Origin of the sequence: Streptomyces sp. NPDC014870 (genome assembly GCF_043081505.1) — a bacterium.
Taxonomy (GTDB): Bacteria; Actinomycetota; Actinomycetes; order Streptomycetales; family Streptomycetaceae; genus Streptomyces.
The window spans coordinates 665,735-722,636 of record NZ_JBIBWQ010000003.1 but is presented as its reverse complement, the minus strand read 5'-3'; the positions used below and the strand labels follow the sequence as shown (position 1 = coordinate 722,636).

The window sequence follows — 56,902 nt, the reverse complement described above, 5'->3', positions numbered from 1 at the left end:
AGTGGCCTTTGGGCGCACGCTCAATCCCGCAAAGGGCGGGCTGCGCCCCCTACACCCACCCCATCCCGCGCCACATGGCTCGCCATGGCGCCATTCGTGTGCCATTATGGCGCCACGACATTCACGCACCTGCCTGGTCATCGAAGGGGTCGGATCATGGAGACAGCGCAGAGCAGCCCGCAGAGCGCGGCGCCCGGTGCCTTCGTGGCCTTCGTGCGGTTCGTGCTCTGCGGTGGGGGCGTGGGGGTCGCGTCCAGTTTCGGGGTGGCCGCGCTCGCCGGCTGGGTTCCCTGGGCCGTGGCGAACGCCCTCGTCGCCGTCGTCTCGACGCTCCTCGCCACCGAGTTGCACGCGCGCTTCACCTTCGGTGCGGGTGGGCGCGCGACCCGGCGCCAGCACGTGCAGTCGGCCGGGTCCGCGGTGGCCGCCTACGCGGTGACCTGTGTCGCGATGTTCGTCCTGCAGCAGCTGGTGGCCTCGCCCGGCGCGGTCCTCGAGCAGGTCGTCTACCTCTCCGCCTCCGCGCTCGCCGGAGTCGCCCGGTTCGCCGTGCTGCGGCTCGTCGTCTTCGCCCGCAAGCGGTCCGCCCGGACCGTGTCCCTCGCCAGGACCGTCGACACCGACGCGCTCTGCCGCGCCGCCTGATCCGAACGAAAGGCCCTAGCCGCCCTCGACCTCCCCCTGACCCGCCCGGCCCAGGCCCGCCGCGTTCGCGGCCGTCGTGCCGTGGGACCAGCCCGCCTCGTCCCACATCGCGCGGACCCGGGTCGTGCGGGTCCGCGGGAACATCTCGTCCGTGTGCGACGTGACCGCCGCCTCGCGGCTGCGCAGCGCCGGAAGCAGCGTGGGCTCCTCCGCCGACACCCGGCGCGCGGTCGCCGCGAGACGGGTGCCGAGCCGGTTCGCGTACGCCAGCAGGAACGACTGCCGGAAGGACTTCGTACGCTTCCGGCCGCCCGCCCGCTGCTCCGCCTCCGCGCGCGTCATCGCCGCCGTCCCCTGGACGAGGAGCGAGGTGTACAGCAGCTCCACCGGATCCAGGTCCGCCTCGAAACCGACCACCGTCGAGAAGCCGTACGGCTCGTTCCACACCGCCCTGCAGTGGTTCGCCGTCGCCACCGCGTCCAGCAGGATCGCCTTCGCCTGCTCGTACGGCGGCTCCACCCCGATCCGTAGCGCCCCCGGCACATCGCCCGAAGGCGTACGCGACGCAAGGGCCGCCTCGTCCAGGCTGTGCCGGGCCATCAGCTCCTGGGCCTTGGCGGTCAACGCCTCCGCCTCCTCCGGGTACCCCGTCGCCTCGGCCTTCGCCAGCAGCGCGCGGACCCGCGTCAGCATCCGCGGCTCCCCCGCCGCCGGCGCCGGAAGCGCGTCGCCCGGCACCGGGCCCACCGGTTCGAGGGACGGCAGCCGGACGAGGAGCCGGTACAGCTCAAGGGTCGTCGTCGCCGACGAGAACCGGTCCGCGCCGCGGGCGGCGGGCTTCGTGTCCAGGTCGGCGAGTTGGGCGGCCCAGCGGTGCGGCAGGTGCGCGTAGCCCGCCGTCTCCGCCGCGATCAGGGCCCCTGCCTGGCGTACGTGCTCCTCCGCCAGGTCCCGTCTCACCAGGCGTACGAGATCCGCCGGCTGCCAGCCGCGCTCCCATGCCCTGCGTACGAACTCCTCGCCCCGGCGCGCCAGTTCCGCGTCCGCCGAGCGGTCGGCCGCGAGCAGCGACGCCGCCGTGTCGAGGAGCGCTTCCTCGTCCGTGTAGAGGGCGGTCTCCAGGGCCCTGTCCACCGTCGTCCCCGTGCTCATGACTGCTTCGCGTCCCATTCCTCGCGTGCGCGGCCGATCACCGCGCGGTGGTCGAGCGACCAGTCGATCAGCTGCTTGATCAGGTGCGTCATGCTGTGCCCCGTCTCCGTCAGCGCGTACTCCACCTGCGGCGGTGTCGTCGGGTACACCGTCCGCGTCACCAGCCCGTCCCGCTCCAGGCGGCGCAGGGTCAGGGTCAGCATGCGCTGCGAGATGCCGGTGACCAGACGCTGCAGCTCCCTGAAGCGGCGCGGGCCCGCGGCCAGTTCGACGACCACGTGCACGGTCCACTTGTCGCCGAGGCGGTCCTGCACATCCCGTACTCCGCACTCCTCCGCACAGCTCACCAGGGGGTCGGCGGCTCCCGCCCCGCTGGTTACCTCGGTGTGCCCCTCGTACACGAATGTGCCTCCTTACAAGATCCGCGCCTTGCTCCCAGGATGGTCCTCGAAGGACGGAACCACGAAACCAGGGGGAATCATGCTGCTCGTCACCGGTGTCTCCGGCGGTCTCGGCTCGCTCGTCGCGGAGCGCCTCGCGGGGCGGGAGGACGTGCTCCTCGGCACCCGGGCCGGGCTGCCCGGCACCCGTCACGTCGACTTCGACGCGCCCGCGAGCCTGCCGGAGGCCTTCGCCGGGGTGGACACCCTGCTGCTGATCTCGGCCGGGTACGGCGAGGACGACGTCGTGATCGCCCGGCACGAGGCCGCGATATCCGCCGCCGAGGCCACCGGAGTCCGGCACGTCGTCTACACCAGCCTCTCCGGCGACGGCGACCATCTCACGTACTCCCTCGCCCACCGCTGGACCGAGCGGCGGCTCCAGCGGTCGAGCGTCGAGTGGACGGTGCTGCGGAACGGTCTGTACGCCGAGTTCCTCACCTGGATCGCGACGCCCGACGCCGACCACCGCATCACCGGGCCCCTCGGGGACGGCCGGCTCGCCGCGGTGGCGCGCGCGGACCTCGCCGAGATCGCGGTCCGCGTCGCCACCGACCCGGCCGCCCACGCCGGCCGCACCTACGAACTCGTCGGCGAACGCCCGCTCGGCGGGGCGGACCTGGCGGAGGCCCTGGGCGCCACCTACGCCCCCGGGACGCTCGCCGAGGCGCGGGCGGCGATCGCGGCCTCCGGGGCCGTGGACTTCCAGGTGCCGATGCTGACGGGCACGTACTCGGCCATCGCCCACGGCTTCATGGACGGTACGGGGGTCAAGAGCGACCTGCGGGAGCTGCTGGGGCGGGCACCGCTGGACCCGCTGGAGGTGTTCGTGGCGGCGGTGCGGCGGGGGTAGCGCGTACGGCGGACGGACAGCCGTACGGCGGGGGTAGGGCCAGGCATACCTCGGGGACGCCCATCAGTGGTCGTGATCGGCGGGCGGGGAGACGATTCGCTTGGGGCATGACTTCAACGAGCCAATCCGACTGTTCCGACATCGCCGTTCGGTTGGTCGGCCTTCGCCGCCATCACCGGGACGTGCGGGCCCTGGACGGCGTCGACCTGGACTTCCGTGCCGGGACCTTCACCGCCGTCATGGGGCCCTCCGGTTCCGGCAAGTCCACGCTGCTGCAGTGTTCGGCGGGCCTCGACCGGCCCACGGGCGGGACGGTCGAGGTGGGCGGGGTCGGTCTCGCGGGGCTGAGCGAGCGGCGGTTGACGCTGCTGCGGCGGGAGCGGATCGGCTTCGTCTTCCAGTCGTTCAACCTGCTGCCCTCGCTGACGGCCGCCCAGAACGTGGCCCTGCCCCTGCGGCTCGCGGGGCGGCGGGTGTCGCGGGGCGAGGTCCGGGCGGCCCTTGAACGGGTCGGGCTCGGCGGGCGGGAACACCACCGGCCCGGGGAACTGTCCGGTGGGCAGCAGCAACGGGTCGCGATCGCACGGGCGTTGATCACGCGCCCGGCGGTGCTCTTCGGCGACGAGCCGACCGGCGCCCTCGACTCCACCACCAGCCGCGAGGTCCTGACGATGCTGCGGGAGCTGGTGGACCGGGACGGCCAGACGATCATCATGGTCACGCACGACCCGGTGGCGGCGGCGCGGGCTGACCGGGTGGTGTTCCTCGTCGACGGGACGGTGGCGGGTGAGCTGTACCGGCCCACGGTGGAGGGCGTCGCGGGGCGGATGGCCGGTCTTGAGGCGGGTTCGGCGTCGGCCGGTACGTCGACGGCGGCTTCCGGCCCCGCCGCCTCCGGGGTGGCCGAGGCGGCTTCCGGCCCCGCCGCCTCCGGGGTGGCCGAGTCCGGGGTGGAGGTCCTCCCGTGCTGACCGTCGCCCTCTCCGGGCTGCGCGCCCGTTGGGCCGCCTTCCTCGGCAGCTTCGTCGCCCTCGCCCTCGGCGTCGGGCTCCTCACCACCATGGGCCTCGGCCTCTCCGCCACCTTCGACGCGCCCGAGCGCGCCCCGCAGCGGTTCGCGGCGGCGCCCGTGGTCGTGAAGGGGCGGGACGCGGTCACCGTCGAGGTACGGCGGGGTCCGGCCACCGCCACCGTGTCGCAGCAGCTCGACCGTCCACAGCCTGTGGATATCGAACTGCTCGGCGAGCTGAAGGCCCGCTGGACCGTCACCACCTCCGGTGGCCCCGACGCCGTCGGCGTCCACGCCCCCGCCGCCGAGGTCCGTACGCTCGTCGGCGACCGGGCCCGGGTGCTCACCGGGGACGAGCGGCGGCTCGCCGACCCCGAACCGGAGCGCGACGCCGAGGCGCTCGTCGCCGTCAACGCCCTCCTCGGCACGGCCGGGGGCGTCACGACCTTCGTGTCCGTCTTCGTCGTCGCGTCCACGTTCGCGTTCGCGGTCGCCCTGCGGCGGCGGGAGTTCGGGCTGCTGCGGACGGCGGGCGCGACGCCCGGTCAGGTGCGGCGGATGCTGCTCGCGGAGGCCGCCGGGGTCGGCGTGCTCGCCTCCGCCGCCGGGTGCGCGCTCGGCGGGTGGGCGGCGCCCTGGGTGGCGCGCGTGCTCGTGGACGGGGGCCTCGCGCCCGAGTGGTTCGCGATCGGCGGGGCCGCCTGGCCCTTCCACGTCGCCTTCTGGACGGGCGTGACCGTCGCTCTCGCGGGCGCCTTCGCCGCCTCGCGGCGGGCGGGGAAGGTCGGTCCGGCCGACGCGCTGCGGGACGCGGACGTCGACCGGGACGTGCTGCCGCTCGGCCGGGCGCTGCTCGGCACGGGCCTGTTGGTGACGGGCGCGGCACTGCTGGCGTGGACGTGTGTCACCGAGCCCTCGGAACTGCTGAAGCGCAAGACGTACACGACCGTGCCCATGCTCCTGATCACGGGCGTGGCACTGCTGGCCCCGGTGCTGGTCGGGCCGGTGGCGCGGGCGGTGCGGCTGCCGGGGGCGACGGGGATGCTCGTACGGGAGAACAGCGCGGCGGCCGTCCGCCGTACCGCCGCCGTCGCCGCGCCCGTTCTCGTGACGGTCGCGCTGGCCGGCTCGCTCCTTGGGGCGTCGGCGACGGTCACGAGCGCGAAGGCGGCGGAGGCGCGGGAGCAGACGCGGGCGGAGTGGGTGGTGACGGGCGACGCCCTGCTGCCGGTGCCGGGTACGTCGGCGACGGGCGCCACCTCGGTCTTCGTACGGGACGGGGAGGAGGCGCTGGTGAAGTACGGGGCGCGGGCGGTGTCCGACCCGGCGGCCTTCGCGGAACTGTCGCGGCTGCCGGTGGTGGCCGGGGACGTGGCCGACCTGGACGACCGGTCGATCGTCGTGAACGAGGAGTTCGAGCGGCGGACGGTGGGTGACGTGGTGGAGGTGTGGCGCGCGGACGGGAGCGGCCCGGTCCGGCTGCGGGTGGCGGCGGTGCTCGCGCTCGGGACCGGTGACAACGGCCCGTACGTGACGCGGGCGAACGCCCCGGGGGCGGTCGTGGACCGGATCGACGCGCGGGGGGCGGGGGCGGGGGCCGGCGGGGCGGTACGGGGCGTGGACGCGGAGGCGCTGGCCGCCGCGGGCGGGACGGTACGGAGCGTGGAGGACTGGGCTGCCGCCACGCACCCGGCATCGAGCCCGGAAGCCCGGTTCGGCCTGCTCCTGGTCCTCGGCATCGCCCTCGTCTACACGGTGATCGCGCTCGCCAACACACTCCTGATGGCGACCTCGGTACGGGGCTCGGAACTGGCCGCGCTCCGCCTGGTCGGCGCCACCCGCGCCCAGATCCTGCGGGTCGTGACGGGCGAGTCGGCGCTCGCGGTGGCGATCGGTACGGCGCTGGGCCTCACGGTGACGGCGGCCTGCCTGGCCCTCCAGGGCGCCGCCCTTGCGGCCCTCTCGGCCCCGGTCGCGCTCACCGTCCCTTGGATCGCCGTCGCCGCGTCGGCGGCCACCTGCGCCCTCGTCGCGACGGCCGCCTCCGCCCTCCCCGCGTGGCGCGCGACGCGCTGAGCGGCGAAGGTAGGTGGACGGGGCGGTGACCAGGGTCGGAGCCGGGTCACCGCCCCGTCCTGGGGTCCGGGCGGCGCAGAGGGCAGACCGCCGGGGGCAGAGGGCAGACCGCCGGGGGAGGGTCGGACGATCGAGGGGGCTCAGGGTGGCAGACCGCCGCCCAGCCTCACGAAGCCATGGGCGAACTCCTGGAGCGGGTGACGGGCACGACGGCCGAGCGGTACATCACCCGGAACGTCATCGAGCGCGCCGGACTCCGCGACACCGAGCTCCCCACCGGGCCCGACATCGACGGGCCTCACTCGCGGCTCTACGAGGCGTGGTTCGGCATGATCGACCCACCGCGCGACTACAGCGTGTTCGACATGTCATGGGCGGGGTTGGCGGGATCACTGATATCGACCGTCGCCGACCTCAACCGTTTCTACGGACTGCTGCTGGCCGGCGAGATCGTCAGCCCTTCGGCACTGGCGCAGATGCGACGCACCGTCCCGGTCGTCACCCAGGACGGAAAGACGAATGACTACGGCCTGGGCCTGTACCCGATGGAAGCTCCCGGCCAGGCCACCTTCTGGGGTCACGGCGGCACGGTCTGGGGTGCCGGAACACTGGCCATGACCCGCGCCGACGGCAGGCGGCAGATGGCTGTGGCGGTGAACCTGCAGAGGTACAACAGGCTCGACTCCTCGGGCCGGCCCGAGCCCCATGCCATCGACCACGCGCTCGAAGCGCTCTACCGCGTCGCGATGTACGGCTGACCGTCACCCGCCGAGGAGGTCAGCCGGCCTTACCCACAAGGGCCCGGCCTGCCTCGCGCTCCGCTCGGCGGAGTTCTGCGGCTGCCAGGGCGAAGTACGCGGCGGTGAGGAAGAGCAGGCCCGGGATCGCCAGCATCGTGCGCTGGTCGCTCTCCAGGACGGCCTCGTACTCGCCCTGGGCGATCTCGACCGTGCCGCGCGCGTGCGGCGTGGCGTCGAAGGCGAAGTAGCGGCCGCCCCTCGCCTCCGCGGCCTGCAGGTTGCCCTCCCCCGCCGTGCTGACGCCCGTCATCCCCATCCCCCATCCCCTCGCACGGGGGCCCTGGTCAGGGAAGGAGGATCAACTTGCCCTGTGCGCGGGACGATTCGCTCAGCTCCTGGGCCCGTGCCGCCTCCTTCAGGGGGAAGGTCTCCGCCACGCGGAGCGTCAGGGCGCCCGTCGCCGCCAGTTTCGCCTGGGTGGTGAGGTCCGCGCGGACCTTCTCCCGGTCGCCGATGACGCCCGAGAAGACGATGCCGTGGGCCTCCGCGTCCGGCGCCGCGATCGTGACGATGCGGGTCTTCTCGCCCGCCATCAGCTCGATCGAGACCGGAAGCGTGTCGTGGCCCGCCGCGTCGAAGACCGCGTCGACGCCGTCGGGGGCCGCCGCTCGGACGCGGGTCGCGAGGCCCTCGCCGTACGTCACCGGGATCGCGCCCAGGGACTTCAGGTACGCGTGGTTCCGCTCCGACGCCGTGCCGATCACCGTCACGCCCGCCGCGACCGCCAGTTGGACCGCCGCAGAGCCGACCGCGCCCGCCGCACCGTGCAGCAGCAGCGTCTCGCCGGCCCGCACGCCGAGGAGGTCCAGCACCCGCTGCGCCGTCTCGCCCGCCACGGGGAGGCTCGCGGCCTGCTCCCAGGAGAGTTCCGCCGGCTTCGGGACCCACAGGTCCGACAGCGCGTACTGGGCGTAGGCGCCCGTCGTCGTCCAGCCCAGGACCTCGTCGCCGACCCGCACCCCCGTGACCCCGGGCCCCAGCGCGTCCACCGTGCCCGCGAACTCCAGGCCCGGCACGGCGGGGAACGTCGTCGGGTAGAACGCCTCCACCCAGCCGTAACGGCGCTTGTAGTCGACCGGGTTGACGCCTACCGCCACCACCTTCACGCGGATCTCGCCCTCACCCGGCTCGGGCAGCGCGAGCCCCGAAGCGTGGCGCAGGACCTCCGGGCCGCCGAACTCCTCGTACACGATCGCTTCCATCTCGGCCTCCGTGGACCCTCGTTGGCTGACGTCGACTGTCGTTCGCCGTCGAGGTCCAGCTTGTCGCGCCGCTCCCCTTTCTCCGCCCGTCGTTCGGACAGGCCTGCCTGGCCGAAAGGGCAGGCCTAAGCTCCCCCCATGGACGCGCTCACGCTGACCACCGCGTACGAGATCATCCGGCAGCCCCTCGGGCGGATCCTGCCCCGGCTCTCCGCCGCGCTCGGGCCGCTGATCCCGCACGACGCCGCCGCCGAACTCGCCACCCACTGCGCCCATTCCCCGTACAAGAGCGTCGGCGAGCCCGGACCCGGGCTGCCGACCGCCGCCGAACTCACCCCGCTGCTCGCCTCCGGCATCCCCGGACGGCCCTGGCAGGGCCGCGTCGTCGCCGGTGGCGTCGAGCGCGCGATCGTCGCCGTCACCAGCGACGCGACCGCCCGTCGGTCCGTCCTCGTGCTCGTCCGCGCGGAGGACGAGCACGAGGACGCGGACGTGGCCGATGACGTCCTCGGTGTCGTCCAGGCGCTCTGGGATCTGGTGACCAGTCACTTCGACCGGTTCGCCGTCGAGGCGATGCCCGGCGCCCTGGCCCGGTCGCGGACCGCCGCCGACACCCGGGCCCGGGTCATCGCGGAGCTGACGACCGCGCACTCCTCGGCGCTCTCCGGGATCCTCGCCGTGCTCCGCAGCCGCGCCCTCGACGACGCCTCCGCCCGGACCACCGCCGTCGACCTCGCCGGCAACGCGCTGATCCAGATGCGGGCCGAGGCGACGCGGGACCGTTCCGTCGCCGAGGAACCCGCCCACGAGGCCTTCGAACGGCTCGCGGACGGGCTGCGCACGATGCTCCGGCACAGCCCCGTACGGCTCGAACTCGGGGCCCCCGACACCCCCCGCACCCTGCCGGCCGACGTCGCCCACGGTGCGCGGGCCATCGTGCACGCGCTGCTGCTCGTCGTCCTCGAACAGCAGGCGGTCGGCCGGGTCCACGTCAGCTGGCAGGTCACCGAGCACGAACTGCGGGCCACCCTGCGGGACGACGGCCCCGGCACCCTGGACACCTGCCCGGCGGGCGCGGGGAGCATCACCGACCGGCTCGACGTGCTCGGCGGGCGCCTCGAGTTCGACGCCGTCCCCGGCTGGGGCACGACCTTCACGGCGACCCTCCCGCTCGCCACCCCCGAAGCGCCCGGCGCCGCCGTCGACCCGCTCACCGGCCTCGGCGAACGCGAGCTGGAGGTCCTGACCCACCTCGCCCTCGGCCACCGCAACCGGCAGATCGCGGCCGAGCTGCACATCAGCGAGTCGACCGTGAAGTTCCACGTCGCCAACATCCTCACCAAGCTCGGGGTGGGGTCGCGGGGCGAGGCCGCCGCGATGTTCCACAGAGCGGCGTAGTCGGCCACGTAGGAGCGAGGAGCGACCCTGTCGGACCGGCGCTGTCGGACCGGCACTGTCGGACCGGCACTGTCGGACCGGCACTGTCCGGCCGATGGTGTCCGACCGGCCCTGTCCGACCGCCGCTGTCAGTGCCGGGTGCCAGACTCGCACCCATGAGCGAGAGGTGGGCGCTGGCCGCCGAGGCGGAGGGGGACGGAGCACGGCTCGTCCCCCTCGGCCCCGACGCGCTGCCCACCGGCCCCGTCCTGCGCGAGCCGGACCTCGTCGAGGCCGTCCGCTCCCGGCCCGGCGTCACCCGCTGGGTGTGGCGGTCCACCGCCGAGATCCACCCCAGGCTGCTCGCCGCAGGGGTGCGCGTCGAGCGGTGTTACGACATCGAGGTCGCCGAGGGACTCCTGCTCGGCCACGAGGGGCGGCTCGGGGAGCCCCGGTCCGCGGCCGCCGCCCTCGCCCGCCTGCGCAACGCCCCCGTACCGCCCGATCCGCCGCAGCGGGCCGCCGAGCCGGGCTCGCAGGACTCCCTCTTCGAGGCCCGGCCGACCGCCACGGCCGTCTCCTTCGAGGACCTCCTCGCCGTCTACGCCGAGCAGCAGGCCCGGCACGACCGGACCGCCCACCCGGGGCGGATGCGGCTGCTCACCGCCGCCGAGTCCGCGGGCATGCTCGTCGCCGCCGAGATGCACAGGGCCGGGCTGCCGTGGCGCGCCGACGTGCACCGGGAGCTGCTGCACGAGCTGCTGGGCGAGCGGTACGCGGGCGGGGGCGAGCCCCGGCGCCTCGCGGAGCTCGCCGACGAGATCTCCGCCGCCTTCGGTCACCGCGTCCGCCCCGACCTGCCCGCCGACGTCGTCAAGGCCTTCGCCCGGGCCGGGATCCGGGTGCGGTCCACGCGCCGCTGGGAGCTGGAGGAACTCGACCACCCGGCGGTGGCGCCCCTCGTCGCGTACAAGAAGCTGTACCGGATCTGGACCGCCCACGGCTGGTCCTGGCTCCAGGACTGGGTGCGGGACGGACGCTTCCGGCCCGAGTACCAGCCAGGCGGCACGGTCACCGGCCGCTGGACCACCAACGGCGGCGGCGCCCTGCAGATCCCCAAGGTCGTCCGGCGGGCCGTCGTCGCCGACGAGGGCTGGCGGCTCGTCGTCGCCGACGCCGACCAGATGGAGCCCCGGGTCCTCGCCGCGATCTCCCGCGACCCCGGCCTCATGGAGGTCGCCGGACACCCCGACGACCTCTACACCCGCCTCTCGGACCGCGGCTTCTCCGGCGACCGCGAGCACGCCAAGCTCGCGCTGCTCGGCGCGATCTACGGACAGACCAGCGGCGACGGCCTGAAGAACCTGGCGGCGCTGCGCCGCCGCTTCCCGCGCGCCGTGGCCTACGTCGACGACGCGGCGAAGGCCGGCGAGGACGGGCTGCTCGTCCGGACCTGGCTCGGCCGGACCAGCCCGCGCGCCGTCGGCAGCGCCGAGGACGACGAGGCCGGCATCCCACAGGAGGGCGGCGGCCAGGACGTCGAACCGGCGGCCGGGGAGGGCGAGTACACGCCCGGCTACGCCTCCGGCAACTCACGGGCCCGCGGCCGGTTCACGCGCAACTTCGTCGTCCAGGGCAGCGCGGCGGAGTGGGCGCTGCTGATGCTCGCCGCGCTGCGTCGGGCCACCGCGGGGATGCGGGCCGAGCTGGTCTTCTTCCAGCACGACGAGGTGATCGTGCACTGCCCGGCGGAGGAGGCCGAGGCGGTGACGGAGGCGATCCGCGCGGCCGGGGACGAGGCGGGCCGCATCGCCTTCGGCCACACACCGGTCCGTTTCCCGTTCACGACGGCGACGGTGGAGCGGTACGCGGACGCGAAGTGACGGGCGGGCGACGGGCCGACGCGACGGGCACGGGCGGGGCCGTCCCTCACTGCCCCGCCCGTGCCCGTCCGCCGATGCCCCTCGAACCGCTCCGTCTCGAACGACTCGGTCTCGAACTACTCCGTCTCGAACTACTCCGTCTCGAACGACTCGGTCTCGAACTACTCCGTCTCGAACTACTCCGTCTCGAACTACTCCGTCTCGAACGACTCGGTCTCGAACTACTCCGTCTCGAACTTCGACCACTTCGGGCTCAGCGCGATCTCCCGCAGCTGCGCCTTCGTCAGCGCGGGCTTCGCGCGCGTCGCCGCCTCGTGCTGCGCGCCCGTGTTGAACGCGGAGATCACGACCCGGAAGCCCGACGGCGTCAGGGACTCGGCCGTCCAGGCCGTCACGCCCGCGCCGCCCTTCTCGCCGGGCTGCTCGGTGACCAGGACCAGTCGTCCGTCGGGCAGCTGCGCAGCGCCGCCCGACCTGAGGTGCGGGGCGACGTCCGCCATGCGGTTCTGCACATTGATCTGGACGAGGCTCTTGCCCTTGCCGTCGTTCACGACGACGTACGCGAACTCCTCGTCCTGCTCCCCGCTCGACACCACCGTCAGGCCCTTGGGCAGCAGCGAGCGCAGGGTCGCCCGGACATCCGCACCACCCACGGCCTGCGGCGGGGTGCTGTTGCCCGGGGTGGGCGGCACCGTCTGGGTCGGCAGCTTCTCCAGGAGCGGCCGCCAGCCCGGCGCCGTGACCAGCGTCTCCAGCTGCGCGGGGCTGAAGGGCGGGTCCGTGCGCGTGACGGCGGAATCCTTGGCGCCGGCCGCGTTGGACTCGCTGGCGTCGACCAGGAAGCCGTCCTTCGTGAGCAGGACCGCGCGCCAGGTCTTGGTGTCCGTGCGCCGGTCCGGGAACTCGTACCCCTGGAGGACCATCAGCCGGTCGCCGTTCGGCAGCCTGTCGCTCTTGCACGCGTCGTGCGGGACGTACGTCTTGTCCGGGCAGGTCACCTGGCCCGCGGAGGACTCCTCGCTCTGTCCCGCCCGGTAGAGGCCCACGGTGACGCCCGCCGGGCCCTTGCCGTCCTCGTAGACGGCCGAGACGGACATGGCGTCGCTGTGGTCGAAGCTCCAGGTGCCGGGCGGCGTGTTCGCCTTGAGGACGGCCCCCAGGGCTCCCTCGGGGGCCGTGCCCCGCGGCGCGGCGACCGAGGAGCCCTCGGCCTCCGTACCCGAACCCAGCAGGTCACCGGCGTACACCCCGCCGACGCCCACCAGCGCGAACGCCAGCACCCCGCCGGTCACGGCGGCCGCGCGGCGGCGCTTCACCAGGCGCCTGCCGCGCGTCAGGCCCCCGGTCACGAGCCCGCGGCCGTCCTCGGTGGCGAAACCGTCACCGGTACGGCGGATCGCCGCACCGAACTCGTCCTCGAAACCGTCGTGTCCCTCGTTCAGAGGCATGCCGAATCACCGTCTCCGGTCCATGAGTGAAGCCCTGAGAAGAGCTGAAAGAGCTGAAAGGAATCGAAAATCTGAAAGAAGTCGCCGGTCAGCGGGGTGCGAACTCGACGATGCTGCCGCCGAGCCGCTGCCGGAGCTTGGCGAGCGCCCGGGACGTGCGGGTACGGACCGCCGCCGAGCTGACATGGAGCGCGTCGGCCGTCTCCTCGACGCTGCGGTCCTCCCAGTACCGCAGCACCACCACCGCCCGGTCCTTGGGCGCGAGCGCCGCCAGCGCGTCGAGCAGGGCGATCCGCAGCGCCGGATCGTCGCCGTCCTCCGGGGCCCGGTCGGGCAGCTCGCCCAGGGGACGCTCGGTCGCGGAGCGTCGCCGCCGGTGGCTGAGGAACGTGCGGACCAGGACGGTCTGCGCGTACCCGGCCGGGTTGCCGACCCTGTGGACGCGACCCCACATCGCGTACATCCGGCCCAGCGTCTCCTGCACCAGGTCCTCGGCCAGATGGGTGTCTCCGCTGGTCAGCAGGCATGCCGACCGGTAGAGATGGCCCGACCTGGCAGCCGCGAACTCCAGGAACTCGTCCGCACGGGACTGCCTCATGTCCCTCCCCTCCGTCGCGCCGACCGCCCTACACCTCATTGACGCGACGGCGCCGGGGAAATGTTTCACCCGTGTTCGAGCCGGGAGATCACCAGGTCCGGAAAATTATGTCTTGCTCAGATTGGTCCGAGATGGGTATCTCTGGAACATGAACGGTTTTCTCGTGGATTCCGCAGGGGTCACGACGGCGGCCGGTGTCTGGCAGTCCGGGCTGGCCCAGGTTCTCGGCGGCCTGGTCGTGGTCGCCGTACTGATCGGCGCGTTCTGGTTCGGGATGAGGGTCCGGGACAAGGAGTCCCCCACTCCCAAGGCCGAGGAGCATCCGCACCGGCCCGAGGGCGGTCTGCCCGGCGAGATGTCCGAGTACCGGCGGCCGGCGGAGATGCCCCACACCGACGGCGAGCACCGCCTCATGCCCTACGAGCTGAAGAACGGCGGCACCTCGGGCACGGAGACCTCGCCCGACCCGCCGAGCGAGGAGAAGCGCAAGTGGGGCGGGATCTCCAGTGGCGGCTTCGGCAGCGGCGGTACGGGTCACGGCGACTGATCGCGCAGTGACCCGAGAGGGAGGTGGAGCGGAGAGGTGGTCGATGACGCCGTGAGGCAGGACGACGCCGGGCGGCTGCGGGCGATCGCGTACCGGCTGCTCGGCTCGGCCGCCGAGGCCGCCGAGGCCGCAGAGGCCGCAGAGGCGGTCGGACGGGCGCTGGGGTCGGCGGACGGCGCTGTGGGTCCCGGTGCCGATGATCCCGACGCCCTCGTCGCGCGCGTCTGCCTCGAACGGCTCCGGGCCCGCGAGTCCCGGCGCCAGGACCCCTGGGACCCGTGGGCCACGGGCGAGCCCCGCGCGCCGGAGCGAGGCACCGGCGCCGGCTCCGGATCGGGCGCCGCCGACTCCGTCGACCCGGCCCTGCTCGCCGCGCTCGACACGCTGACGCCCGCCGAGCGCGTGGCGTTCGTGCTGCACGACATGTTCGCGGTGCCGATCGACCGGGTCGCCCCCGTCGTGGAGCGCACCCCCGCGGCCACCCGTCAGCTCCTGAGCCGGGCGGCCACGCGTGTGCGGGGCACGGAGGAGATGCCCGAGCGGGACCTTCCTCGTCAGCGCGACGTCGTGGCCGCGCTGCACGCCGCCGCGCGCGACGGGGACACGGACGGCCTGCGCGCGCTCCTCGACCCGGACGTCCTCCTGCGCGCCGACGCGGCGGCGGTACGCGCCGGGGCGGCCACCGCCCACGGGGCTCCGGCGGTCGCGGAGCTCCTCGCCGAGCGGGCCGGGACGGCACGCCCCGCGCTCGTGGACGGCGCGGCGGGGCTGGTCGGGACGGGCCCCGACGCGGTGATGGCCTTCACCGTGATCGACGGGCGCGTGACGGCCGTCGACGTCCTGATGGAACCCGCCCATCTGGACCGGCTGCGCGTGGAGGTCCTGGAAGCCGGCTGAGGGTTCCCCACGGCCGCCGCCGATGAGTTCCGCCAGCCGGGACGGTCCACCCCTTCGACAGCCTCAGGAGGAGACCCGTGCACCAGGACCAACTGCTCAGAGTCATGAACTTCTGCGTCTCGCGCGACGGATTCGGCGCGGGCGAGAACCAGAGCCTCGAACGGCCCTTCGGCCACGCCGACCCCGGGACCATGTTCTCCTGGGCCGGAGCCACGGCGAGCTGGCCGAACCGCACCGAACCCGGGGGCACCCGGGGCATCGACGACTACTTCACCCGGGACTTCGCGAACAACATCGGCGCGGAGATCATGGGCCGGAACAAGTTCGGGCCGCAGCGCGGGCCGTGGCAGGACCTGGAGTGGCAGGGCTGGTGGGGGGACGAACCGCCGTTCCACACACCGGTGTTCGTGATGACCCACCATGTGCGGCCGTCCTTCACGCTCTCCGACACCACGTTCCACTTCGTCGACGCCGACCCCGCCACGGTCCTCGCGCAGGCGCGGGAGGCGGCCGACGGCAAGGACGTCCGGCTCGGCGGCGGGGCCGCCACGGTACGGGAGTTCCTCGACGCCGACCTCGTGGACACCCTCCATGTCGCGGTCGCCGACAGCGTGGAACTCGGCGCGGGATCACGGCTCTGGAAGTCCCCGGACGAGCTGCTCGACCGCTTCCACCTGGAGGTCGTGCCCAGCCCCAGCGGTGTCACCCACCATCTGTTCTGGCGGAAGTGACCCTCAGCCGAGCCGGCTCCCCGAGCGGCCCGCTATGTGCGCGGGCGGTTCGATGCCGGTCGGCAGGAGCGGGTCGGGTACCGGGGTGCCGAAGGTCGTGACGACCGGGAGGACCCCGGCCCACAGGCCCAGTGCGGCGTCCGGTCCCTCGCCGTCGTCCGGCGGGCCCGAGGCGATCTTGACCGATGCCTCGGTGAGGTCGAGGGCCAGCAGCGAGGTCGCCGCCAGCTCCTTCCGGCTGGGCTGCCGCGCGTACTCCCACTGGCCGGGCGTGCTCTGCTCGGTGAGCGCCCGCAGCCCGCGCAGCTTCTCCTCCGGGTCGGTCACCACGCGCGGAACGCCGTAGATCATCGCGCACCGGTAGTTGACCCCGTGCTCGAAGACCGACCGGGCGAGGACCAGGCCGTCGACGTGCGTCACGGTGACGCAGACCGTCGCGTCGGGCGCCTGGACCAGGCTGCGGCTGGCGACGGAGCCGTGCACGTACAGGCGGTCGCCCTCGGTGCCGTACACGGTGGGCACCACCATCGGGGTGCCGTCGACGGTGACGCCGAGGTGGCAGAGGAACCCGGCGGCGAGCACCGCCTCCAGATCGGCGCGCCGGTGGCTGCCCTTGTGGCGCATCCGGCGGAGGCGGGTCCGCTCGGTGGGGCCGAGGTCGTCCGGTGCGGCGGGTGTCCCTGCGGGGGCGGTGCTCATGGAGTCCTCTTCTTCGGGGAGCGCGTATGCCGGTGCGAGCGTGCACTCCGATGCGATCGCTCGTTGCGGTGTGAGCGCGTGCTCCGGGTTTTCTACGTCCTCCGGGCGCGCGCCGCCACCACCGCCCGCCTGTCGGAACGGCCACCGGACGGCTACCGGCTCTCCCCTCCCGCGAGGAGTTTCTCCTCCGCCTCCGCGCTCGGCCCTAGACCGCCCTCAACTCACCCTCTGCCACGCCCTGTTGCCAGGCTGCCCACGTGTCCGCGACGGTCTCCTCGGCCGGGCGGCGGCGCAGGCCCGTGGCGAGGGCGCGGGTGACGTCGCCGGCGCGGATCGCGCCGAAGCCCCGGAGGGCCGCGCTTCGGATGTCTGCCGACTGAGCCTCGAGATCGCCTGCCTGATGGAATGTCATGATGCCCGCACAGAGAGCGGGCGAGGAGCCGAGACGACGATGCTGACGGAGACATCAGGCGCGTCCGAGAACCCCGGTCTCTTGACCCGCGCGGCCGACGAGTGGCCCGAGTTCGTCAAGGCAGCCGAAAGCGTGCTGGTGCAGTCGGTGTCCTTCGCGGCGTGGACCGCCGACACACCCGGCGGTTCACGTATCCGGCTGACCGTGAACGCCCCTGAAGGCTCACGGAGGAACCCGTAGGGCCCGACGCTCCCCCCGACCCCGGCGGAGACAGTCCGCGCCCGGCTCCGTCGACGCGTCCGCTGAACCAAGAAATCCCAGGTCAGAAAGAATCTGACCTGGGGTTTCGATGGAGCCGCCTTCGGGATTCGAACCCGAGACCTACGCATTACGAGTGCGTTGCTCTGGCCAACTGAGCTAAGGCGGCATGCCGTGCGTTCCCATGTTGGGCGCAGCGGCCTCGCCAAGTCTACACAGTTTCCGGGGTGCTCCTGACCATGCTCGTGTGGTGCGCGACACCCCTCACGTGCAGCGCTTGTCCGCGGTCGGGGGGGTGCCGGTCAGGAGGTAGGTGTTGATCGCGGTGTCGACGCAGTCGCTGCCCCGGCCGTAGGCCGTGTGGCCGTCGCCCTCGTAGGTGAGGAGGGTGCCGGAGGAGAGCTGGGAGGCGAGGGACTGGGCCCACTTGTAGGGGGTCGCCGGGTCGCGGGTGGTGCCGACGACGACGATCGGGGCGGCGCCCTCGGCGGTGATGCGGTGGGGGCGGCCGGTGGCCTCGGCGGGCCAGTAGGCGCAGTTCAGGGCCGCCCATGCGAGGCCCTCGCCGAAGACCGGGGAGGCCTTCTCGAAGGACGGGACCGCCTTCTCGACGTCCGCCGGGCCGGTGTAGGCCGCCGGGAGGTCGAGGCAGTTCACGGCGGTGTTGGCGAACATCAGGTTCGAGTACGTGCCGTCCGCCTCGCGCTCGTAGTAGCTGTCGGCCAGGGCCAGCAGGCCCGAGCCCTCGCCGCCCATCGCCCGGGTGAGCGCCTCGCGCAGCTGCGGCCACGCCGCCTCGTCGTACATCGCCGCGATGACCCCGGTCGTCGCCAGGGACTCGCCGAGCGCGCGGCTCTCGCCGGTCGGCACGGGCTCCGCGTCGACGGTACGGAAGAACTTCTTCAGGTTCTCGGAGGCCGCGTCGACCGACTCCGTGCTCAGCGGGCAGTCGGGCTGCCGGACGCAGTCGGCCGCGAAGGCCCGGAACGCGGTCTCGAAGCCGGCGGTCTGATCGCGCGCGAGGTCGATCGCGGGCAGCGAGGGGTCCATCGCCCCGTCCAGGACAAGCCGTCCGACCCGGCCGGGGAACAGCTCCGCGTACGTCGCGCCGAGGAAGGTCCCGTACGAGGCACCCACGTACGTCAGCTTCTCGTCCCCGAGCACCGCGCGCAGGATGTCCATGTCCCGCGCCGTCTCGACCGTGGAGACGTGCGGCAGGATCTCGCCCGAGCGCTTCGCGCAGCCCGCCGCGAACCCCTTGAAGGACGCCGTCAGGGCGGTGGTCTCCTTGCCGTCGTCGGGCGTCTGGTCGACCTGCGTGAACGTGTCCATCTGCGGCCCCGTCAGGCACTCGACGGGTTCGCTGCGCGCCACCCCGCGCGGGTCGACGGCGACCATGTCGTACTGGGCGCGGACCGCCGCCGGGTAGCCGATGCCCGCGTACCCCTGGAGGTAGCCGACGGCGGAGCCGCCGGGGCCGCCCGGGTTGACCAGGAGCGAGCCGAGGCGCTTGCCGGGGCCGGTGGCCGCGACCCGGGAGACCGCGAGCTCGATCTCGCCGGCCGCCGGCTTCGCGTAGTCGAGCGGCGCGCGGAGCGTCGCGCACTGGAACCGCGGGACGCCGCAGTCCCGCCAGGTGAGCTTCTGCGTGTAGAAGCTCCGCAGGGCCGGGTCCGGTGTGGCGGGCGCGGTCCTGGCCAGCGACACCGGCGCGCCCGCGGGGGCGGCGGCGTCGCTGCCGCCCGTACAGCCGGAGAGGATCAGTCCGGCGGCGACGACGGCCGTCGCGGACGTGCGGAGCAAACGCCTGGAGTCCATGCCCGGAGCGTATCCGTACGAGTACGTAACGTGTCCAATCGCCCCCGCCGACGACTCAGTCGCGCAGTGCCATCGTCATCGCCTCGACCGCGAGCAGCGGGGCCACGTTCCGGTCCAGCGCGTCGCGGCAGGCGAGGACCGCCTCGATCCGACGCAGGGTCCGCTCGGGGGCCGTGTCCATGGCGATCCGCTCCACCGCGTCCCGTACGTCCTCATTGGCTATCGGCGTGCGCGTACGGAGCTGGAGCGTGAGCACGTCGCGGTAGAAGCCGGTGAGGTCGGTGAGCGCGAGGTCCAGGCTGTCGCGCTGGGTACGCGTCTTGCGGCGCTTCTGGCGCTCCTCCAGCTCCTTCATCGCGCCGGCCGTACCGCGCGGCATCCGCCCGCCCTGGCCGCCGCCGAGCGCGGCCTTCAGTTCCTCGGTCTCCTTGGCGTCGATCTCCTCGGCGACCTGCTTGGCGTCCTCGCCGGCCGCGTCGATCAGCTCCTGGGCCGCCTTGAGGCAGCCGCCGATGTCGCCGACCCGCTGCGGCAGCTTGAGGACGACGGCCCGGCGGGCCCGGGCGCGCTCGTCGGTGGCCAGGCGGCGGGCCCGGTCGATGTGGCCCTGGGTGGCGCGGGCGGCGGCCGCGGCGACCTGCGGCTCGATGCCGTCCCGCCGGACAAGCACGTCGGCCACCGCGTCCACCGGAGGCGTCCGCAGGGTCAGGTGCCGGCAGCGCGAGCGGATGGTGGGCAGCACGTCCTCCAGGGAGGGCGCGCAGAGCAGCCAGACCGTGCGCGGCGCCGGCTCCTCGACCGCCTTCAGGAGCACGTTCCCCGCGCCCTCGGTCAGCCGGTCGGCGTCCTCCAGGACGATCACCTGCCAGCGGCCGACCGCCGGGGAGAGCTGGGCGCGCCGGACGAGGTCACGGGTCTCCTTCACACCGATGGAGAGCAGGTCCGTACGGACGATCTCCACGTCGGCGTGGGTCCCGACGAGCGCGGTGTGGCAGCCGTCGCAGAACCCGCACCCCGGCGCACCGCCGAGCGCCCGGTCCGGGCTGACGCACTGCAGCGCGGCGGCGAAGGCCCGCGCCGCCGTCGCCCGCCCGGAGCCCGGGGGGCCGGTGAAGAGCCAGGCGTGGGTCATCTTGGACGCCTCGGGGACGGGCGCACCGGTGGCATGGGCGGTCACGAACGCGTCGGCGTCCCGCGCGGCGGCGGCCAGCTGCTCCTCCACCCGCGTCTGCCCGACGAGGTCGTCCCATACGGCCATGTGCGCTCCTCAGGTACGCCCCAGGTACGTCCTGCCCTGGTACGCCCTCCATTGTGGGGCACCCCACTGACACCCCCGTGACACCCCGGACCGCCCGCCGGAAGACGACGGGCGGTCCGAGGGTGCCGGGCGTCAGCGGCCGCGGCCCCTGCGGCGGCCGTCGTTCTCGTCGTCGTGCGGGCCGAGCAGCTCGTCCGCCAGGGACGGGAGGTCGTCGAGCGGGGTCTCCTCCGCCCAGTCGGAACGGCGCTTGGGGCGGCCCTGATCGTCGAGCTGGGGCAGCTCGCGCGTCCGGTCGTTCGCACCGTCCGGCTCGTCACGGAAGATCCCCTGCGGGACCCGGTCCGCCGGGTCCGCGTCCCGTACGGGAGGCAGCACGGCGGTCTCGTCGGCGGCCGGCACCTGCGGCAGGACCGTGGTCTCCTCCGCGTCCCGCACCGGTCGGAGGACCGTCGTCCGCTCCTCGGGCCGGACGTCGTCGGGGCGCACGACGGGTGTGGGGACGGTGACCTCGTTCGGCGACACCATGGGGACGACCTGCGTCACGTCGTCGTCCGGGCGGGTCTCGTCCGGCCGCACGACCGGCGTCGGGACGGTGATCTCGTTCGCCGACTCGGCCGAGTCCGAGGACGGCGACGACTGCGCGGAGGCCTTCGCCTTCTCGGCCGCCTTCGCCGCAGCAGCGGACGCGGCGGACGCAGCGGCGGCCTCCGCCGCCTTCCTGGCCTCCGCGGCCTTCGCCGCCGCAGCGGCCTCCGCCGCCCTCTTCGCCTCGGCAGCCTCGGCGGCCGCCTTCGCCTCCGCCGCCGCAGCGGCCTTGGCGGCCTTCTCCGCCTCGGCCTTCCGAGCGGCCTCGGCCTCGGCTTCAGCCTTCCGAGCGGCCTCGGCCACCGCCTCGGCCTTCCGCGCCGCCTCAGCCTCCGCCTCGGCCTTCCGCTGGGCCTCCTCAGCCGCCTTCGCGGCGGCCGCCTCGGCCAGCCGACGGGCCTCCTCGGCGCGCAGCAGGGCCTCCTCGGCCTTGCGCTGCTTCTCCAGGCGACGCTCCTCCGCCTCCGCACGCAGCCGGGCCTCTTCCTCGGCCTGCTTGCGGCGCCGCTCTTCCTCCTCGCGGCGGACCTTCTCCTCGGCCTCGCGCCGCTTGCGCTCCTCCTCGGCGGCCAGCCGGGCCTCCTCCGCGCGGCGGCGGGCCTCCTCGGCCTGGCGCTCGGCCTCGCGGCGGCGCGCCTCTTCCTCCTCCTGGCGCTTGCGCTCCTCCTCCTCGGCGCGGAGCTTGGCAAGCTGCTCCTGGCGCTCGCGCTCGAGACGCTCCTCCTCGGCCTTGCGCGCGGCCTCTTCCTCCGCCTTGCGCCTGGCCTCCTCCTCGGCCTTCCGGCGCGCCTCCTCCTGGGCCTTCACCTCGGCCTCGGACAGCGGCAGCATCCGGTCGAGCCGGTGGCGTACGACGGTGGTGACGGCCTCCGGCTCCTGGCCGGCGTCGACGACGAGGTAGCGGCCGGGGTCACCGGCGGCGAGGGCGAGGAATCCGGCCCGCACGCGCGCGTGGAACTCCGGCGGCTCGGACTCCAGGCGGTCGGGGGCCTCGGTGAACCGTTCCCGCGCGGTCTCCGGGGAGACGTCGAGGAGGACGGTCAGGTGCGGGACGAGCCCGCCGGTCGCCCAGCGGTTGATGCGGGCGATCTCGGTCGGCGACAGGTCGCGTCCGGCGCCCTGGTAGGCCACGGACGAGTCGATGTACCGGTCGGAGATGACGACCGCGCCCCGCTCCAGGGCGGGCTTGACCAGGGAGTCGACGTGCTCGGCGCGGTCGGCGGCGTACAGCAGCGCCTCGGCGCGGTTGGAGAGCCCGGCGCTGGAGACGTCGAGCAGGATCGAGCGCAGCCGCTTGCCGATCGGGGTGGCGCCCGGTTCGCGGGTGACGACGACCTCGTGGCCCTTGGCGCGGATCCATTCGGCGAGCGCCTCGGCCTGGGTGGACTTGCCGGCGCCGTCGCCGCCCTCCAGGGCGATGAAGAAGCCGGTCGGCGCGGGCGCCTGCACCGGGTCGGCACCGCGCAGCGCGTCGCGCAGGTCGCGGCGCAGCGGTACGCCGGCCCGGTCGTCGGTCTTGGCGAGGACGAGGGCCGCGACGGGCAGCAGCAGCGCGCCGACCAGCATCAGCGTGAACGCGGCGCCGCCGTGGGCGAAGACGAAGCTGCCCGAGGCGAGCCGGTGCGGTCCGATCGCGGCGGCGAGCAGCGGCGCGGCGAGCGCGCCGACGGCCATGGCGACCCGGACGACGGCCTGCAGGTGCTCGGTGACCCGGGGGCGCCGGGCCTCCTCGGTCTCCTGGTCGATGAGGGTGTGGCCGGTGTTGGCGGCGACCCCGGCCGCGTACCCGGCGAGTACGGCGAGCAGCAGCACCGTGGCCGTGTCCGGCACGAGGCCCATCGCGAGCAGCGCGATGCCGGTGAGGGCGATCGCGAGGGCGAGGAGGCGGCGGCGGGAGAGCACGGTGAGCACGGAGCCGGCCGTGCGGATGCCGACGGCGGTGGCCCCGCTCAGCGCGAGGATCAGGAGCGCGAAGGTGACCGGACCGCCGCCCAGGTCGTACGCGTGGAGGACGGCGACCGCCGCCGCGGCGGCGATGGCTCCGGCGACCGTGGCGCAGGCGATCACGAGCAGTCCGACCGCGCCCGTGCGGCCCTTCTCCGCGCCGGCGAGGCGCAGGCCCTCCAGGGGCGAGCGCGGCCTCGGGGTCTGTCCGCCGGGCAGCTCGACGAAGTACAGGACGGAGACGGAGGCGGCGAACAGACCCGCGGCGACGTACGAGCCGAGGGCGGCCTGGTGCAGCGTGAACCAGTCGATGCCCGCGCCGAGCAGGTTGCTCAGCAGCGTGGCGGCGAGCAGCACGGCGGCGGCGGCCGGTACGGCCAGGAAGCCCGTGCGCAGCGACAGCCTGCGCAGCGCGTCGAGGTGGTCCGGCAGCGGGCGCACGGCGGCGCCCTCCAGCGGCGGTGCCGGCAGAAGCCCGGGGGCCGCGCCCTCGCGGGCGATGGTCCACAGGCGTTCGGCTGCGCCGACGACGAAGACGGTCCCGAGCAGGAAGCCGAGGGCCTTGTCCGGGGTCCAGTCGATCCACAGGGGCGCGATCACGAGCAGCGCGATCCGCAGGGCGTCCGCCCCGATCATGGTCCAGCGCCGGTCGAGGGGGCCCTTGGGGCCGGTCAGCTGTGTGAGCGGGCCGAGCAGGACGGCGCCGAAGAGCACCGAGGCCAGCAGCCGGGCGCCGATCACGGCCGCGACGGCGAACGCGGCGCCCCGGTACCCGCCTCCGAAGGCCTGCTCGGAGACGGCCGCCTGGAGTCCGAGGAGCACCAGGACGAGCACGGCGAGCGCGTCACCGGTGCCTCCGACGAACTGGGCGCTCCACAACCGTCGCAAGGGCTGATGGCGCAAAAGCGCCCGTACGGCACGCTCCCTTGAGTCTGCGACAAGCGCGACGTCGGAGTCTGGCTGCTCTGCTCGCGTCATCCGTCCACCCTATCCGGACCCTCTGACTCCCCGTGGCCTCCATCCGAACAAACGTCGGGGGGCGGGGAAACGTGTAAGGGGCGGGGGTCACTTGCCCCCGCCCCTTACAAGACCCCGCCGCAGAGCGCGGGGTTCCGCTTTACTGCTCCGACTTCGCCGCCGTCTTCACTCCGACCTGGCCGCCGTCTTCACTCCGACTTCGCCGCCGTCTTCTTCGCGGCGGTCGTCTTCTTCGCCGCCGCCGTCTTGGCCGTGGCCGTCGTCGTCTTCTTCGCGGCGGTCTTCTTGGCCGCCGTCTTCTTCGCCGGGGCGGCCTTCTTGGCGGCCGCCTTCTTCGCGGGCGCCTTCTTGGCCGCCTTCTTCGCCGGCCCCTTGGCCCGCTTCTCGGCGAGCAGCTCGTAGCCGCGCTCCGGCGTGATGTCCTCGACGCTGTCCCCGGTCCGCAGGGTCGCGTTGGTCTCGCCGTCCGTCACGTACGGGCCGAACCGACCGTCCTTGACGACGACCGGCTTCTCGCTGACCGGGTCGGTGCCCAGCTCCTTCAGCGGCGGCTTGGCGGCCGCCCGGCCACGCTGCTTGGGCTGCGCGTAGATCGCGAGCGCCTCCTCCAGCGTGATCGTGAAGAGCTGCTCCTCGTCCGTCAGCGAGCGCGAGTCCGTGCCCTTCTTCAGGTACGGGCCGTAGCGGCCGTTCTGCGCGGTGATCTCGACACCCTCGGCGTCCGCGCCGACCACGCGCGGCAGGGACATCAGCTTGAGCGCGTCCTCCAGCGTCACGGTGTCCAGCGCCATGGACTTGAAGAGCGAGGCGGTCCGCGGCTTCACCGCGTTCTTGCCGGTCTTCGGGGTGTCCTCGGGCAGGATCTCGGTGACGTACGGGCCGTACCGGCCGTCCTTCGCGACGATCTGGTTGCCGCTGACCGGGTCGGTGCCCAGCTCGAAGTCGCCGCTCGGCTTGGCGAGCAGCTCCTCGGCGTACGCGACGGTCAGCTCGTCGGGCGCGAGGTCCTCGGGCACGTCCGCCCGCTGGTGGCCCTCTGCGTCCTTCTCGCCCCGCTCGACGTACGGGCCGTAGCGGCCGACGCGCAGCATGATGCCCTCGCCGACCGGGAAGGAGGAGATCTCCCGGGCGTCGATCGCGCCGAGGTCGGTCACCAGCTCCTTCAGACCGCCGAGGTGGTCGCCGTCGCCGTTGCCTGCGTCCGCCGCGCCGCCCTCGCCGGTGCCGCCGCCCTCGCCGAAGTAGAAGCGCTTCAGCCACGGCACGGCCTGGGCCTCGCCCCGGGCGATGCGGTCGAGGTCGTCCTCCATCTTGGCGGTGAAGGAGTAGTCGACGAGGCGCCCGAAGTGCTTCTCGAGCAGGTTGACCACGGCGAAGGAGAGGAACGACGGCACGAGCGCCGTCCCCTTCTTGAAGACGTAGCCGCGGTCGAGGATCGTGCCGATGATCGACGCGTACGTCGACGGGCGGCCGATCTCGCGCTCTTCCAGCTCCTTGACCAGGCTGGCCTCGGTGTAGCGGGCCGGCGGCTTGGTCGCGTGGCCGTCGACCGTGATCTCCTCGGCGGAGAGCGCGTCGCCCTCGGCGACCTGCGGCAGCCGGCGCTCGCGGTCGTCCAGCTCGGCGTTCGGGTCGTCGGCCCCCTCCACGTAGGCCTTCATGAAGCCGTGGAAGGTGATCGTCTTGCCGGACGCGCTGAACTCGGCGTCGCGGCCGTCGGCCGCCCGGCCGCCGATCTTCACGGTGACCGAGTTACCGGTCGCGTCCTTCATCTGGGAGGCGACGGTCCGCTTCCAGATCAGCTCGTAGAGCCGGAACTGGTCGCCGGTCAGGCCGGTCTCCGCCGGGGTGCGGAAACGATCACCCGAAGGACGAATCGCCTCGTGCGCCTCCTGCGCGTTCTTGACCTTGCCCGCGTAGACGCGCGGCTTCTCCGGCAGGTAGTCGGCGCCGTACAGCTGCGTGACCTGCGCGCGAGCCGCCGTGACGGCGGTGTCGGAGAGGACCGTGGAGTCCGTACGCATGTAGGTGATGAAGCCGTTCTCGTACAGCTTCTGGGCGACCTGCATGGTCGCCTTCGCGCCGAAGCCCAGCTTCCGGCTCGCCTCCTGCTGGAGGGTGGTCGTCCGGAACGGGGCGTACGGGGAGCGGCGGTACGGCTTCGACTCGACCGACCGGACGCTGAAGGAGGTGTCGGCGAGCGAGGCGGCGAGCGCGCGCGCCTTCTCCTCGTCGAGGTGGAGCACGTTCGCGGTCTTCAGCCGGCCGTCGGCGCCGAAGTCACGGCCCTGGGCGACGCGCGCCCCGTCGACCGAGTTCAGGCGGGCGACCAGCGAGGACGGGTCGGAGGGGTCGCCGGCGCGGCCGGTGGAGAAGGTACCGGTGAGGTCCCAGTACTCGGCGGAGCGGAACGCGATGCGCTCGCGCTCGCGCTCGACGACGAGCCGGGTGGCGACGGACTGGACGCGGCCGGCGGAGAGGCCGCGCATGACCTTCTTCCACAGGACCGGCGAGACCTCGTAGCCGTACAGCCGGTCGAGGATGCGGCGGGTCTCCTGGGCGTCCACCATGCGCTTGTTCAGCTCGCGCGGGTTGCGGACGGCCGCCTGGATGGCGTCCTTGGTGATCTCGTGGAAGACCATCCGGTGGACCGGGACCTTGGGCTTCAGGACTTCCAGGAGGTGCCACGCGATGGCTTCGCCCTCGCGGTCCTCATCGGTGGCGAGGAAGAGCTCGTCGGACTCGGCCAGCTGCTCCTTGAGCTTCCTGACCTGTGCCTTCTTGTCGGCGTTGACGACGTAGATGGGCTGGAAGTCGTGCTCGACGTCGACACCGAGGCGGCGCACCTCGCCGGTGTACTTCTCCGGCACCTCGGCCGCGCCGCTCGGGAGGTCGCGGATGTGCCCGACGCTCGCCTCGACGACGTAGCCGGGGCCGAGGTAGCCCTTGATCGTCTTCGCCTTGGCAGGCGACTCGACGATGACGAGTCGGCGGCCGCCCTGTGCGGTCTCGCTGGTCGGGGACAACTTCGCTCTTCTCTCCGGTCGACGCTCGGTGGCACGTACGGCGCTGGCACTCCGCGTGCACGCACGGCCGCGGCACGCAGGGTGACGCTGCCATCGCTGCGGAGTGTGACGGTACAACCCGCCCCCGTGTCAAACGGCGAAAGCCCGCAACGGCCACTCGAACGGTAACCCGACTCCTGGCATTCCTGCCGCCCGGACTCCCGGTCCGGTGGGGCGGGACCAAGCGGAACGACCTCGTCACACCCGGCCGAAGCACCACACCCCGAGGAGCAGGAAGAGCAGTCCGAAGATCGTCGTGAGCGTGCCGGCGACCCGGGTGGCGACCCCCTGGGCGACGGGTTCCCCGTGCGCCACGCGCACCCCCGTCCACAGCAGCAGTGCGGCTCCGAACAGCGCGAACGCCGTTCCGGCGAAGATCGCAGGCCCGCTCTCCATGCCCCTACCCCGTTCCCTTCACGAGCCCCGGTGGCACCCGGTGGCCCTGGAGGCCGAGGCTGGCACCTTCCGGCGTCCGAGGTGCGAATTCCGGGTGAACGACGCGGGCGGTCCCGTACGGGTTCACGAATATGGCCGGTAGTGTCCCCCCGCCCCCGGCCGCCTCGTCCGTCACCTCACGACGGCGCGAACGGGCGCCCGGAGCGTGTCGCGGCTCACCTCGGGAGCCCGGTGCCTTCCGGTCTCCCGGCCTCGCGGTCTCCCGGCGCTTTGCCGGTGCCTCCCCGCGCCGAGGGGTCAGCCCGACGGGAGCAGGAAGCCCTCCTCCACCAGGAGCCGGATGGCCTGCGGCGTGCGGTCCCGCAGCAGGACGGGGTCCTCGCCCATCAGCTGACCGATCGCGTCCAGGATCCGGCCGGCGCTCAGTGTCCCGTCGCAGACGCCCGCGAAACCGGCCCCCACGTGGTCCACCTTGGTCGCGCGGCGCATGCCCCGGTTCTGCCGCAGCACCACGTGCTCCGGGTCTTCGGCGCCCGGCAGCCCGACCTGCTCCTGCACGACCTCGGGCGCGAGGGTGAAGTGGTCGGCGAGCAGGGCCGCGTCGTCGCGCGAGCGCAGGTAGTCCTGGCGCTCGAAGTGGGCGACCACGGTGTCGCCGAGCGGCTGCTCGACGGGGTGCGGCCACTCCTCGATCACGAGGGACGGCTCGACCGCGCCCGAGGCCACGGCCGCGTTCTTCCGCAGGGTGATCCAGCCGAAGCCGACGGCCTTGGTCTTGCGGGCCTCGAACTCGTCGAGCCAGGCCTCGTACCGCCGTGCGTACTCCGCCGGGTCCGCGCGGTGGTCGCCGCTGTCCCGCAGCCACAGCTCGGCGTACTGGGTGATGTCCTGGACCTCGCGCTGCACGATCCAGGCGTCGCAGCCGCGCGGCACCCAGGAGCGCAGCCGCTCCTGCCACTCCTCACCCTCGACGTGCTGCCAGTTGGCGAGGAACTGGGCGTACCCGCCGTCGTTGAGCCGCTCGCCGGCCTCCTGCACGAGCGTGCGGCAGAGGTCGTCGCCGCCCATGCCGCCGTCGCGGTAGGTGAGCCGGGCGCCGGGGGAGATGACGAACGGCGGGTTCGAGACGATCAGGTCGTACGTGTCCCCGTCGACCGGCTCGAAGAGCGAGCCGGACAGCAACTCGGCGCCGCGGGCGCCGGAGAGCGCGAGGGTGAGGCGGGTGAAGTCCAGGGCGCGCGGGTTCAGATCGGTCGCGGTGACCAGCGTGGCGTGCTGGGCGGCGTGCAGGGCCTGGATGCCGGAACCGGTGCCGAGGTCGAGCGCGGAGGAGACCGGCGTACGGACCGTGATGCCGGCCAGGGTGGTGGAGGCGCCGCCGACGCCGAGGACGACCCCTTCGTCCTTCTGGCCGATGCCGCCCGCCCCGCCGACCGCGCAGCCCAGGTCGGAGACGATGAACCAGTCCTGCCCGTCGGGTCCGCCGTACGGCCGGACGTCGACGGAGGCACCGACCTCCTGCTCGTCCTCCCGGGCCACCAGCCAGCCGTCCTCCAGGCACTCCTCCAGCGGCAGCGCCGCGGCGGCGCGGGCGCCGGAGACGGGCTGCTGGAGGAGGAAGAGCCGCACGAGGGTCTCCAGTGCGGAGTCCCCCCGGGTGGCGCGCAGCGCGGGCACGGTCTCGCTGCGGGCGAGCGCGGCGTAGGCGGGGGCGCCGAGCAGTTCGAGCAGGCCGTCGGCGGTGAAGTCGGCTGCGAGCAGGGCCTCGCGGAGCCGGGCGGCGCGCGCGGGGACAGGGAGGCGGGAGGTCAGGCTGGTCGTACTCACCCCACCATTGTGGCGGCCGACACCGACATTGCCGCGTCAGCCCCACCCCGCGTGGGGTCGCGCGTGGAGCCGTACGGGGGCCACGCGCGCGTAGGTCGTACCGGGCCCACGCGCGCGTAGGTCGTCGAGGATCACGCACACGTGCGGCGTACCGGGCCCCACGCCCGCGTGCGTCGTACCGGCCCCACGCGCGCCCAGGCCGGTCGTACGAGGGCCCCGGGCGAGGCGTGCTCGGCCCGGGGCCCTCGTCGGGCGCGTTCCCGCGCCGCCGAAACGTCCGCTCTACTCCGAGCTCTTGCTCGCGGAGCCGGACGGCTTGGCGGAGGTCCCGCCGGACGGCGTGGAGCCCGCCTTCGGGGAGGACCCGGCGGGCGAAGGCGTGGCCTTCTGGCAGCCCGGCTGCTTCGCCATGGCGGTGCCCAGCTCGCCGGACTGCAGCTTGGCCAGCGCGTCCTGGTCCATCTTCTCGATCTTCTTCAGGCCGTCGGCGACGTCCTGGAGACCGTCCGCGAACTTCTGCTGGTTGCTCGGGTCGAGCGCGTCGACCTGCTTCTTCAGCGCCTCGTAGGCGACCGCCGTGGAGTTGAGCTCCTTGACGGCGTCCTGCTGGAGCTTCTCGCCGTTGTCGACCGGCGGCGCCCCCGCGCCCTCGATGGCCTTGGCGAGCGCCCGGTCCGCGTTGGCGATGTCCTGGAAGGCCTTGGAGTCGGCGGCCTGGATGTCGGCCGGCTTGCCGTCCGCGGCCGTCGAGATGATCAGCTGCTGGGCGTCGGCCCGCTTCTGGATCTGCGGCTTCGCCTGGTCGCAGACCGTCTTGGCCCAGTCGTTCACCTTGTCGCCGTCGTCGCTGCAGCCGGACAGCGTGAGCGCCAGCACAGCGGCGCCTGACAGCGCGACAGCAAGCTTCTTGTTCACCGGTTCGGTCCCTTCCAAGGCTCTCGGCCCCGGAACATACACGCCGAGCGCGCGACATCCACCTTTCAGGCGACTGATTCATCCGATATTGCAGCCGATTGCACCAAGGGAGAGACACCTCACGCGGACACGCGAAACGGGCGGACAGCACGTCAGAACGTGCCGTCCGCCCGCCTTCTGACCTGGTATTACGAAATCACCGGAGCGTCCGGCGAGCCCGCCGAGCGCCGCGCGGCGTTGCCTTCGTCACCCACGTCCCCGCTCTCGCCGCTCTCGTCACTCTCGTCGTCCCCGACGACCACGGAGCGCCGCTTGGAGACGTAGACCGCGGCCACGATGACGGCGACCGCGAGGATCGCGACCATGGTCCGCAGTCCGGCGCTCGCGTCGTCGCCGTAGCTGAACTGCACCACGGCGGGCGCGATCAGCAGGGCGACCAGGTTCATCACCTTCAGGAGCGGGTTGATGGCCGGGCCCGCGGTGTCCTTGAACGGGTCACCGACGGTGTCGCCGATGACGGTGGCGGCATGTGCCTCGCTGCCCTTGCCGCCGTGGTGGCCGTCCTCGACGAGCTTCTTGGCGTTGTCCCAGGCGCCGCCGGAGTTGGCGAGGAAGACCGCCATCAGGGTGCCGGTCGCGATGGCCCCGGCGAGGTACGCGCCGAGCGCGCCGACGCCGAGCGTGAAGCCGACCGCGATCGGCGCCATGACGGCGAGCAGCCCGGGCGTGGCGAGTTCGCGCAGCGCGTCCTTGGTGCAGATGTCGACCACGCGCCCGTACTCGGGCTTCTCGGTGTAGTCCATGATCCCGGGGTGCTCGCGGAACTGCCGCCGCACCTCGTAGACCACGGCGCCGGCCGAGCGGGAGACGGCGTTGATCGCGAGCCCCGAGAAGAGGAAGACGACCGCCGCGCCGAGGACCATCCCGAAGAGGTTGTTCGGCTGCGAGATGTCCATCGAGAGGTTCATCCCGGAGGCCTTGGCGCCGACGTCGGCGACGGCCGTGGCGATGGCGTCGCGGTACGAGCCGAACAGCGCGGCCGCCGCCAGGACGGCCGTGGCGATGGCGATGCCCTTGGTGATGGCCTTGGTGGTGTTGCCGACGGCGTCGAGGTCGGTCAGGACCTGCGCGCCCGCGCCCTGGACGTCGCCGGACATCTCGGCGATGCCCTGCGCGTTGTCGGAGACCGGCCCGAAGGTGTCCATGGCCACGATCACCCCGACCGTTGTGAGCAGCCCGGTGCCGGCCAGGGCGACCGCGAAGAGCGCCAGCATGATGGACGTGCCGCCGAGCAGGAACGCTCCGTAGACGCCGAGCCCGATGAGCAGGGCCGTGTACACGGCGGACTCCAGGCCGATGGAGATGCCCGCGAGGACGACGGTGGCGGGGCCGGTGAGCGAGGACTTGCCGATGTCCTTGACCGGGCGCCGGGTCGTCTCCGTGAAGTAGCCGGTGAGCTGCTGGATCAGGGCCGCGAGGACGATGCCGATGGCGACGGCGACCAGGGCGAGGATCCGCGGGTCGCCGGGGTGGTCGGAGATCCCGGCCTCGGTGACGCCCTTGAGGTCGGCGTAGGAGGACGGCAGGTAGGCGAAGACGGCGATCGCGACCAGGGCGAGGGAGATGACGGCGGAGATGAAGAAGCCGCGGTTGATGGCGGACATGCCGCTGCGGTCGGCGCGCCGCGGGGCGACCGCGAAGATGCCGATCATCGCGGTGACCACGCCGATCGCCGGGACGATCAGGGGGAAGGCGAGGCCGAGGTCGCCGAAGGCCGCCTTGCCCAGGATGAGGGCGGCGACGAGCGTCACGGCGTACGACTCGAACAGGTCGGCGGCCATGCCCGCGCAGTCGCCGACGTTGTCGCCCACGTTGTCGGCGATGGTCGCCGCGTTGCGCGGGTCGTCCTCGGGGATGCCCTGCTCGACCTTGCCGACGAGGTCGGCGCCGACGTCGGCCGCCTTGGTGAAGATGCCGCCGCCGACCCTCATGAACATGGCGATGAGGGCCGCTCCGAGTCCGAAGCCCTCCAGAACCTTGGGCGCGTCGGCCGCGTAGACGAGGACGACGCAGGACGCGCCGAGCAGGCCGAGGCCCACGGTGAACATGCCGACCACTCCGCCCGTGCGGAAAGCGATCTTCATGGCCTTGTGCGCGACGGTGGTGAGATCCTTTTCCGGTTCACCGGGCGCCGGGGTCGCCTCTCGGGCCGCAGCGGCCACGCGCACATTCGCCCGCACCGCGAGCCGCATGCCGATGTATCCGGTGGCCGCCGAGAAAAGCGCACCCACCAGGAAGAACAGAGAACGCCCGGCGCGCTGCGACCAGTTGTCGGCGGGCAGCAGCATCAGCAGGAAGAACACGACGACGGCGAAGATCCCGAGTGTGCGCAACTGCCGGGCGAGATAGGCGTTGGCGCCCTCCTGCACGGCTGCCGCGATCTTCTTCATCGAGTCGGTGCCCTCACCGGCCGCCAGCACCTGACGGGTCAGGACCTGGGCGACGAGCAGGGCCGCGAGCGCGACGGCCGCGATGACGATCACGATCGTACGGTTCTCGTCCGTGAGTACCGCCGCGGCGAGAGAAGTGGGGTGTCCGGTCAGTTCTGGGTTGAAGAGCCCCGCCATTCGTCCTCCTTGACGTTTGCGAGGTCAAGACGTGGACGGATTGTAGGGAGCGGAACCTGATCAAAACAGGGCGCCGCAAATGGAATTCAACATTGCCTTGATCTTCCCACCGAATGCGGTAATGGGCCAAAAGCATTGGCACATGATCGATGATCTAGAGAAATGAAAAGAGGCCCTGCTCGGCAGGGCCTCTTTTCACGATCTTGGCTACGGCATTCGGCCGTACGGACGCGGTCAGGGAATCACGACCGCCGGGTTGGTCGGCCAGCTCATCCTGATGACCCCGCCCTCCTCGCCGGCCCGGACCTCGACGTCGTCGACGAGCCCGCGGATCACCGCGAGACCCATCTCGTCCTCGCCGTCGGCGTCGTCGAACTCCTCGGCCGGCGCCTCGTCGCGCGCGCCGGGGACACCGGCAGCGTCCGCCGCGGCCACACCCGCGCCCGGGACCTCGTCGCCGACCTCGATGGAGAACGTCTTCTCCTCCTCGGTCAGCACGACCCGGACGGGGGTACTCACGCCGTTGCTGCGGTGCAGTCCGACCGCGCGGGAACACGCCTCGCCGACGGCGAGTCTGACCTCGTCGAGCACCGCCTCGTCCACCCCGGCCCGGCGCGCCACCGCGGCCGCCACGAGGCGGGCCGTGCGGACGTGCTCGGGCTGGGCGCTGAAGCGGAGTTCAACGGTGGCCATGCGGTCCCCCTAGGAACGTCTGGGCGGGCAACTCGGAGGACCGGGCGTGTGCGGCCCGGTTCTCCACTCCTTCTTCCGGCCTCTGCGGGCCGTCAGTCGGTGGCGCTGACGGCCTCGTCGACCGTGGTGTGGATGGGGAACACCTTGGTCAGACCAGTGATCCGGAAGATCTTGAGAATGCGCTCCTGGTTGCAGACCAGGCGCAGCGAGCCCTCGTGCGCGCGCACGCGCTTCAGGCCACCCACCAGCACGCCGAGGCCGGTCGAGTCGAGGAAGTCCACGCCTTCCATGTCGACAACCAGGTGGTAGCTGCCGTCGTTCACCAACTCGACCAACTGCTCGCGCAGCTTGGGCGCGGTATACACATCAATCTCGCCACCGACCTCGACGACCGTACGGTCGCCACTCGGGCCGGACACATTGCGAGTCGACAGGGACAGGTCCACGGATCCTCCAGCACCTTGCTATCGAGCGGTCGTCCCTCAAGTCTCCCGGGCGGAGTCGGGGGACGGATCGCCAGCCGCGATGGCATTCAATCACTTACCAGCAGCCATGCACGACGCCTTGGGAGCATTGTCCGTCACGCCAGTGACACACTCGATGCCGATGGCCAAGAATCACCGCCCCAGTCGTCCAGCCGGGGACACGGGCAGCCGCCCCTCCCCCGGCATGGTCCTCGACCGGCTCTCCTCGGGCGAGAGCCGGGCCGCGCGCATCACTCATACGGAGCACTTGCCCGCCCGGGAGGGTCGCCATGCAGTCTGGCCGCATCGCATCCGTCCCGAGGTGATCGCGGCGATCCAGGCCGCGGGCATCGAGCACCCCTGGGCCCACCAGGCCCAGGCCGCCGAGCACGCCCTGAACGGCGAGTCCGTGGTGATCGCGACGGGCACCGCCTCGGGCAAGTCGCTGGCCTATCTCGCCCCGGTCCTCTCGACGCTCCTGGACGGCTCGGAGGCCGCCAACGGCCGGGGGACCACCGCCCTCTACCTGGCGCCCACCAAGGCCCTCGCCGCCGACCAGCGGCGCGCGGTCCGTGAGCTGGCGGCTCCGCTCGGCAACCGGATCCGGCCGGCCGTCTACGACGGCGACACGCCCGTCGAGGAACGGGAGTGGGTCCGCCAGTACGCGAACTACGTGCTCACCAACCCCGACATGCTGCACCGGGGCATACTGCCCTCCCACCCCAGGTGGTCCTCCTTCCTGCGCTCCCTGCGCTACGTCGTGATCGACGAGTGCCACACCTACCGGGGCGTCTTCGGCTCCCACGTCGCCCAGGTGCTGCGCCGGCTGCGCCGCGTCTGCGCCCGGTACGGCGCGGACCCCGTCTTCCTCCTCGCCTCCGCCACCTCCGCCGAGCCCGCCCAGGCCGCCGGCCGGCTCACCGGCCTGCCCGTCACGGAGGTCTCCGACGACGCCTCCCCGCGCGGCGAGCTGGTCTTCGCCCTCTGGGAGCCGCCGCTGACCGAGCTGCACGGCGAGCAGGGCGCCCCGGTCCGCCGCACGGCCACCGCCGAGACCGCCGACCTGCTGACCGACCTGACCGTCCAGGGCGTCCGCTCGGTCGCCTTCGTGCGCTCCCGGCGCGGCGCCGAGCTGATCTCGGTGATCGCCCAGGAGCGGCTCTCCGAGGTCGACCGCTCCCTGGCCCGCCGCGTCGCCGCCTACCGGGGCGGCTACCTGCCCGAGGAGCGCCGGGCCCTGGAGCGCGCCCTGCACTCGGGCGAGCTGCTGGGCCTGGCCGCCACGACCGCCCTGGAGCTGGGCGTGGACGTCTCCGGCCTGGACGCCGTGGTGATCGCCGGCTACCCGGGCACGAGAGCCTCCCTGTGGCAGCAGGCGGGCCGGGCGGGCCGCTCGGGCGAGGGCGCCCTGGCGATCCTGGTCGCCCGCGACGACCCGCTGGACACCTTCCTGGTCCACCACCCGGAGGCGCTGTTCCGGCAGCCGGTCGAGTCGACGGTCCTGGACCCCGACAACCCGTACGTCCTCGCCCCACACCTGTGCGCCGCCGCCGCGGAGCTGCCGCTGACCGACGCCGACCTGGCCCTCTTCGGCCCGGCCGTCACCGAACTGCTGCCCCAACTGGAGGCCGCCGGGCTGCTCCGCCGCCGCGCCGCCGGCTGGTACTGGACCCGCCGCGAGCGGGCCGCCGACCTGACCGACATCCGGGGCGGGGGCGGCAGCCCCGTCCAGATCGTGGAGGCCGCCACCGGCCGCCTCCTCGGCACGGTCGACGAGGCCGCCTCGCACACCGCCGTCCACGAGGGCGCCGTCCACCTCCACCAGGGCCGCACCTACCTCGTGAAGACCCTCGACCTGAAGGACTCCGTGGCCCTGGTCGAGGAGGCCGCCCCGCCGTACTCGACCACCGCCCGCGACACCACCTCCATCTCCGTCCTGGAGACCGACACCGAGATCCCCTGGGGCGCCGGCCGCCTCTGCTACGGCTCCGTCGAGGTCACCAACCAGGTCGTCTCCTTCCTCCGGCGCCGCCTGATCACCGGCGAGGTGCTCGGCGAGACCAAGCTCGACCTGCCACCCCGCACCCTGCGCACCCGGGCCGTGTGGTGGACGGTCACCGAGGACCAGCTCGACGCCGCCCGGATCAACCCGGAGATCCTCGGCGGCGCCCTGCACGCCGCCGAGCACGCCTCCATCGGCATGCTGCCGCTCTTCGCGACCTGCGACCGCTGGGACATCGGCGGGGTGTCCGTACCGCTCCACCCCGACACGCTGCTGCCCACCGTCTTCGTCTACGACGGGCATCCGGGCGGCGCGGGCTTCGCCGAGCGGGCCTTCCACACGGCCCGCGCCTGGCTGACGGCCACCCGGGAGGCGATCGCGTCCTGCGAGTGCGAGGCGGGCTGCCCCTCGTGCATCCAGTCCCCCAAGTGCGGCAACGGCAACGACCCGCTCCACAAGCGCGGCGCCGTGCGCCTGCTCACGGAACTGCTGCGGGAAGCCCCTCCGGCCCCTCCCGCCCCGACAGCGCCCCAGGAGGCCCCGCCCGCGCCCTGACCCGCGGTGTGTACGGCCCGAGGCGCACGGCCGCCGTCACGTCCGCGACATCGCCCCGCACCACGCAGCGCACCACGGCCGCCCCCTGCGCGGCGGCGACCCGGTCCGCGGCCGCGCAGGCGGTCTCCTCACCCCACAGGGCCCGGTCGGCGGCGGCGAGCGCCGCCAGGTCCGCGGCCCCGCCCGCCCGGTGCCGGGCCGCCACCGCCTGCCCGAGCGCCAGGACCGCGCCGAACACCACGCACAGGACACAGGCCGCGAAGGCCGTCCACACCGTGGCCATCCCCCGGTCCCGGCCGGCGCCACGCGGCGCGCGCACCGCCGTGCCCGCCCCTCCCCCGCTCACGACACCGGCACCCCCACCGAGTCCTCGGCGAGCGCCGCCGCACCCGCGCGCAGCGTCAGACCCATGCCGCCGGGGCCGGGTGCCGGGGCCTCCACAGTCACCCGCCACAGCTCGCCCGAACGGGTGACCGCGACCCGCGCGCCCTCCGGCGCGGCCGCCCGGGCGGCCGCCTCGGCACCGGCCACCGGCTCCGACCTGGCCACCGCCCGCGCCCCGGCCCGCGCCGCGTCCACGCACTGGATCTGCGCCGCGGCGGCGCCGAGCGCCCAGACCAGCGCCATGGTGAACACCACCAGCGCGGGCAGGGCCATCGCCGCCTCCACGGTCACGGCCCCCTGGTCGTCAGAACGGCGCATCGAGCGCCTTCCCGATCACGGACTCCAGCGCCCCGGACACCGACCCACTGGTCACGATCTTGTAGAGCACCGTGGCGAACCCGGCCGCCGCGATCGTCCCCATCGCGTACTCCGAGGTGGTCATCCCCGCGTCGCCCCGCGCTGCCGCCCGTCGATCCCGCCACCGGGCGGACGTCCGCCGCTTGCGCCGCCTCTGTGCGGCCATGGCTGTCGTGGTCGCTGCATCCGTCTCACCTGTGTTCGTCATGCCAACCCCCTTGTGTCGTCATCGCGTTCGTCGTGCTTCGTGGTCAGTTCCGCAGGAGTCCGGTCGCGAGTCCGATCACCACCGGGGCCACTCCCACCGCCAGGAAGGCGGGCAGGAAGCAGAGCCCCACGGGCGCGGTGATCAGGACCTGGGCCCGCTGGGCGCGGGCCGCCGCCGCGCGGGCCCGTTCCGCGCGCAGGTCGGTCGCGTGCCGTGCGACGGCCTCGGCGGCGGGCGCCCCCGAGGAGCCGGCCCGCTCAAGGCAGCGGGCCAGGGCCTCGGCTCCGGGTATCGCGCCGAACCTCCGCCACACATCGGCCGGTTCACCACCGAGCCGCAGCTCTCCGGCCGTCCGCGTCAGCCGTTCGCCGAGCGGTCCGCCCAGCGAGCGCCCCACTGCCTCGGCCGCCTCGCCGGGCCCCGCTCCGGCGGACGCGCAGGCCGCCAACAGGTCGGCCGCGAGCGGCAACTGCCGTACGGCCTCGTCCTCGTCACCGGTCGCCGGGGCGCGGCGCGCGCTCCACCGCCGGACGCCCCAGCCGGCGGCGATGCCCGCCAGGATCCCCGGCACGCCACCGACGAGGGCCAAGGCGAGGGCCGCGGTCGCGAGTGGTGCGGCCCAGGTCCGCAGCCAGGGCGGGCATCCGTTCCCGAACCGTCGCCCCCGCGTCGGCCCGACGCCCAGGAGGGCCTCGGCCCGTTTCCGCGTCCGTCGCTCGCGCCGACGGTCGGCGACCGCGCAGGCCGCCCAGGCGAGCGAGGCGAGGACCGCGACGGTCACCCCCAGGCTGTGGACGAACTCCCCGGTCACACCCGCTCCCCTCCTCGGACGATCCGGGCCGCCCACCACAGGCCGGCCGCTTCCAGGGCCGCGCCGACGGCCAGGCACCCGAGACCCACCGGGGTGTGCAGGAGCACGTACAGCGGGCGGGCGCCGAGCGCCGAGCCGAGCACGAGCCCGACGGCCGGGAGCACCGCGAGCACGGCCACCGTCGCCCAGGCACCGGCCAGTTGGGCCCGCAGCCGCTCCCGCTGGGCCCGGTGCTCCCGCAGCGCGGCCTCCAGCCGGTCGAGCCCGGCCGCGAGCCCCGCGCCGCCGTCGACCGCGACCTGCCAGCAGGCCGCGAGACCGGCCAGCCCGTCCGCCCCGTCCTGCCGCGCGGCCCTCCGCAGGGCCAGTGCCACATCGCCGCCGAACCGGGCCGCCGCGAGCACCTCCGCCTCCTCCCGCGGCCCGAGGGCCCCCGTCGCCCGGACCGCGAACCGCAGCGCCCGCGCGGGCTGCCGCCCCGCCCTCAGCTCGGCAGCGACCGCGCCGCACAGGCCCACCACCGCGTCGGACCGCGCCTCCCGCTCCCGGCGGAGCTCCATGGCCCGCAGCCGGCGCCCCACCAGCGGGACCGCCACCGCGCCCGCCACCAAGGGCAGCGGCGACTCACCGAGCACCGCGAGGACCGCCGCCACCGGCAGGCAGAGCCATGCGCGCCGCCCCCGCGCGGCGGCCCACCAGCGCTCGCCGAGCGCCCGCCACGACGGACGCCGGTGTTCCCCCGCCGCACCCGGAGCCCCGACGCCCGCAAGCACGAGGCGCGCCCGGCGCAGTCCTCGCTCCCGCTCGGCGACCCGCCACAGCGCCGCCCCGGCACAGAGCACCGCCGCGGCCTGGGCCGGCGCCCACTGGTCCGCCGTCATGAGCCACCCCCGATCAGCGCCCGCAGCCGCTCCCAGCCGCGCTCCCGCTCGAAGCCGGACGCCGCCCAGCGCAGCGCGGGCACGGTGACCACGAGCCCCGCCGGGTCCCGCTCCAGGACGTGGATCTCAGCGATCCGACGGACTCCCGCCCTGTCCCGTACGAGATGCAGCACCGCGGAGAGTCCCGCGCCCAACTGGCTGTGCAGGGACGCCCGGTCGAGCCCCGCTGCCGTTCCGAGAGCTTCGAGGCGGGCCGGTACGTCCGCCGCCGTATTGGCGTGGAGCGTGCCCGAGCCGCCCTCATGGCCCGTGTTCAGGGCTGCCAGCAGGTCGACCGCCTCGCCTCCGCGCACCTCTCCGACGACCAGCCGGTCCGGCCGCATCCGCAGCGCCTGCCGGACGAGGTCCCGCAGGGTCACCAGACCCGCGCCCTCCTGGTTCGCCGGCCGCGCCTCCAGGCGCACCACGTGCGGATGGTCGGGCCGCAGCTCGGCCGAGTCCTCGGCGAGGACGATCCGCTCCCGCTCGCCGACCAGGCCGAGGAGCGTGGACAGGAGCGTCGTCTTCCCCGAGCCCGTCCCTCCGGAGATCAGGTACGAGACCCGGGCCTCGATCAGGGCACGCAGGATCCGCTCGCCGTCCGGCGGCACCGTGCCCGCCCGGGTCAACTCCCCTACGGAGAAGGCCCGGGGCCGCACGACCCGCAGCGACAGGCACGTCGATCCGACGGCCACCGGTGGCAGCACGGCGTGCATGCGGGTCCCGTCCGGCAGCCGGGCGTCCACCCAGGGCCGGGCGTCGTCGAGGCGCCGGCCGGCGACCGCCGCGAGCCGCTGCGCCAGTCGGCGCACGGCCAGGGCGTCAGGGAAGCGGACCCCGGTCAGTTCGAGACCGCTGCCCCGGTCGACCCAGACCCGGTCGGGGCCGGAGACCAGCACGTCGGTGACGGCGGGATCGGCGAGCAGCGGCTCCAGCGGTCCGGTGCCGACCAGCTCACTGCGCAACGCCTCGGCCGCGCCCAGGACTTCCGCGTCCCCGAGCAGCCTGCCCTGCTCCCGCAGCGCCGCCGCCACCCTGGCCGGTGTGGGCTCCGCCCCGCTCTCGGCGAGCCGCTGCCGCACGGCCTCCAGGAGCCCCGGGCCGCCGCCGTGCGTCGTGACGGCGGTCATGCGACGGCCTCCGATGCGAGCGCGCGCTCCCAGAACGCGGCGCAGAACCGGCCGAGCGGTCCGCGCGCCTCGTCGCCCGGCGGCGCCCCGCTGTCGAGCGCGGCCAGGAGGCCCGGATCGTGCGGGAGTTCCCCCGCGAGCGGCAGCCCGAGGGTGTCCGCGACCCACTGGTCGTCGATCCCGGGCGCGTACGGTCCGCGCACCACCGCGCGCAGGTCGGCGAGGACCTGACCGGCGAGGGAGGCGATCCGGTGGGCCGCCGCGACGGCCCGCAACTCGCCGGGGACGACGAGGAGTCCGAGGTCCAGCTGGGCCAGCGCCTCGGTCACCGCCTCGTCGATCCGGCGGGGCAGGTCCACCACGACGATCCCGCCCCTCCTGCGCGCCGCCGCGAGGACCGCGCGCATGGCCTCCGCCGGAACGAGGACCGTGTCGCCGCGGTCCCAGCTGAGCACCCGCAGCCCGCGCACCGAGGGCAGGGACTCCTCCAGGGCGCCGCCGCCGACCCGCCCCTTGGAGGCGACGAAATCGGGCCACCGCCGGCCCTCGGCCCGCTCCCCGCCGAGCAGGACGTCGAGGCCGCCGCCGAGCGGGTCGCCGTCCACCAGCAGGGTGCGCCGCCCGGTCCTGGCGGCGGCGAGGGCGAGCGCGCAGGCCAGGGTGGAGGCCCCGGCTCCGCCGCGGCCGCCGATGACACCGACGGTCAGGGCCTGGCGGCCCGCGCCCTCGGTGGCGTCGGCGATGCGGTCGACGAGCCAGCTCTCGGCGTCCGGCAGCCGCAGCACGCAGTCGGCGCCGATCTCGACCGCCTGCCGCCACACCCCGGGATCCTCGGGCACGTCCGGGTCCCTGCCGACGAGGATCACCCCCTGCCTGCGCGCCGCCCCACGGCAGCGCGCCGCCACGTCGGTGCCGACCAGGACCAGCGGGGCGTCGGTCCAACTCGCCCGGCGCTCGGGCACCGTGTGGTGCACCTCGGGCTCGGCGCCCGCCGCGGCGCAGAGCCGCAGCAGGTCGTCGAGGAGCCCGAGGTCCTCGGTCACGATCAGCGGCCCGGCCGCACGAACGCCCCCGGCCGGCCCGACCGCCGACGAGGTCCGCGAAGCCCCCCGCGCTCCCGGGGCCCCGCGACCGCCCGCCGACCCGTGAGCACCGCGCGCCCCCGAAGCCCTTCCCGGCGTCCTCGACGTCCCCGGCGTCCCCGCCGTCCGCGTCGGCGAAGCCCCCGAAGCCCTCGCGGTCCTCGCGGTCCTCGCCGGTCCGAAAGTCATGGTTCCCGCCACAGCACACGCCCCCTGTCGATGCGATCCCGGCCGCGCCCTCGCACGGCCGAGATCGGTGATTCCTTCCGTCCGCGGAGTTCGCGGTCGGAATCACCGTGGCGCCATCCCGGAAATCGTGTGGATCTTGCTCAAAAACTGTGGATAACCCCGCCGATGTGAATATCCCCGTGCCCCATACCGGGGATGCCCGGAGAGCAGCCTGACCGCTACGCTGAGTAACGGAATGAGGGCATCAGGCCATCGCGGCCACCCGGCCGCGGAGAGGGGGAGAGATGAGGATCCGGCGGACGAAAACGCGTCCGGACATGCGACGACCCCCGCCGGGGGGGAGAGCGGGGGTCGTCTCTCCGGCCGACTCGGGGGGGGAGGAGCCGGACCGGGTTAGCACGGTCGCGAACGATCCGTGACTTCCATGGTGTACCCGAGAGCCTTCTCAGGCAAACCCACACGCCCGAGCGTACGCCGAATGGCGGCCACCTATGCTCGGCTCGTGGAAAACCACTCGATGCCGCGCACAGCCGCCTTCTTTGACCTGGACAAGACGGTCATTGCGAAGTCCTCGACGCTGACCTTCAGCAAGTCCTTCTACCAAGGCGGACTGATCAACCGCCGCGCCGTCCTGCGGACGGCCTACATCCAGTTCGTCTTCCTCGTGGGCGGCGCCGACCACGATCAGATGGAGCGGATGCGCGAATACCTTTCCGCGCTCTGCAAAGGCTGGAACGTCGCGCAGGTCAAGGAGCTCGTCGCCGAGACCCTGCACGAGCTGATCGACCCGATCATCTACGACGAGGCGGCGTCCCTCATCGAGGAGCACCACGCCGCCGGCCGGGACGTCGTGATCGTCTCGACGTCCGGCGCCGAAGTGGTCGAGCCGATCGGCGAGATGCTCGGCGCCGACCGCGTCGTCGCCACCCGGATGGTCGTCGGCGACGACGGCTGCTTCACCGGAGAGGTGGAGTACTACGCCTACGGACCCACCAAGGCGGAGGCGATCCACGAGCTCGCGGAGTCCGAGGGCTACGACCTCTCACGCTGTTACGCGTACAGCGACTCGGCGACCGACGTACCGATGCTGGAGTCCGTGGGCCACCCCTACGCGGTCAATCCCGACCGGACGCTCCGCCGTGAGGCGGTCGCCCGGGACTGGCCGATACTCTCCTTCGAGAAGCCGGTCCGGCTCAAGCAGCGACTGCCGGCGTTCCGGATGCCGCCGCGCCCCGCGCTCCTCGCGGCCGCCGCCGTGGGCGCGGCCGCCGCGACGGCCGGTCTCGTCTGGTACGCCAACCGGCGACGCCACGCCGCCCTTGCCGATCGCTTTGCCCGGATTTGAGGCGAAAGTAAAGAACTGGAGTCAGGACTTTCGCTTCCCACCCGACAGGAGTAGAAAGGAATCAGGCCCGCGAGACCTAGGACATCCGAGAGGATCACCTGTTGAGCAAGAAGGCCCCACGGACCACGCACAGAAGCTGAGCACCCACGCGACGTCGACCCGTCGATTACGGGCCAGCCGCACCAGGCGATGGGCAAAGTTCCCCGCCTGATGGGCACATATCGAGGACGCTTGGTAACTCGGCAGACGTGCCAGCGGCGGTACCAGGACTGGTACCGCCGCAACCCTTTGTCAGGGGTGATTCAGACCGCCTCCCCGCCGCGCCGGGGACAGCGCCAAGGACAGACCGGCCCCCGCCGGGGAACGCCTCAGGGAACGCCTCACGCCGCGCCGCGCTGCAGCGCCTCGCAGACCGCCGTCGACTCCCGGACCCCCAGCTCCACGGCCCGGCCGCAGTGCGCGATCCAGGCCGCCATGCCCTCCGGGGTCCCCGACAGGTACCCCTCGAACGCGGCGACGTACGCCGCACGACCCTGCTCCGCGTGCCCGACCTCCGCCGGGCAGATCGCCTTGGGGTCGAGCCCGCTGCCGATCAGCACGATCCGCTCGGCGGCTCGCGCGATCAGCCCGTTGTACGAGGTGAACGGGCGCAGCGCGAGCAGTTCGCCGTGGACCACGGCGGCCGTCACCAGCGCCGGGGCCGTACCACCCGCGATGATCAGCTCACTGAGTCCGTCGAGCCGCCCCGCGACCTCGGCGGGATCCGGCAGCGGCGCCTCGACCAGCGGCTCGTCCACCGCCTCGCCGAGCTGCCGCGGCCTGCCGACGGAGTCCCCGAAGTCGGGGGTGTCGCCGACCGCGACCAGGTGGAGCCGGGCGAGCACCCGCAGCGGGGACTGGCGCCAGATGGAGAGCAGCTGGCCCGCCTCCGCGCCGAGCCGCAGGGCCGCGCCCACCGTCCGCGCCTCGGCGTCGCCACCGAAGTCGGTACGCCGGCGGACCTCCTCCAGGGCCCAGTCGGCGCCGGAGAGCGCCGCCGAGCCGCGCGCCCCGCGCAGGGCGGCCTCGGAGGTGATCTCGTTGCTGCGGCGCCGCATGACGCGGTGCCCGTAGACCCGGTCGACGGCCTTGCGTACGGAGTCCACCGAGTCGGCGACGCCCGGCAGGGAGCCGAGGGCGGCCAGGGGGTCAGAGGCGTGCGTACTCATAAGTAGGGAGGCTACGCGCCTGCGACGCCCACCCCGGCCCGCCCCACCTTGGAGTGGTCTTCTTCACGGACCTTGACCACGTGACGCAGTCATGGCGCTACGCTTCGTGAACATGAAGATCGCTTTCGTAGGGAAGGGCGGCAGCGGCAAGACCACGCTGTCCTCGCTCTTCATCCGCCATCTGGCCGCCAATGAAGCCCCCGTCGTCGCGGTGGACGCCGACATCAACCAGCACCTCGGGGCCGCGCTCGGGCTCGACGAGGCCCAGTCGGCCGCGCTGCCCGCGATGGGCGCGCATCTGCCGATGATCAAGGAGTACCTGCGGGGCGAGAACCCGCGGATCGCCTCGGCGGACTCGATGATCAAGACGACCCCGCCCGGCGAGGGCTCGCGCCTGCTGCGGGTGCGCGAGGACAACCCGGTGTACGAGGCCTGCGCGCGGACGGTCCGGCTCGACGACGGCGACATCCGGCTGATGGCGACGGGCCCGTTCACCGAGTCGGACCTCGGGGTGGCCTGCTACCACTCCAAGGTGGGCGCGGTGGAGCTCTGCCTGAACCACCTGGTCGACGGGGTCGACGAGTACGTGGTCGTCGACATGACGGCCGGCTCGGACTCGTTCGCCTCGGGGATGTTCACCCGCTTCGACATGACCTTCCTGGTCGCCGAACCGACCCGCAAGGGGGTGTCGGTCTACCGCCAGTACAAGGAGTACGCCCGGGACTTCGGCGTCGCCCTGAAGGTCGTCGGCAACAAGGTGCAGGGCCGGGACGACGTGGACTTCCTGCGCGCCGAGGTGGGCGACGACCTGCTGGTGACGGTGGGCCACTCGGACTGGGTGCGCGCCATGGAGAAGGGCCGCCCCGCCCGCTTCGAGCTGCTGGAGGCCGACAACCGGATGGCGCTGCAGGCCCTCCAGGACGCCGCGGACGACTCGTACGAGCGGCGCGACTGGGAGCGGTACACGCGCCAGATGGTCCACTTCCACCTGCGGAACGCGGAGAGCTGGGGCAACGCCAAGACCGGGGTCGACCTGGCGGCGCAGGTCGACCCCGGTTTCGTACTCGGCGAGGAGCTTGCCGTGGCCCAGCCCGGCTGAGCGGCGGCCGCCCCGAGGGTGGGTCAGTCCTGTCCGGGCTTCCTCAGCGGCTCGGAGCCGGCCTGTGGTTCGGAGTCCGCCTGCGGCTCGGAGTCCGTCTGCGGCTCGGAGTCGGCCAGCGGGGCGGATCCGGCCAGCGGCTCGGAGCCCGTCATCGGCTTCGCCGGCGGAGCCAGCGGGTCCGAAGGGGCCTGCGGCTGCGAGGCCAGGAAGGTCGCCCAGCCGCCCTGCGGGGCCTCGCCGACCTTCAGGGTCCGCATCTTCTCGATGACGGCGGGGTCCTGGGCGTCGAGCCAGTCCGCGAGCTGCCGGAAGGACACGCACTTCACGTCCTTCTGCACGCAGACCGTGGCGATGGTCTCCTCGATGGCGCGCATGTACGTGCCGCCGTTCCAGGACTCGAAGTGGTTGCCGATCACGACCGGCGCCCGGTTGCCGTGGTACGAGCGATTGAAGGCCTGCACCAGACCGTCCCGCATCTGGTTGCCCCAGTACGCGTGCTGCGAGGGGTCGCCCTGGGTCGTGGTGCCCGACTGGTTGACCATGAAGTTGTAGTCCATCGAGAGCGTCTGGAACGCCCGGCCGGGCATCGGGACCAGGTGCATCGACAGGTCCCACAGGCCGTGGTCCTTCTTCGGCCAGATCTGGTCGTTGACGCCGCTGGTGTCGTAGCGGAAGCCCAGCTCGGACGCGGCCTTCACGAAGTTCTCGCGGCCCTCCAGGCAGGGCGTGCGGGCGCCGACCAGCTCCTTGTCGTAGTCGAACGGCAGGGGCTGCTCGGCGGTCAGGCCGGAGTTCGTCTTCCAGTTCTTCACGAAGGACTTGGCCTGACCGATCTCGCTCTTCCAGTCCTCGACCGACCAGGTCCCGACGCCGCTCTCCGGCCCGCAGAAGTGGCCGTTGAAGTGCGTGCCGACCTCGTTGCCCTCCTGCCAGGCGCCGCGCAGTTCGCGGACGGTGGCGCGGATGCCCTCGGTGTCGTTGAAGCCGATGTCGGAGCGGCCGGCCGCGTGGCCCGGCGGGTCGTAGAGCGTGCGCTTGTCCTCGGGCAGCAGGTACACGCCGCTGAGGAAGTAGGTCATGGTCGCGTTGTACTTCTTGCCCACCTCACGGAAGTGGGAGAAGAGCTTCTGGCTGTCCTCGCCCGCGCCGTCCCAGGAGAACACCACGAACTGCGGGGGCTGCTGCCCCGGCTTGAGCTTCTCCCAGACGGGCTGGCGCGGCTGCGCGCCGGTGAAGGCGGTGGAGCCGTCGCCGATCAGGCGCGGCGCGTTCGGCGCGGCGGCCGGGGCGGGCTTCTTCGCCCCGGGGGCGCCCTTCTCCTTCGGCGCCGACCCGGAGGGATCCGAGCAGCCGGCGAGGCCGGTCATCAGGGCGACGGCAAGGGCACCGACGCCGAGTGCCCTCCTGCGGACAGTGCGGACAGTGGTCCTTCTCCCGGCGGTCGACATCCGCCCACCTCTCCTCGGTTCCGTACGGGTACGAGCGGCGTCAACGTCGCACCACGGAGGCCGGAACGATGAAACGACAAGCGGAACGGCAACGGACTGTCACCCCAACCGGTGAATCATTGCCCTGTTTGCCCCGAAAATAATGCCGCAGTCTTTACTCTCCATTACGATCCATTTACTGAGCGTTGATGGTCGCCGTCGCCCTGCACGGCGTGTGTCGCCGCCCGGTCATCCCGCCACTGCACGCCGTGACCCACGGCCGCGACCCCCACGTTCGTCCCGCACGAGCCGCGACCGCGCTGCCCCGGAGAAGACGGGAACACATGACTCTCTGCCCACCCCTGCGCCGAACCCCCGACCAGCGACCGCACAGCCCGCCCGACGGCGGCCCCGCCCGCCGCTTCCGCATCGCCGGCGCCGACGTGTCCGCGTCGATCGCCGTCTTCCTGATCGCGCTGCCGCTCTCCCTCGGCATCGCGCTCGCCACCGGAGCCCCGCTCCAGGCCGGTCTCGTGGCCGCGGCCGTCGGCGGCATCGTCGCCGGGCGGTTCGGTGGCTCGCCGCTCCAGGTCAGCGGCCCCGCCGCGGGCCTCACGGTGGTCACCGCCGAGCTGATCCAGCGCTACGGCTGGCGCACCACCTGCGCCATCACCGTCCTCGCCGGCTTCGCCCAACTCGGCCTGTCCGCCCTGCGGGTGGCCCGCTCCGCCCTCGCGGTCTCCCCCGCGATCGTGCACGGCATGCTCGCCGGCATCGGCGTGACCATCGCCCTCGCGCAGCTCCACATCGTGCTCGGCGGCACCCCGCAGAGCTCCGCCGTGGACAACGTCGTCGGCCTGCCCTCGCAGGTGGCCGACGCGTACCCGGCCGCGCTGGTGATCAGCGCCCTCACGGTGTCCCTGCTCCTGCTGTGGCCACGCCTGCCGGGCCGTACGGGACGGCTGCTGCGGAAGGTCCCGGCCGCCCTCGCCGCCGTGGCCGCCGCGACGGTCGCCGCCACGCTCGCCGGGCTCGCCGCCCCCCGCGTCGACCTGCCCTCCTGGAGCAGTCACGCCCTGCCCGGACTCCCGGAGGGCCCCGTCCTCGGGATCGCGGCGGGCGTCCTCACGATCACGCTGGTCACCAGCGTGCAGTCGCTGCTCTCCGCGGTCGCCGTGGACAAGCTGGTGGCCGCCCGCGCGGACCACGGCCACGGCGTGCCCCGGTCCCGGCTCGACCGCGAACTGGCCGGCCAGGGAGCCGCGAACGTCGTCTCGGGCGCCCTCGGCGGGCTCCCGGTCGCCGGGGTCGCGGTGCGCAGTGTCGCCAACGTCTCGGCGGGCGCCGTGAGCCGCCACTCCACGATGCTGCACGGCCTGTGGATCGTGCTCGCCGCGCTCCTCCTGGTGCCGGTCCTCGACCTGATCCCGCTGCCCGCGCTCGCCGCGCTCGTCATGGTCGTCGGCATCCAGATGGTCAGCATCACGCACATCCGCAGCGTCACCCGCCACCGCGAAGTCCTGGTGTACGCCGTGACGCTCAGCGGGGTCGTCCTCGTCGGCATCCTCGAAGGCGTCGCGCTCGGGATCGCCGTGGCCACCGCGGTCGCCATGCACCGCCTCACCAAGACCCGGATCACCCGCGAGGAGCGGGACGGCCGACACCTGGTGCGCATCCGCGGGCAGTTGACGTTCCTCGCCGTTCCCCGGCTGAGCCGGGCTCTGCACCAACTGCCCCAAGGAGCCCGCGTCGTCGTCGAACTGGACGGGTCGTTCATGGACCACGCGGCGTACGAGACCCTGCACGACTGGCAGGCGAGCCAGGTGCGACTCGGCGGCGAGGTCGAGGTGACCGGCCCGTCCGGCGCCCGGATCGCCGAGCCCGACCCGGCCTCCCACGCCTGCTGCCGCCCCTGGACGCCCTGGCGCAACCACTGCGGCGGGCACCATCACCCCACCGACGAGACGCGCCGGGCGACGGGGCACCCGTCGGCGACCGACGACCGGCCGGGCACCGGGCACCAACTGGCGAGCGGCATCGGCAAGTTCCAGCGCAACACGGCGCCGCTCGTGCGCGACGAGCTCGCCCGGCTGGCCCGCGAGGGCCAGCGCCCCTCGCAGCTCTTCCTCACCTGCGCCGATTCCCGCCTGGTGACGAGCATGATCACTTCAAGCGGTCCCGGTGACCTGTTCACCGTGCGGAACGTGGGCAATCTCGTTCCGCTGCCCGGCGAGGAGAGCGGTGACGACTCGGTCGCGGCGGCGATCGAGTACGCGGTGGAGGTGCTGCGGGTCCAGTCGATCACCATCTGCGGACACTCCGGCTGCGGCGCCATGCAGGCCCTCCTGAACAGCGCGCCGGACGCCCCGCGGACCCCGCTGCGGCGCTGGCTGCGGCACGGGAAGCCCAGCCTGGAGCGGATGGCCAGCCGGCACCACGCCTGGGCCCGGATCTCTGGACGGCTGCCGGCCGACGCGGTGGAGCAGCTCTGCCTGACCAACGTGGTCCAGCAGTTGGAGCATCTGCGGGCGTACGAGTCGGTGGCGCGGCGGCTCGCCGAGGGCACGCTGACGCTGCACGGGATGTACTTCCACGTCGGCGAGGCCCAGGCGTACCTGCTGGCCGAGCCGGACGAGCAGCACCGCTACGAGGACGTCTTCGACCGGGTCGCACCGTCGGGACCGGTCGGACGCCCGGAGGGACCGGTCGGACGACCGGAGGGGCGGGCCGAGGAGGTGCTCGCGCGGACCGCCGACGGCGACCGGGTCGCCGCGTCCCGCGTCGACGACCTGACGGACGCCCGCGCGTCCTGAACCGTCCCGCCCGCGCGTCCGTGAGACTGGGTGGCCCCTTCGTCCTACCGCTCGGGACGGAGGGGCCACCGCGCATCCCGCCACCGCGCACCCACGTCGACTCACAGGTCTAAACCAATTGCCTGGAGGCTCTTGTCACCCGGCCCTCTGACTGATGAGCTATGACGCGGGACACATAGGCACATAGGACGCCCTGGGAAAGGGAGATGTCGTGAGCAACGAAAGCCTGGCCAACCTGCTCAAGGAGGAGCGGCGGTTCGCGCCGCCCGCCGAGCTGGCCGCGCACGCCAACGTGACGGCGGAGGCCTACGAGCAGGCCGCGGCGGACAGGCTTGGCTTCTGGGCCGAGCAGGCGAAGCGCCTCACCTGGGCCACCGAGCCGACCGAGACCCTCGACTGGTCGAACCCGCCGTTCGCCAAGTGGTTCGCCGACGGCACGCTGAACGTGGCGTACAACTGCGTGGACCGCCATGTCGAGGCCGGCCACGGCGACCGGGTCGCCATCCACTTCGAGGGCGAGCCGGGCGACGGCCGCGCCATCACCTACGCGCAGCTCAAGGACGAGGTCTCGCAGGCGGCCAACGCCCTGACCGAGCTGGGCGTCACCTCCGGCGACCGGGTCGCCATCTACCTGCCGATGATCCCCGAGGCCGTCGTCTCGATGCTGGCCTGCGCCCGCATCGGCGCCGCGCACTCCGTGGTCTTCGGCGGTTTCTCGGCCGACGCCATCGCCACCCGGGTGGCGGACGCCGACGCCAAGCTGGTGATCACCGCCGACGGCGGCTACCGCCGCGGCAAGCCCAGCGCCCTGAAGCCCGCCGTCGACGAGGCCCTCACCCGGGGTGCCGGCGTGGACAACGTCCTCGTGGTCCGGCGTACGGGCCAGGACGTCGCGTGGACCGAGGGCCGGGACGTCTGGTGGGACGACATCGTCGGCCGCCAGTCCACCGAGCACACCCCCGAGGCGTTCGACGCCGAGCACCCGCTCTTCATCCTCTACACCTCGGGGACGACGGGTAAGCCCAAGGGCATCCTGCACACCTCCGGCGGCTACCTCACCCAGGCGTCCTACACCCACCACGCCGTCTTCGACCTCAAGCCGGAGACCGACGTCTACTGGTGCACCGCCGACATCGGCTGGGTCACCGGGCACTCGTACATCACGTACGGGCCGCTCTCCAACGGCGCGACGCAGGTCATCTACGAGGGCACCCCGGACACCCCGCACCAGGGCCGGTTCTGGGAGATCGTCCAGAAGTACGGCGTCACGATCCTCTACACGGCGCCCACCGCGATCCGCACGTTCATGAAGTGGGGCGACGACATCCCCGCCAAGTTCGACCTGTCGAGCCTGCGCGTGCTCGGCTCGGTCGGCGAGCCGATCAACCCCGAGGCGTGGGTCTGGTACCGCGAGCACATCGGCGCCGGGAAGACCCCGATCGTGGACACCTGGTGGCAGACCGAGACCGGCGCGATGATGATCTCGCCGCTGCCCGGCGTCACCGAGACCAAGCCGGGCTCGGCCCAGCGCCCGCTCCCCGGCATCTCCGCGACCGTCGTCGACGACGAGGCCAACGAGGTCCCGAACGGGGGCGGCGGCTACCTGGTCCTGACCGAGCCGTGGCCGTCGATGCTCCGCACCATCTGGGGCGACGACCAGCGCTTCCTGGACACGTACTGGTCCCGCTTCGAGGGCAAGTACTTCGCCGGCGACGGCGCGAAGAAGGACGAGGACGGCGACATCTGGCTGCTGGGCCGGGTCGACGACGTCATGCTCGTCTCCGGGCACAACATCTCCACCACCGAGGTCGAGTCGGCGCTGGTCTCGCACCCGGCCGTCGCCGAGGCGGCGGTCGTGGGCGCGGCCGACGAGACGACCGGACAGGCGATCGTCGCCTTCGTGATCCTGCGCGGTACGGCGAGCGAGGACGAGAGCCTCGTCGCCGAGCTGCGCAACCACGTCGGTACGACGCTCGGCCCGATCGCGAAGCCGAAGCGGATCCTGCCGGTGGCCGAGCTGCCGAAGACCAGGTCCGGCAAGATCATGCGCCGTCTGCTGCGGGACGTGGCCGAGAACCGGGAGCTCGGCGATGTGACGACGCTCACGGACTCCTCCGTCATGGACCTCATCCAGACGAAGCTGCCGAGCGCGGCCAGCGAGGACTGAGCACCAACCCCCGCTTCCCGTAGGGCGCCCGCTCCAGACCACCTGGAGCGGGCGCCCTTTTGCCGCAGATGGCCCGCTTCACACCTCCATGTGCGTATTTGTCCCCAACGAGCCGGAGTGCGGCCTTGTACTTAAAGTGAAGATCACCGGACACAACCCTCGCTCGTTAGGTAAAGTAAAGATCGCGTCAGAGACGCGACAGAAAAACCTAGGTGCGCCGGGAAGTCTGGTCGGCATGTGCTTCGCCCTGCCTACCCGACCGGAGGTCGCCCACCGTGCCCGCGCCCGCACCCACCCGCACCGACCGTAAGTTCCTCGGCCGCCTGTCGCTGCCCGAGCGACGGTTCGTGGCCGACGCACTGCGCGCCGAGACCGTCGGTGGCGTGCTCCTGCTGGTGGCCGCCGTCGCCGCCCTCGTCTGGGCGAACACCGGCCTCAGCGACAGCTACGAAACAGTACGGAACTACCACATAGGCCCGGCCGCGCTCGGTCTGGACCTCTCGATCCAGCACTGGGCGGCCGACGGCCTCCTCGCGATCTTCTTCTTCGTCGCCGGTATCGAGCTCAAGCGTGAGCTGGTCGCGGGCGAGCTGCGCGACCCCAAGGCCGCCGCGCTCCCCGTCATCGCCGCCCTCTGCGGCATGGCCGTACCGGCGCTCGTCTACGTACTCACCAACCTCATCGGCGACGGCTCGATGCAGGGCTGGGCCGTGCCCACCGCAACGGACATCGCCTTCGCCCTCGCGGTCCTCGCCGTCATCGGCACCTCGCTGCCGTCCGCGCTCCGCGCGTTCCTGCTCACGCTCGCCGTCGTCGACGACCTCTTCGCCATCCTGATCATCGCTGTGTTCTTCACCGGCGACCTGAACTTCGCCGCCCTCGCCGGCGCCTTCGTCGGCCTCGCCGTCTTCTGGCTGCTGCTGCGCAAGGGCGTCCGCGGCTGGTACATCTACGTCCCGCTCGCCCTGGTCATCTGGGGCCTGATGTACAACAGCGGCATCCACGCCACCATCGCCGGTGTCGCCATGGGCCTGATGCTGCGCTGCACCAAGCACGAGGGCGAGGAGCACTCCCCCGGCGAGCACATCGAGCACCTGGTCCGGCCGCTCTCCGCGGGCGTCGCGGTGCCCCTGTTCGCGCTGTTCTCCGCGGGCGTCACCATCACCGGCAAGTCCATCGCCGAGGTCTCCACCAACCCCGTCACCCTCGGTGTGATCCTCGGCCTGGTCGTCGGCAAGGCCGTCGGCATCTTCGGCGGCACCTGGCTCGCCGCCCGCTTCACCCGCGCGGAGCTCAACAGCGACCTGGCCTGGCCGGACGTCTTCGCCGTCGCCTCCCTCGCCGGCATCGGCTTCACCGTCTCCCTGCTCATCGGCGAACTGGCCTTCGAGGGCGACCCGACGCTGACCGAAGAGGTCAAGGCGGCCGTCCTCATCGGCTCGCTCACCGCGGCCGTCCTCGCCACCATCCTGCTCAAGCTGCGCGTGCGGAAGTACGAGGCGCTGATGGCGGAGGAGGAGCGCGACGAGGACCAGGACGGCATCCCGGACATCTACGAGGAGGACAACCCCGAGTACCACCTCCGGATGGCCGCCATCTACGAGCGCAAGGCCGCCGAGCACCGAGAGCGCGCCCTATTGGCGGGGGCATCGCGCGATGACGGCGACAGTCCGGCATGATCTGAGGTCGGACCGTAGAAGAGAAGAGGGAGCAGCGATGAGCGACCCGGTCAACGGAGCCGAGCGCAGCCTCGGCCAGCTGGTCGCCTCGGCGACCGCCGAGATGTCCGCGCTGGTGCACGACGAGATCGCGCTGGCCAAGGCCGAAATCCGGCAGGACGTCAAGCGGGGCGCCATCGGCGGCGCGGCAGGCGTGACGGCCGCCACGGTGCTCCTCTTCTCGCTGCCGATGCTGAGCTTCGCGCTCGCGTACGGCATCAACGCCTGGACCGGCGGCCACAACGGCGAGGGCGGCTGGAACCTCGCCTGGTGCTTCCTGCTCTCCTTCGCGGCGAACGTGCTGCTCGCGAGCCTGCTCGGGCTGATCGCGTACGCCAAGTTCAAGAAGGTCAAGCCGCCGGAGAAGTCCATCGCCTCGGCCAAGCAGACCGCCGCGATCCTGCAGAACGCCAAGCCGCACCCCCGCCCCGAACAGGTGGCGCTGCCCGCCGCGGTCCAGGACAAGGTCGCGGCTGTGGGACGCTCGTCCACATGACCGTCCCCGAGAGCAGCAACGGCAGCGGCCCCGTCGGCAGCCCCGTCCGGATCGACGGTCCGTGGACCCACCGCGACGTGGCCGCCAACGGAGCGCGCTTCCACATCGCCGAGATGGGCGACGGGCCGCTGGTCCTGCTCCTGCACGGGTTCCCGCAGTTCTGGTGGACCTGGCGCCACCAGCTGCCCGCGCTCGCCGACGCCGGTTTCCGGGCCGTGGCCATGGACCTGAGGGGCGTCGGCGGCAGCGACCGCACGCCCCGGGGTTACGACCCCGCCAACCTGGCGCTCGACATCACCGGTGTCATCCGCTCGCTCGGCGAGCCGGACGCGGCGCTGGTCGGCCACGACCTGGGCGGCTACCTCGCCTGGACGGCGGCGGTCATGCGGCCCAAGCTGGTGCGCCGGCTCGCGGTCTCCTCGATGCCGCACCCGCGCCGCTGGCGCTCGGCGATGCTGTCGGACTTCGCGCAGTCCCGCGCCGGATCGTACGTGTGGGGCTTCCAGCGCCCGTGGCTGCCGGAACGTCAGCTCGTCGCGGACGAGGCGGCCCTGGTGGGCCGGCTGATCGAGGACTGGTCCGGCCCCGGCCTGCCCGACGAGGAGGCGGTCGCGGTCTACCGGCGGGCGATCTGCATCCCGTCGACGGCCCACTGCTCGATCGAGCCGTACCGGTGGATGGTGCGCTCCCTGGCGCGTCCCGACGGCATCCAGTTCAACCGGCGCATGAAGCGCCCGGTGCGGGTGCCCACGCTGCATGTGCACGGCTCCATGGACCCCGTGATGCGGACCCGCAGCGCGGCGGGATCGGGCCAGTACGTGGAGGCGCCGTACCGCTGGCGGCTCTTCGACGGCCTCGGGCACTTCCCCCACGAGGAGGACCCGGTGGCGTTCTCCACGGAGCTGATCAACTGGCTCAAGGACCCCGAGCCGGACCGCTGACACCCCGTCGGCACAGGGTCGGCGCACCGTCAGCACCCCGACGCCGTACGTCCGTTCCCCGAACGGCCATGTGCCCGGCGCATACTCCAATTGGCGGGCCCCGGGGCGGTTACCGACCTTGGGGCACGGGCAGACGTCGAGGTATGGGCTGGACGCACGACTTCGGTGACACAGCACGCAACCGCCGCTCGGCCGCTGGGCCGGGCTCACACGAGAGGAGCGGCCCACAGGAACAGGGCCGCTCGCATCCCGTGCAGGAGATCGGGATCCCGCGCATCCTGCGCCGCCGGGCCCGCTGGGTCTCGGCCCGGCTCAGGCACACCCGGGACTGAGTCGGTCACATCCGGGACCGAGTCGGGCACGCCCGGGACTCGGCCCCGGCGCACCGCCCCCGCCTACGCCGCCTGTTACAGCGCACACCCCTGGCTGTCGACCTGCTGGGTCGCCGCGCGACCCTGGACGATGTCCTCGCGGATCTCGTCGACCGTCAGCGCGTAGCCGGTGTTCTTGTCGTCGAGGGAGCGGGCGAAGATCACACCGGACACCTTGCCGTCCTCGGTGAGCAGCGGGCCGCCGGAGTTGCCCTGACGGACCGTCGCGTACAGGGAGTACACGTCCCTGCGCACCTCGCCGCGGTGGTAGATGTCCGGGCCCTGGGCGTTGATACGGCCCCGGACGCGCGCCGAACGGACGTCGTACGAGCCGTTCTCGGGGAAGCCCGCGACGATCGCGCTGTCGCCGCTGCGGGCGTCCTCGTCGGTGAACTGCAGGGGCCTGACGTTCAGGTTCGGCACGTCCAGGACGGCGATGTCGCGCTGCCAGTCGTAGAGGACGACCTTCGCGTCGTACAGCTTGCCCTCGCCGCCGATCTGGACCGTCGGCTCGTCGACGCCGCCGACCACATGGGCGTTGGTCATGACCCGGCGCTCGTCGAAGACGAAGCCGGTGCCTTCGAGGACCTTGCCGCAGCTCGGGGCCGTACCGACGACCTTGACGATGGCGCGCTTGGCCTGGGCCGCGACCGGGCTGCCGGCGAGTGCCGGGTCCGGCGGGCGGACCGCGGTGATGGGCTCGTTGGCGAACGGGCTGAAGACCTGCGGGAAACCGTTCTGCGCGAGCGTCGAGGTGAAGTTGGTGAACCAGGTGGACGCCTGATCGGGCATCACCTGCTCCACCCCGAGCAGCACCTTGGAGCTGCGGACCTCCTTGCCGAGCGTGGGCATCGAGGTGCCGGCGAGGGCGGAGCCGAGCAGCCAGGCCACCAGGAGCATGGCGACCACGTTGACCAGCGCGCCGCCGGTGGCGTCCAGGGCGCGCGCGGGGGACCAGGTGATGTGGCGGCGCAGCTTGTTCCCGAGGTGGGTGGTGAAGGCCTGGCCGACCGACGCGCAGACGATCACCACGACCACGAAGACGACGGTCGCCGTGGTCGAGACCTCGGAGTTGTCCGTCAGCTGGTCCCAGATGATCGGGAGCAGCAGGACGGCGACGAGACCGCCGCCGAGAAAGCCGATGACCGACAGGATGCCGACCACGAAGCCCTGGCGGTAGCCGATGATCGCGAACCACACGGCGGCGAGCAGCAGCAGGATGTCCAGCACGTTCACCGTCAATAGCCTCGCAGTTCCGTCTTCGGTCGCCCCAGCCCAGGGTCGCCCCAGCTCCGGGTCGGTCCGTTCCTGGGTCAGCCTGTCATGACCGCCAGTCGAGCGGGACCTGCTTGGCCCGGTCCCACGGCCGCTCCCAGCCGGAGTAGTGCAGTAGCCGGTCGATCACTCCGGCGGTAAAACCCCAGACCAGGGCAGATGCGACAAGGAAGGCGGGGCCCGCGTGGCCGCTCGGGTGGATGGCGGTCGCGCGGTTCGCGGGGTCCGTGAGATCCGCCACGGGCACGGTGAAGACCCGGGCGGTCTCTGCGGGGTCGACGACCCCGACCGGGCTGGGGGTGCGCCACCAGCCGAGGACGGGGGTGACGACGAAGCCGCTGACCGGGATGTAGAGCTGGGGCAGGACGCCGAAGAGCTGCACGCCGGCCGGGTCGAGGCCGGTCTCCTCCTCGGCCTCGCGCAGGGCGGCCCGCAGCAGGCCCCCGTCGGCCGGGTCGCCGTCCTCGGGGTCCAGGGCGCCGCCGGGGAAGGAGGGCTGGCCCGCGTGCGAGCGGAGCGAGCCCGAGCGCTCCATGAGCAGCAGCTCGGGGCCGCGCTCCCCGTCGCCGAACAGGATCAGGACGGCGGACTGCCGTCCGGCGCCGCTCGCGGGCGGCAGGAAGCGGCTGAGCTGCTCGGGCCGGACGCCGCGCGCGGCCCGGTCGACGGGGCCCAGCCAGTCGGGCAGCCCGTCCCGGCGCACCAGGCCGCCGGCGCCCACGCCCGGTGGCATGCCGTCGGTCTCTTCCGTCTCTTCGTCCGTGCGCGTCATAGGCAGGCACCCCCGTGATTCACAACGCG

General features: G+C 73.0%; 48 protein-coding genes, 1 tRNA gene and 1 pseudogene. 20 read left to right on the top strand and 30 right to left on the bottom strand.

Annotation, left to right across the window (positions count from 1 at the left end; translation table 11 throughout):
- The first annotated feature begins 156 nt into the window (after positions 1-156).
- Positions 157-645 (top strand): hypothetical protein, encoded by a 489-nt coding sequence (locus tag ACF09C_RS12045; RefSeq protein WP_392091261.1) that lies wholly within the window; start codon positions 157-159, stop codon positions 643-645.
- Positions 646-660: 15 nt separating this feature from the next.
- Here ACF09C_RS12045 and ACF09C_RS12040 read toward each other — a convergent pair whose 3' ends face one another.
- Both ACF09C_RS12040 and ACF09C_RS12035 read right to left on the bottom strand, forming a co-directional pair.
- A complete protein-coding gene (locus ACF09C_RS12040; protein WP_392091260.1) occupies positions 661-1,797 on the bottom strand; it encodes a DUF2786 domain-containing protein in 1,137 nt (378 codons plus the stop codon).
- Positions 1,794-2,198, bottom strand: coding sequence for a winged helix-turn-helix transcriptional regulator (locus ACF09C_RS12035; RefSeq protein WP_392091259.1), 405 nt, complete (start codon positions 2,196-2,198; stop codon positions 1,794-1,796). The genes ACF09C_RS12040 and ACF09C_RS12035 overlap by 4 nt, the downstream gene beginning before the upstream one ends.
- A gap of 79 nt (positions 2,199-2,277) precedes the next feature.
- On the opposite strand from ACF09C_RS12035, the gene ACF09C_RS12030 reads away from it, so the two are divergent.
- The 4 genes and pseudogenes from ACF09C_RS12030 to ACF09C_RS12015 all read left to right on the top strand — a co-directional run.
- On the top strand, positions 2,278-3,090 hold the full coding sequence (locus ACF09C_RS12030) for an NAD(P)H-binding protein (protein ID WP_392091258.1): 813 nt from the start codon (positions 2,278-2,280) through the stop codon (positions 3,088-3,090).
- A gap of 107 nt (positions 3,091-3,197) precedes the next feature.
- Positions 3,198-4,061: an ABC transporter ATP-binding protein gene (locus tag ACF09C_RS12025; RefSeq protein WP_392091257.1), complete on the top strand. Its 864-nt coding sequence runs from the start codon at positions 3,198-3,200 to the stop codon at positions 4,059-4,061.
- A complete protein-coding gene (locus ACF09C_RS12020) occupies positions 4,055-6,175 on the top strand; it encodes an ABC transporter permease (RefSeq protein WP_392091256.1) in 2,121 nt (706 codons plus the stop codon). Before ACF09C_RS12025 ends, ACF09C_RS12020 begins: the two co-directional genes overlap by 7 nt.
- Positions 6,176-6,351: 176 nt before the next feature.
- A pseudogene (locus tag ACF09C_RS12015) lies at positions 6,352-6,933 on the top strand (serine hydrolase domain-containing protein); the annotation flags it as partial.
- Between the two features lie 19 nt (positions 6,934-6,952).
- On the opposite strand, the gene ACF09C_RS12010 reads toward ACF09C_RS12015, so the two are convergent.
- Both ACF09C_RS12010 and ACF09C_RS12005 read right to left on the bottom strand, forming a co-directional pair.
- Complete coding sequence (locus ACF09C_RS12010; protein WP_392091255.1) at positions 6,953-7,225, bottom strand: hypothetical protein; 273 nt, start codon at positions 7,223-7,225, stop codon at positions 6,953-6,955.
- Positions 7,226-7,259: 34 nt separating this feature from the next.
- Positions 7,260-8,177, bottom strand: a complete 918-nt coding sequence (locus tag ACF09C_RS12005) for an NADP-dependent oxidoreductase (RefSeq protein ID WP_392091254.1) — start codon at positions 8,175-8,177, stop codon at positions 7,260-7,262.
- A gap of 138 nt (positions 8,178-8,315) precedes the next feature.
- Here ACF09C_RS12005 and ACF09C_RS12000 point away from each other — a divergent pair, with 138 nt between their 5' ends.
- Together ACF09C_RS12000 and ACF09C_RS11995 are read left to right on the top strand one after the other, a co-directional pair.
- Complete coding sequence (locus tag ACF09C_RS12000; RefSeq protein WP_392091252.1) at positions 8,316-9,575, top strand: LuxR C-terminal-related transcriptional regulator; 1,260 nt, start codon at positions 8,316-8,318, stop codon at positions 9,573-9,575.
- A 155-nt stretch (positions 9,576-9,730) separates the two neighbouring features.
- Positions 9,731-11,437 (top strand): bifunctional 3'-5' exonuclease/DNA polymerase, encoded by a 1,707-nt coding sequence (locus tag ACF09C_RS11995; RefSeq protein WP_392091250.1) that lies wholly within the window; start codon positions 9,731-9,733, stop codon positions 11,435-11,437.
- Between the two features lie 221 nt (positions 11,438-11,658).
- On the opposite strand, the gene ACF09C_RS11990 is transcribed toward ACF09C_RS11995, so the two are convergent.
- Positions 11,659-12,885 carry a hypothetical protein gene (locus ACF09C_RS11990; protein ID WP_392091248.1) on the bottom strand — a complete coding sequence of 409 codons (1,227 nt, stop codon included), beginning with the start codon at positions 12,883-12,885 and terminating at the stop codon, positions 11,659-11,661.
- A gap of 88 nt (positions 12,886-12,973) precedes the next feature.
- On the bottom strand, positions 12,974-13,483 hold the full coding sequence (locus ACF09C_RS11985; RefSeq protein ID WP_392091247.1) for a SigE family RNA polymerase sigma factor: 510 nt from the start codon (positions 13,481-13,483) through the stop codon (positions 12,974-12,976).
- Here ACF09C_RS11985 and ACF09C_RS11980 point away from each other — a divergent pair.
- The 3 genes from ACF09C_RS11980 (at position 13,482) to ACF09C_RS11970 (ending at position 15,658) form a co-directional block, all read left to right on the top strand.
- The gene (locus ACF09C_RS11980; RefSeq protein WP_392091246.1) at positions 13,482-14,030 is read left to right on the top strand and encodes a DUF6479 family protein; all 549 of its coding nucleotides are present in this window, start codon (positions 13,482-13,484) and stop codon (positions 14,028-14,030) included. The two genes, ACF09C_RS11985 and ACF09C_RS11980, sit on opposite strands and share 2 nt — an antisense overlap.
- 51 nt (positions 14,031-14,081) lie before the next feature.
- The gene (locus ACF09C_RS11975; protein WP_392091244.1) at positions 14,082-14,927 is read left to right on the top strand and encodes an RNA polymerase subunit sigma-70; all 846 of its coding nucleotides are present in this window, start codon (positions 14,082-14,084) and stop codon (positions 14,925-14,927) included.
- Between the two features lie 104 nt (positions 14,928-15,031).
- A complete protein-coding gene (locus ACF09C_RS11970) occupies positions 15,032-15,658 on the top strand; it encodes a dihydrofolate reductase family protein (RefSeq protein ID WP_392091423.1) in 627 nt (208 codons plus the stop codon).
- A 3-nt stretch (positions 15,659-15,661) separates the two neighbouring features.
- On the opposite strand, the gene ACF09C_RS11965 is transcribed toward ACF09C_RS11970, so the two are convergent.
- Positions 15,662-16,357: a pyridoxamine 5'-phosphate oxidase family protein gene (locus ACF09C_RS11965; protein ID WP_392091243.1), complete on the bottom strand. Its 696-nt coding sequence runs from the start codon at positions 16,355-16,357 to the stop codon at positions 15,662-15,664.
- Positions 16,358-16,562: 205 nt separating this feature from the next.
- Positions 16,563-16,769, bottom strand: a complete 207-nt coding sequence (locus ACF09C_RS11960; RefSeq protein ID WP_392091242.1) for a hypothetical protein — start codon at positions 16,767-16,769, stop codon at positions 16,563-16,565.
- A gap of 39 nt (positions 16,770-16,808) precedes the next feature.
- Between ACF09C_RS11960 and ACF09C_RS11955 the strand changes: the two genes are divergently transcribed.
- Complete coding sequence (locus ACF09C_RS11955; RefSeq protein WP_392091241.1) at positions 16,809-17,009, top strand: hypothetical protein; 201 nt, start codon at positions 16,809-16,811, stop codon at positions 17,007-17,009.
- Between the two features lie 110 nt (positions 17,010-17,119).
- Here the strand turns inward: ACF09C_RS11955 and ACF09C_RS11950 are convergent.
- The 11 genes from ACF09C_RS11950 to ACF09C_RS11900 all read right to left on the bottom strand — a co-directional run bounded on the left by ACF09C_RS11950 (position 17,120) and on the right by ACF09C_RS11900 (position 33,582).
- A tRNA-Thr gene (locus tag ACF09C_RS11950) sits at positions 17,120-17,196 on the bottom strand.
- A 95-nt stretch (positions 17,197-17,291) separates the two neighbouring features.
- Complete coding sequence (locus ACF09C_RS11945) at positions 17,292-18,845, bottom strand: alpha/beta hydrolase (protein ID WP_392091239.1); 1,554 nt, start codon at positions 18,843-18,845, stop codon at positions 17,292-17,294.
- Positions 18,846-18,900: 55 nt separating this feature from the next.
- Positions 18,901-20,103 carry a DNA polymerase III subunit delta' gene (locus ACF09C_RS11940; RefSeq protein ID WP_392091238.1) on the bottom strand — a complete coding sequence of 401 codons (1,203 nt, stop codon included), beginning with the start codon at positions 20,101-20,103 and terminating at the stop codon, positions 18,901-18,903.
- Positions 20,104-20,235: 132 nt separating this feature from the next.
- Positions 20,236-23,613 carry a dTMP kinase gene (tmk, locus tag ACF09C_RS11935; RefSeq protein ID WP_392091237.1) on the bottom strand — a complete coding sequence of 1,126 codons (3,378 nt, stop codon included), beginning with the start codon at positions 23,611-23,613 and terminating at the stop codon, positions 20,236-20,238.
- 188 nt (positions 23,614-23,801) lie between these two features.
- Entirely contained in the window at positions 23,802-26,639 is a 2,838-nt protein-coding gene (gene topA / locus ACF09C_RS11930) for a type I DNA topoisomerase (RefSeq protein ID WP_392091236.1), read from the bottom strand.
- Between the two features lie 237 nt (positions 26,640-26,876).
- The gene (locus tag ACF09C_RS11925) at positions 26,877-27,074 is read right to left on the bottom strand and encodes a hypothetical protein (RefSeq protein WP_392091234.1); all 198 of its coding nucleotides are present in this window, start codon (positions 27,072-27,074) and stop codon (positions 26,877-26,879) included.
- 297 nt (positions 27,075-27,371) lie between these two features.
- Positions 27,372-28,901 (bottom strand): methyltransferase, encoded by a 1,530-nt coding sequence (locus tag ACF09C_RS11920; protein ID WP_392091232.1) that lies wholly within the window; start codon positions 28,899-28,901, stop codon positions 27,372-27,374.
- A 282-nt stretch (positions 28,902-29,183) separates the two neighbouring features.
- Entirely contained in the window at positions 29,184-29,816 is a 633-nt protein-coding gene (locus ACF09C_RS11915) for a small secreted protein (RefSeq protein WP_392091231.1), read from the bottom strand.
- Between the two features lie 188 nt (positions 29,817-30,004).
- Positions 30,005-32,443 (bottom strand): sodium-translocating pyrophosphatase, encoded by a 2,439-nt coding sequence (locus ACF09C_RS11910; RefSeq protein WP_392091230.1) that lies wholly within the window; start codon positions 32,441-32,443, stop codon positions 30,005-30,007.
- A gap of 234 nt (positions 32,444-32,677) precedes the next feature.
- On the bottom strand, positions 32,678-33,136 hold the full coding sequence (locus ACF09C_RS11905) for an ATP-binding protein (RefSeq protein ID WP_362414398.1): 459 nt from the start codon (positions 33,134-33,136) through the stop codon (positions 32,678-32,680).
- A 92-nt stretch (positions 33,137-33,228) separates the two neighbouring features.
- On the bottom strand, positions 33,229-33,582 hold the full coding sequence (locus ACF09C_RS11900) for an STAS domain-containing protein (protein ID WP_362414401.1): 354 nt from the start codon (positions 33,580-33,582) through the stop codon (positions 33,229-33,231).
- A gap of 79 nt (positions 33,583-33,661) precedes the next feature.
- Here ACF09C_RS11900 and ACF09C_RS11895 point away from each other — a divergent pair, with 79 nt between their 5' ends.
- Complete coding sequence (locus ACF09C_RS11895) at positions 33,662-36,157, top strand: DEAD/DEAH box helicase (protein WP_392091228.1); 2,496 nt, start codon at positions 33,662-33,664, stop codon at positions 36,155-36,157.
- On the opposite strand, the gene ACF09C_RS11890 is transcribed toward ACF09C_RS11895, so the two are convergent.
- The 7 genes from ACF09C_RS11890 to ssd are packed head-to-tail and all read right to left on the bottom strand — an operon-like array spanning position 36,081 to position 41,010.
- Positions 36,081-36,503 carry an Rv3654c family TadE-like protein gene (locus ACF09C_RS11890; protein ID WP_392091227.1) on the bottom strand — a complete coding sequence of 141 codons (423 nt, stop codon included), beginning with the start codon at positions 36,501-36,503 and terminating at the stop codon, positions 36,081-36,083. The two genes, ACF09C_RS11895 and ACF09C_RS11890, sit on opposite strands and share 77 nt — an antisense overlap.
- Entirely contained in the window at positions 36,500-36,859 is a 360-nt protein-coding gene (locus ACF09C_RS11885) for a TadE family type IV pilus minor pilin (protein WP_392091226.1), read from the bottom strand. The genes ACF09C_RS11890 and ACF09C_RS11885 overlap by 4 nt, the downstream gene beginning before the upstream one ends.
- Positions 36,846-37,106, bottom strand: a complete 261-nt coding sequence (locus tag ACF09C_RS11880) for a DUF4244 domain-containing protein (protein ID WP_392091225.1) — start codon at positions 37,104-37,106, stop codon at positions 36,846-36,848. Before ACF09C_RS11880 ends, ACF09C_RS11885 begins: the two co-directional genes overlap by 14 nt.
- Positions 37,107-37,149: 43 nt before the next feature.
- A complete protein-coding gene (locus tag ACF09C_RS11875; RefSeq protein ID WP_392091224.1) occupies positions 37,150-37,917 on the bottom strand; it encodes a type II secretion system F family protein in 768 nt (255 codons plus the stop codon).
- Positions 37,914-38,798, bottom strand: a complete 885-nt coding sequence (locus tag ACF09C_RS11870; RefSeq protein ID WP_392091223.1) for a type II secretion system F family protein — start codon at positions 38,796-38,798, stop codon at positions 37,914-37,916. Before ACF09C_RS11870 ends, ACF09C_RS11875 begins: the two co-directional genes overlap by 4 nt.
- Positions 38,795-39,967: a TadA family conjugal transfer-associated ATPase gene (locus ACF09C_RS11865; RefSeq protein WP_392091221.1), complete on the bottom strand. Its 1,173-nt coding sequence runs from the start codon at positions 39,965-39,967 to the stop codon at positions 38,795-38,797. The genes ACF09C_RS11870 and ACF09C_RS11865 overlap by 4 nt, the downstream gene beginning before the upstream one ends.
- Positions 39,964-41,010, bottom strand: a complete 1,047-nt coding sequence (gene ssd, locus ACF09C_RS11860) for a septum site-determining protein Ssd (protein ID WP_392091220.1) — start codon at positions 41,008-41,010, stop codon at positions 39,964-39,966. The genes ACF09C_RS11865 and ssd overlap by 4 nt, the downstream gene beginning before the upstream one ends.
- Before the next feature lie 706 nt (positions 41,011-41,716).
- Between ssd and ACF09C_RS11855 the strand changes: the two genes are divergently transcribed.
- Positions 41,717-42,583, top strand: a complete 867-nt coding sequence (locus tag ACF09C_RS11855; RefSeq protein WP_392091219.1) for an HAD family hydrolase — start codon at positions 41,717-41,719, stop codon at positions 42,581-42,583.
- Between the two features lie 380 nt (positions 42,584-42,963).
- Here the strand turns inward: ACF09C_RS11855 and ACF09C_RS11850 are convergent, their stop codons facing one another.
- Positions 42,964-43,791, bottom strand: coding sequence for an oxidoreductase (locus ACF09C_RS11850; RefSeq protein ID WP_392091218.1), 828 nt, complete (start codon positions 43,789-43,791; stop codon positions 42,964-42,966).
- A 112-nt stretch (positions 43,792-43,903) separates the two neighbouring features.
- Here ACF09C_RS11850 and ACF09C_RS11845 point away from each other — a divergent pair, with 112 nt between their 5' ends.
- Positions 43,904-44,890 (top strand): ATP-binding protein, encoded by a 987-nt coding sequence (locus tag ACF09C_RS11845; RefSeq protein WP_392091217.1) that lies wholly within the window; start codon positions 43,904-43,906, stop codon positions 44,888-44,890.
- 23 nt (positions 44,891-44,913) lie between these two features.
- On the opposite strand, the gene ACF09C_RS11840 is transcribed toward ACF09C_RS11845, so the two are convergent.
- Positions 44,914-46,341, bottom strand: coding sequence for a hypothetical protein (locus ACF09C_RS11840; protein WP_392091216.1), 1,428 nt, complete (start codon positions 46,339-46,341; stop codon positions 44,914-44,916).
- 323 nt (positions 46,342-46,664) lie between these two features.
- Between ACF09C_RS11840 and ACF09C_RS11835 the strand changes: the two genes are divergently transcribed.
- From ACF09C_RS11835 to ACF09C_RS11810, 6 genes are all read left to right on the top strand, one after another.
- Positions 46,665-49,133 carry a bifunctional SulP family inorganic anion transporter/carbonic anhydrase gene (locus tag ACF09C_RS11835; protein ID WP_392091215.1) on the top strand — a complete coding sequence of 823 codons (2,469 nt, stop codon included), beginning with the start codon at positions 46,665-46,667 and terminating at the stop codon, positions 49,131-49,133.
- Positions 49,134-49,344: 211 nt separating this feature from the next.
- A complete protein-coding gene (acs, locus tag ACF09C_RS11830) occupies positions 49,345-51,300 on the top strand; it encodes an acetate--CoA ligase (RefSeq protein WP_392091214.1) in 1,956 nt (651 codons plus the stop codon).
- 275 nt (positions 51,301-51,575) lie between these two features.
- Positions 51,576-52,979, top strand: a complete 1,404-nt coding sequence (gene nhaA / locus ACF09C_RS11825) for a Na+/H+ antiporter NhaA (RefSeq protein WP_392091213.1) — start codon at positions 51,576-51,578, stop codon at positions 52,977-52,979.
- Positions 52,980-53,016: 37 nt separating this feature from the next.
- Positions 53,017-53,514, top strand: a complete 498-nt coding sequence (locus tag ACF09C_RS11820; RefSeq protein WP_392091212.1) for a phage holin family protein — start codon at positions 53,017-53,019, stop codon at positions 53,512-53,514.
- A complete protein-coding gene (locus ACF09C_RS11815; RefSeq protein WP_392091211.1) occupies positions 53,511-54,455 on the top strand; it encodes an alpha/beta fold hydrolase in 945 nt (314 codons plus the stop codon). Before ACF09C_RS11820 ends, ACF09C_RS11815 begins: the two co-directional genes overlap by 4 nt.
- 143 nt (positions 54,456-54,598) lie before the next feature.
- Positions 54,599-54,787, top strand: a complete 189-nt coding sequence (locus ACF09C_RS11810; RefSeq protein WP_362005960.1) for a hypothetical protein — start codon at positions 54,599-54,601, stop codon at positions 54,785-54,787.
- A gap of 75 nt (positions 54,788-54,862) precedes the next feature.
- Here ACF09C_RS11810 and ACF09C_RS11805 read toward each other — a convergent pair whose 3' ends face one another.
- Together ACF09C_RS11805 and ACF09C_RS11800 are read right to left on the bottom strand one after the other, a co-directional pair.
- Positions 54,863-56,062: a MarP family serine protease gene (locus ACF09C_RS11805; RefSeq protein WP_392091209.1), complete on the bottom strand. Its 1,200-nt coding sequence runs from the start codon at positions 56,060-56,062 to the stop codon at positions 54,863-54,865.
- Positions 56,063-56,147: 85 nt separating this feature from the next.
- Complete coding sequence (locus tag ACF09C_RS11800; protein WP_392091422.1) at positions 56,148-56,834, bottom strand: NUDIX hydrolase; 687 nt, start codon at positions 56,832-56,834, stop codon at positions 56,148-56,150.
- Between the last annotated feature and the right edge of the window lie 68 nt (positions 56,835-56,902).

Coding starts and splice junctions, on each gene's coding strand:
- ACF09C_RS11925 (WP_392091234.1), bottom strand. CDS start 27,074: ATGGAGAGCGGGCCTGCGATCTTCGCCGGAACGGCGTTCGCGCTGTTC.
- ACF09C_RS11855 (WP_392091219.1), top strand. CDS start 41,717: ATGGCGGCCACCTATGCTCGGCTCGTGGAAAACCACTCGATGCCGCGC.
- ACF09C_RS11970 (WP_392091423.1), top strand. CDS start 15,032: ATGAACTTCTGCGTCTCGCGCGACGGATTCGGCGCGGGCGAGAACCAG.
- ACF09C_RS12005 (WP_392091254.1), bottom strand. CDS start 8,177: ATGGAAGCGATCGTGTACGAGGAGTTCGGCGGCCCGGAGGTCCTGCGC.
- ACF09C_RS11995 (WP_392091250.1), top strand. CDS start 9,731: ATGAGCGAGAGGTGGGCGCTGGCCGCCGAGGCGGAGGGGGACGGAGCA.
- ACF09C_RS11965 (WP_392091243.1), bottom strand. CDS start 16,357: ATGAGCACCGCCCCCGCAGGGACACCCGCCGCACCGGACGACCTCGGC.
- ACF09C_RS11940 (WP_392091238.1), bottom strand. CDS start 20,103: ATGGCCGTATGGGACGACCTCGTCGGGCAGACGCGGGTGGAGGAGCAG.
- ACF09C_RS12040 (WP_392091260.1), bottom strand. CDS start 1,797: ATGAGCACGGGGACGACGGTGGACAGGGCCCTGGAGACCGCCCTCTAC.
- ACF09C_RS11880 (WP_392091225.1), bottom strand. CDS start 37,106: ATGACGAACACAGGTGAGACGGATGCAGCGACCACGACAGCCATGGCC.
- ACF09C_RS11840 (WP_392091216.1), bottom strand. CDS start 46,341: ATGTCGACCGCCGGGAGAAGGACCACTGTCCGCACTGTCCGCAGGAGG.
- ACF09C_RS11990 (WP_392091248.1), bottom strand. CDS start 12,885: ATGCCTCTGAACGAGGGACACGACGGTTTCGAGGACGAGTTCGGTGCG.
- ACF09C_RS11910 (WP_392091230.1), bottom strand. CDS start 32,443: ATGGCGGGGCTCTTCAACCCAGAACTGACCGGACACCCCACTTCTCTC.
- ACF09C_RS11905 (WP_362414398.1), bottom strand. CDS start 33,136: ATGGCCACCGTTGAACTCCGCTTCAGCGCCCAGCCCGAGCACGTCCGC.
- ACF09C_RS11980 (WP_392091246.1), top strand. CDS start 13,482: ATGTCCCTCCCCTCCGTCGCGCCGACCGCCCTACACCTCATTGACGCG.
- ACF09C_RS11865 (WP_392091221.1), bottom strand. CDS start 39,967: ATGACCGCCGTCACGACGCACGGCGGCGGCCCGGGGCTCCTGGAGGCC.
- ACF09C_RS11850 (WP_392091218.1), bottom strand. CDS start 43,791: ATGAGTACGCACGCCTCTGACCCCCTGGCCGCCCTCGGCTCCCTGCCG.
- tmk (WP_392091237.1), bottom strand. CDS start 23,613: ATGACGCGAGCAGAGCAGCCAGACTCCGACGTCGCGCTTGTCGCAGAC.
- ACF09C_RS11845 (WP_392091217.1), top strand. CDS start 43,904: ATGAAGATCGCTTTCGTAGGGAAGGGCGGCAGCGGCAAGACCACGCTG.
- ACF09C_RS12045 (WP_392091261.1), top strand. CDS start 157: ATGGAGACAGCGCAGAGCAGCCCGCAGAGCGCGGCGCCCGGTGCCTTC.
- ACF09C_RS11895 (WP_392091228.1), top strand. CDS start 33,662: ATGGCATTCAATCACTTACCAGCAGCCATGCACGACGCCTTGGGAGCA.
- ACF09C_RS11835 (WP_392091215.1), top strand. CDS start 46,665: ATGACTCTCTGCCCACCCCTGCGCCGAACCCCCGACCAGCGACCGCAC.
- ACF09C_RS11945 (WP_392091239.1), bottom strand. CDS start 18,845: ATGGACTCCAGGCGTTTGCTCCGCACGTCCGCGACGGCCGTCGTCGCC.
- ACF09C_RS11820 (WP_392091212.1), top strand. CDS start 53,017: ATGAGCGACCCGGTCAACGGAGCCGAGCGCAGCCTCGGCCAGCTGGTC.
- ACF09C_RS11955 (WP_392091241.1), top strand. CDS start 16,809: ATGCTGACGGAGACATCAGGCGCGTCCGAGAACCCCGGTCTCTTGACC.
- ACF09C_RS12000 (WP_392091252.1), top strand. CDS start 8,316: ATGGACGCGCTCACGCTGACCACCGCGTACGAGATCATCCGGCAGCCC.
- ACF09C_RS12025 (WP_392091257.1), top strand. CDS start 3,198: ATGACTTCAACGAGCCAATCCGACTGTTCCGACATCGCCGTTCGGTTG.
- ACF09C_RS11870 (WP_392091223.1), bottom strand. CDS start 38,798: ATGACGGCGGACCAGTGGGCGCCGGCCCAGGCCGCGGCGGTGCTCTGT.
- ACF09C_RS11815 (WP_392091211.1), top strand. CDS start 53,511: ATGACCGTCCCCGAGAGCAGCAACGGCAGCGGCCCCGTCGGCAGCCCC.
- ACF09C_RS11810 (WP_362005960.1), top strand. CDS start 54,599: ATGGGCTGGACGCACGACTTCGGTGACACAGCACGCAACCGCCGCTCG.
- ACF09C_RS11885 (WP_392091226.1), bottom strand. CDS start 36,859: ATGCGCCGTTCTGACGACCAGGGGGCCGTGACCGTGGAGGCGGCGATG.
- ACF09C_RS11985 (WP_392091247.1), bottom strand. CDS start 13,483: ATGAGGCAGTCCCGTGCGGACGAGTTCCTGGAGTTCGCGGCTGCCAGG.
- ACF09C_RS12010 (WP_392091255.1), bottom strand. CDS start 7,225: ATGACGGGCGTCAGCACGGCGGGGGAGGGCAACCTGCAGGCCGCGGAG.
- ACF09C_RS12030 (WP_392091258.1), top strand. CDS start 2,278: ATGCTGCTCGTCACCGGTGTCTCCGGCGGTCTCGGCTCGCTCGTCGCG.
- ACF09C_RS11960 (WP_392091242.1), bottom strand. CDS start 16,769: ATGACATTCCATCAGGCAGGCGATCTCGAGGCTCAGTCGGCAGACATC.
- ACF09C_RS11800 (WP_392091422.1), bottom strand. CDS start 56,834: ATGCCACCGGGCGTGGGCGCCGGCGGCCTGGTGCGCCGGGACGGGCTG.